Source organism: Floridaenema flaviceps BLCC-F50 (assembly GCF_041929275.2).
GTDB classification, from domain to species: domain Bacteria; phylum Cyanobacteriota; class Cyanobacteriia; order Cyanobacteriales; family Aerosakkonemataceae; genus Floridanema; species Floridanema flaviceps.
Window position 1 is genome coordinate 576,716 of record NZ_JBHFNR020000001.1, and the last position, 57,671, is coordinate 634,386.

56 protein-coding genes and 1 pseudogene (1 of these 57 cut by a window edge) are annotated in these 57,671 nt (G+C 41.1%); 34 read left to right on the plus strand and 23 right to left on the minus strand.

The genetic code is table 11. From position 1 onward, the window contains the following. Positions 1–129 precede the first annotated feature (129 nt). Together ACE1CI_RS02670 and ACE1CI_RS02675 are read right to left on the minus strand one after the other, a co-directional pair. Positions 130–1,414: pseudogene (locus ACE1CI_RS02670) on the minus strand (ABC transporter substrate-binding protein). Positions 1,415–1,552: 138 nt separating this feature from the next. Further along, on the minus strand, positions 1,553–2,746 hold the full coding sequence (locus ACE1CI_RS02675; RefSeq protein ID WP_413263918.1) for an ABC transporter ATP-binding protein: 1,194 nt from the start codon (positions 2,744–2,746) through the stop codon (positions 1,553–1,555). Between the two features lie 576 nt (positions 2,747–3,322). Here ACE1CI_RS02675 and ACE1CI_RS02680 point away from each other — a divergent pair. From ACE1CI_RS02680 to ACE1CI_RS02700, 5 genes are all read left to right on the plus strand, one after another. Next, on the plus strand, positions 3,323–4,609 hold the full coding sequence (locus tag ACE1CI_RS02680) for an RNA-guided endonuclease InsQ/TnpB family protein (RefSeq protein WP_413263919.1): 1,287 nt from the start codon (positions 3,323–3,325) through the stop codon (positions 4,607–4,609). 58 nt (positions 4,610–4,667) lie between these two features. After that, positions 4,668–5,357, plus strand: a complete 690-nt coding sequence (locus tag ACE1CI_RS02685) for an FCD domain-containing protein (protein ID WP_496615205.1) — start codon at positions 4,668–4,670, stop codon at positions 5,355–5,357. A gap of 221 nt (positions 5,358–5,578) precedes the next feature. Then, complete coding sequence (locus tag ACE1CI_RS02690; RefSeq protein ID WP_413263921.1) at positions 5,579–6,304, plus strand: aspartate/glutamate racemase family protein; 726 nt, start codon at positions 5,579–5,581, stop codon at positions 6,302–6,304. A 159-nt stretch (positions 6,305–6,463) separates the two neighbouring features. Beyond that, positions 6,464–6,997, plus strand: coding sequence for a hypothetical protein (locus ACE1CI_RS02695; protein WP_413263922.1), 534 nt, complete (start codon positions 6,464–6,466; stop codon positions 6,995–6,997). Position 6,998: 1 nt separating this feature from the next. After that, a complete protein-coding gene (locus tag ACE1CI_RS02700) occupies positions 6,999–7,895 on the plus strand; it encodes an OmpA family protein (RefSeq protein WP_413263923.1) in 897 nt (298 codons plus the stop codon). Positions 7,896–8,014: 119 nt separating this feature from the next. On the opposite strand, the gene ACE1CI_RS02705 is transcribed toward ACE1CI_RS02700, so the two are convergent. Both ACE1CI_RS02705 and metK read right to left on the minus strand, forming a co-directional pair. Then, on the minus strand, positions 8,015–8,641 hold the full coding sequence (locus ACE1CI_RS02705) for a restriction endonuclease subunit R (RefSeq protein ID WP_413263924.1): 627 nt from the start codon (positions 8,639–8,641) through the stop codon (positions 8,015–8,017). Between the two features lie 107 nt (positions 8,642–8,748). Continuing rightward, positions 8,749–10,011: a methionine adenosyltransferase gene (metK, locus tag ACE1CI_RS02710; RefSeq protein ID WP_413263925.1), complete on the minus strand. Its 1,263-nt coding sequence runs from the start codon at positions 10,009–10,011 to the stop codon at positions 8,749–8,751. A 347-nt stretch (positions 10,012–10,358) separates the two neighbouring features. Here metK and ACE1CI_RS02715 point away from each other — a divergent pair, with 347 nt between their 5' ends. The 6 genes from ACE1CI_RS02715 (at position 10,359) to ACE1CI_RS02740 (ending at position 17,223) form a co-directional block, all read left to right on the plus strand. Next, a complete protein-coding gene (locus ACE1CI_RS02715; protein ID WP_413263926.1) occupies positions 10,359–10,883 on the plus strand; it encodes an FHA domain-containing protein in 525 nt (174 codons plus the stop codon). A gap of 3 nt (positions 10,884–10,886) precedes the next feature. Then, on the plus strand, positions 10,887–12,860 hold the full coding sequence (locus ACE1CI_RS02720) for an FHA domain-containing protein (RefSeq protein ID WP_413263927.1): 1,974 nt from the start codon (positions 10,887–10,889) through the stop codon (positions 12,858–12,860). A gap of 120 nt (positions 12,861–12,980) precedes the next feature. Further along, the gene (locus tag ACE1CI_RS02725; RefSeq protein ID WP_413263928.1) at positions 12,981–13,409 is read left to right on the plus strand and encodes a hypothetical protein; all 429 of its coding nucleotides are present in this window, start codon (positions 12,981–12,983) and stop codon (positions 13,407–13,409) included. 168 nt (positions 13,410–13,577) lie between these two features. Next, complete coding sequence (locus ACE1CI_RS02730) at positions 13,578–15,770, plus strand: cation:proton antiporter (protein ID WP_413263929.1); 2,193 nt, start codon at positions 13,578–13,580, stop codon at positions 15,768–15,770. Positions 15,771–15,847: 77 nt separating this feature from the next. After that, positions 15,848–16,345, plus strand: a complete 498-nt coding sequence (locus ACE1CI_RS02735; RefSeq protein WP_413263930.1) for a hypothetical protein — start codon at positions 15,848–15,850, stop codon at positions 16,343–16,345. 14 nt (positions 16,346–16,359) lie between these two features. Then, positions 16,360–17,223 (plus strand): shikimate dehydrogenase, encoded by an 864-nt coding sequence (locus ACE1CI_RS02740; RefSeq protein ID WP_413263931.1) that lies wholly within the window; start codon positions 16,360–16,362, stop codon positions 17,221–17,223. Between the two features lie 30 nt (positions 17,224–17,253). On the opposite strand, the gene ACE1CI_RS02745 is transcribed toward ACE1CI_RS02740, so the two are convergent. Further along, complete coding sequence (locus tag ACE1CI_RS02745) at positions 17,254–17,859, minus strand: hypothetical protein (RefSeq protein WP_413263932.1); 606 nt, start codon at positions 17,857–17,859, stop codon at positions 17,254–17,256. 192 nt (positions 17,860–18,051) lie between these two features. Here ACE1CI_RS02745 and ACE1CI_RS02750 point away from each other — a divergent pair, with 192 nt between their 5' ends. Beyond that, positions 18,052–18,483: a hypothetical protein gene (locus ACE1CI_RS02750; protein ID WP_413263933.1), complete on the plus strand. Its 432-nt coding sequence runs from the start codon at positions 18,052–18,054 to the stop codon at positions 18,481–18,483. Positions 18,484–18,553: 70 nt separating this feature from the next. Here the strand turns inward: ACE1CI_RS02750 and ACE1CI_RS02755 are convergent, their stop codons facing one another. The 3 genes from ACE1CI_RS02755 to upp all read right to left on the minus strand — a co-directional run bounded on the left by ACE1CI_RS02755 (position 18,554) and on the right by upp (position 20,325). Beyond that, positions 18,554–18,835 carry a YggT family protein gene (locus ACE1CI_RS02755; protein WP_413263934.1) on the minus strand — a complete coding sequence of 94 codons (282 nt, stop codon included), beginning with the start codon at positions 18,833–18,835 and terminating at the stop codon, positions 18,554–18,556. Between the two features lie 141 nt (positions 18,836–18,976). Next, positions 18,977–19,354, minus strand: a complete 378-nt coding sequence (locus ACE1CI_RS02760) for a ssl2009 family thylakoid membrane protein (protein WP_413263935.1) — start codon at positions 19,352–19,354, stop codon at positions 18,977–18,979. A 317-nt stretch (positions 19,355–19,671) separates the two neighbouring features. Then, positions 19,672–20,325: a uracil phosphoribosyltransferase gene (gene upp / locus ACE1CI_RS02765; RefSeq protein WP_413263691.1), complete on the minus strand. Its 654-nt coding sequence runs from the start codon at positions 20,323–20,325 to the stop codon at positions 19,672–19,674. A 359-nt stretch (positions 20,326–20,684) separates the two neighbouring features. Here upp and crtH point away from each other — a divergent pair, with 359 nt between their 5' ends. After that, a complete protein-coding gene (gene crtH / locus ACE1CI_RS02770) occupies positions 20,685–22,223 on the plus strand; it encodes a carotenoid isomerase (RefSeq protein ID WP_413263692.1) in 1,539 nt (512 codons plus the stop codon). Between the two features lie 394 nt (positions 22,224–22,617). Here crtH and ACE1CI_RS02775 read toward each other — a convergent pair whose 3' ends face one another. Further along, positions 22,618–23,052: a hypothetical protein gene (locus ACE1CI_RS02775; RefSeq protein WP_413262843.1), complete on the minus strand. Its 435-nt coding sequence runs from the start codon at positions 23,050–23,052 to the stop codon at positions 22,618–22,620. A gap of 30 nt (positions 23,053–23,082) precedes the next feature. Then, the gene (locus tag ACE1CI_RS02780; protein ID WP_413262844.1) at positions 23,083–23,700 is read right to left on the minus strand and encodes a TetR/AcrR family transcriptional regulator; all 618 of its coding nucleotides are present in this window, start codon (positions 23,698–23,700) and stop codon (positions 23,083–23,085) included. A gap of 227 nt (positions 23,701–23,927) precedes the next feature. On the opposite strand from ACE1CI_RS02780, the gene ACE1CI_RS02785 reads away from it, so the two are divergent. From ACE1CI_RS02785 to ACE1CI_RS02810, 6 genes are all read left to right on the plus strand, one after another. Then, on the plus strand, positions 23,928–25,298 hold the full coding sequence (locus ACE1CI_RS02785; protein ID WP_413262845.1) for an HlyD family secretion protein: 1,371 nt from the start codon (positions 23,928–23,930) through the stop codon (positions 25,296–25,298). Positions 25,299–25,437: 139 nt separating this feature from the next. After that, positions 25,438–27,393: an ATP-binding cassette domain-containing protein gene (locus ACE1CI_RS02790; protein ID WP_413262846.1), complete on the plus strand. Its 1,956-nt coding sequence runs from the start codon at positions 25,438–25,440 to the stop codon at positions 27,391–27,393. 3 nt (positions 27,394–27,396) lie between these two features. Next, complete coding sequence (locus ACE1CI_RS02795) at positions 27,397–27,855, plus strand: GNAT family N-acetyltransferase (RefSeq protein ID WP_413262847.1); 459 nt, start codon at positions 27,397–27,399, stop codon at positions 27,853–27,855. Next, positions 27,852–28,958, plus strand: coding sequence for an ABC transporter permease (locus ACE1CI_RS02800; RefSeq protein WP_413262848.1), 1,107 nt, complete (start codon positions 27,852–27,854; stop codon positions 28,956–28,958). The genes ACE1CI_RS02795 and ACE1CI_RS02800 overlap by 4 nt, the downstream gene beginning before the upstream one ends. Positions 28,959–29,000: 42 nt before the next feature. Further along, positions 29,001–30,125 (plus strand): ABC transporter permease, encoded by a 1,125-nt coding sequence (locus ACE1CI_RS02805; protein ID WP_413262849.1) that lies wholly within the window; start codon positions 29,001–29,003, stop codon positions 30,123–30,125. 524 nt (positions 30,126–30,649) lie between these two features. Then, the gene (locus ACE1CI_RS02810; protein WP_413262850.1) at positions 30,650–31,213 is read left to right on the plus strand and encodes a hypothetical protein; all 564 of its coding nucleotides are present in this window, start codon (positions 30,650–30,652) and stop codon (positions 31,211–31,213) included. 12 nt (positions 31,214–31,225) lie between these two features. On the opposite strand, the gene ACE1CI_RS02815 is transcribed toward ACE1CI_RS02810, so the two are convergent. From ACE1CI_RS02815 to mnmG, 11 genes are all read right to left on the minus strand, one after another. Next, entirely contained in the window at positions 31,226–31,885 is a 660-nt protein-coding gene (locus ACE1CI_RS02815) for a Na(+)/H(+) antiporter subunit B (RefSeq protein WP_413262851.1), read from the minus strand. Then, positions 31,885–32,463: a DUF4040 domain-containing protein gene (locus ACE1CI_RS02820; RefSeq protein ID WP_413262852.1), complete on the minus strand. Its 579-nt coding sequence runs from the start codon at positions 32,461–32,463 to the stop codon at positions 31,885–31,887. The genes ACE1CI_RS02815 and ACE1CI_RS02820 overlap by 1 nt, the downstream gene beginning before the upstream one ends. Further along, on the minus strand, positions 32,456–32,734 hold the full coding sequence (locus tag ACE1CI_RS02825) for a monovalent cation/H(+) antiporter subunit G (RefSeq protein ID WP_413262853.1): 279 nt from the start codon (positions 32,732–32,734) through the stop codon (positions 32,456–32,458). Before ACE1CI_RS02825 ends, ACE1CI_RS02820 begins: the two co-directional genes overlap by 8 nt. 11 nt (positions 32,735–32,745) lie before the next feature. After that, the gene (locus tag ACE1CI_RS02830; RefSeq protein WP_413262854.1) at positions 32,746–32,997 is read right to left on the minus strand and encodes a hypothetical protein; all 252 of its coding nucleotides are present in this window, start codon (positions 32,995–32,997) and stop codon (positions 32,746–32,748) included. Beyond that, complete coding sequence (locus ACE1CI_RS02835) at positions 32,994–33,383, minus strand: Na+/H+ antiporter subunit E (RefSeq protein ID WP_413262855.1); 390 nt, start codon at positions 33,381–33,383, stop codon at positions 32,994–32,996. Before ACE1CI_RS02835 ends, ACE1CI_RS02830 begins: the two co-directional genes overlap by 4 nt. Then, entirely contained in the window at positions 33,368–34,810 is a 1,443-nt protein-coding gene (locus ACE1CI_RS02840; RefSeq protein WP_413262856.1) for a cation:proton antiporter, read from the minus strand. The genes ACE1CI_RS02835 and ACE1CI_RS02840 overlap by 16 nt, the downstream gene beginning before the upstream one ends. Further along, positions 34,807–35,142 (minus strand): cation:proton antiporter subunit C, encoded by a 336-nt coding sequence (locus tag ACE1CI_RS02845; protein ID WP_413262857.1) that lies wholly within the window; start codon positions 35,140–35,142, stop codon positions 34,807–34,809. Before ACE1CI_RS02845 ends, ACE1CI_RS02840 begins: the two co-directional genes overlap by 4 nt. 124 nt (positions 35,143–35,266) lie before the next feature. After that, positions 35,267–35,839: a TIGR04376 family protein gene (locus tag ACE1CI_RS02850; protein ID WP_413262858.1), complete on the minus strand. Its 573-nt coding sequence runs from the start codon at positions 35,837–35,839 to the stop codon at positions 35,267–35,269. A gap of 221 nt (positions 35,840–36,060) precedes the next feature. Continuing rightward, on the minus strand, positions 36,061–37,464 hold the full coding sequence (locus ACE1CI_RS02855) for a hypothetical protein (protein WP_496615207.1): 1,404 nt from the start codon (positions 37,462–37,464) through the stop codon (positions 36,061–36,063). A 269-nt stretch (positions 37,465–37,733) separates the two neighbouring features. After that, a complete protein-coding gene (locus ACE1CI_RS02860; protein WP_413262860.1) occupies positions 37,734–37,973 on the minus strand; it encodes a hypothetical protein in 240 nt (79 codons plus the stop codon). Positions 37,974–38,121: 148 nt separating this feature from the next. Next, positions 38,122–40,077, minus strand: a complete 1,956-nt coding sequence (gene mnmG, locus ACE1CI_RS02865; protein WP_413262861.1) for a tRNA uridine-5-carboxymethylaminomethyl(34) synthesis enzyme MnmG — start codon at positions 40,075–40,077, stop codon at positions 38,122–38,124. A gap of 79 nt (positions 40,078–40,156) precedes the next feature. Between mnmG and ACE1CI_RS02870 the strand changes: the two genes are divergently transcribed. Continuing rightward, positions 40,157–41,284 carry an AAA family ATPase gene (locus tag ACE1CI_RS02870; RefSeq protein ID WP_413262862.1) on the plus strand — a complete coding sequence of 376 codons (1,128 nt, stop codon included), beginning with the start codon at positions 40,157–40,159 and terminating at the stop codon, positions 41,282–41,284. Next, positions 41,284–41,973, plus strand: coding sequence for a hypothetical protein (locus ACE1CI_RS02875; protein WP_413262863.1), 690 nt, complete (start codon positions 41,284–41,286; stop codon positions 41,971–41,973). The genes ACE1CI_RS02870 and ACE1CI_RS02875 overlap by 1 nt, the downstream gene beginning before the upstream one ends. A 12-nt stretch (positions 41,974–41,985) precedes the next feature. Here the strand turns inward: ACE1CI_RS02875 and ACE1CI_RS02880 are convergent, their stop codons facing one another. Next, positions 41,986–42,180, minus strand: coding sequence for a type II toxin-antitoxin system HicB family antitoxin (locus tag ACE1CI_RS02880; protein WP_413262864.1), 195 nt, complete (start codon positions 42,178–42,180; stop codon positions 41,986–41,988). Between the two features lie 173 nt (positions 42,181–42,353). On the opposite strand from ACE1CI_RS02880, the gene ACE1CI_RS02885 reads away from it, so the two are divergent. From ACE1CI_RS02885 to ACE1CI_RS02945, 13 genes are all read left to right on the plus strand, one after another. Further along, positions 42,354–42,674 carry a type II toxin-antitoxin system Phd/YefM family antitoxin gene (locus tag ACE1CI_RS02885; protein ID WP_413262865.1) on the plus strand — a complete coding sequence of 107 codons (321 nt, stop codon included), beginning with the start codon at positions 42,354–42,356 and terminating at the stop codon, positions 42,672–42,674. A gap of 9 nt (positions 42,675–42,683) precedes the next feature. Next, a complete protein-coding gene (locus tag ACE1CI_RS02890) occupies positions 42,684–43,178 on the plus strand; it encodes a hypothetical protein (RefSeq protein ID WP_413262866.1) in 495 nt (164 codons plus the stop codon). 209 nt (positions 43,179–43,387) lie between these two features. After that, positions 43,388–43,723 (plus strand): hypothetical protein, encoded by a 336-nt coding sequence (locus tag ACE1CI_RS02895; protein WP_413262867.1) that lies wholly within the window; start codon positions 43,388–43,390, stop codon positions 43,721–43,723. Between the two features lie 275 nt (positions 43,724–43,998). After that, positions 43,999–45,534 (plus strand): photosystem II chlorophyll-binding protein CP47, encoded by a 1,536-nt coding sequence (gene psbB / locus ACE1CI_RS02900; RefSeq protein WP_413262868.1) that lies wholly within the window; start codon positions 43,999–44,001, stop codon positions 45,532–45,534. Positions 45,535–45,664: 130 nt separating this feature from the next. Next, on the plus strand, positions 45,665–45,763 hold the full coding sequence (locus tag ACE1CI_RS02905) for a photosystem II reaction center protein T (RefSeq protein ID WP_413262869.1): 99 nt from the start codon (positions 45,665–45,667) through the stop codon (positions 45,761–45,763). Positions 45,764–46,003: 240 nt separating this feature from the next. Next, on the plus strand, positions 46,004–46,567 hold the full coding sequence (nrdR, locus tag ACE1CI_RS02910; protein WP_413262881.1) for a transcriptional regulator NrdR: 564 nt from the start codon (positions 46,004–46,006) through the stop codon (positions 46,565–46,567). 293 nt (positions 46,568–46,860) lie between these two features. After that, positions 46,861–47,988 (plus strand): 30S ribosomal protein S1, encoded by a 1,128-nt coding sequence (locus tag ACE1CI_RS02915; protein WP_413262870.1) that lies wholly within the window; start codon positions 46,861–46,863, stop codon positions 47,986–47,988. A 254-nt stretch (positions 47,989–48,242) separates the two neighbouring features. After that, on the plus strand, positions 48,243–48,404 hold the full coding sequence (locus tag ACE1CI_RS02920; RefSeq protein ID WP_413262871.1) for a hypothetical protein: 162 nt from the start codon (positions 48,243–48,245) through the stop codon (positions 48,402–48,404). Positions 48,405–48,442: 38 nt separating this feature from the next. Beyond that, positions 48,443–49,897 carry a hypothetical protein gene (locus tag ACE1CI_RS02925; protein WP_413262872.1) on the plus strand — a complete coding sequence of 485 codons (1,455 nt, stop codon included), beginning with the start codon at positions 48,443–48,445 and terminating at the stop codon, positions 49,895–49,897. 170 nt (positions 49,898–50,067) lie between these two features. Beyond that, positions 50,068–50,802 carry an HAD family hydrolase gene (locus ACE1CI_RS02930; protein ID WP_413262873.1) on the plus strand — a complete coding sequence of 245 codons (735 nt, stop codon included), beginning with the start codon at positions 50,068–50,070 and terminating at the stop codon, positions 50,800–50,802. Positions 50,803–51,179: 377 nt separating this feature from the next. Then, the gene (locus ACE1CI_RS02935) at positions 51,180–52,259 is read left to right on the plus strand and encodes a glycosyltransferase family 4 protein (protein ID WP_413262874.1); all 1,080 of its coding nucleotides are present in this window, start codon (positions 51,180–51,182) and stop codon (positions 52,257–52,259) included. Positions 52,260–52,375: 116 nt separating this feature from the next. Then, entirely contained in the window at positions 52,376–53,725 is a 1,350-nt protein-coding gene (locus ACE1CI_RS02940) for a glycosyltransferase (RefSeq protein WP_413262875.1), read from the plus strand. A gap of 256 nt (positions 53,726–53,981) precedes the next feature. Next, positions 53,982–55,088 carry a DUF3102 domain-containing protein gene (locus ACE1CI_RS02945; RefSeq protein ID WP_413262876.1) on the plus strand — a complete coding sequence of 369 codons (1,107 nt, stop codon included), beginning with the start codon at positions 53,982–53,984 and terminating at the stop codon, positions 55,086–55,088. 138 nt (positions 55,089–55,226) lie between these two features. Here ACE1CI_RS02945 and ACE1CI_RS02950 read toward each other — a convergent pair whose 3' ends face one another. Further along, positions 55,227–57,671: the 3' portion of a PAS domain S-box protein gene (locus ACE1CI_RS02950; protein ID WP_496615208.1), read on the minus strand. Its footprint extends 2,091 nt past the window's final position; only the last 2,445 of its 4,536 coding nucleotides appear in the window; its start codon lies beyond the right edge, outside the window; its stop codon occupies positions 55,227–55,229.

A 57,671-nucleotide genomic window follows, 5' to 3' on the forward strand; every position in this document is an offset into this window, starting at 1 on the left:
TTTGAGTTAGGGAAAGTTTGGAGAGTTTTAAGTTCAGAAATTTCCCAAGAGTCCCCTTGTCCCCTCTGCCCCCCTGCCCCTCTGCCCCTCTGCCCCCCTGCCCCTCTGCCCCTCTGCCCCCAGAGCTCCCTATGCGACAATAAACTCTGTCCATTTGTACACAAGATATACTTGCTCGGGCATAAAGGAGTTCCAACAAGCGACATTACCCATGCGATCGTTAAACGAACCCCCATCCCGCACGGCACCTTGAGATTCAATCTTTTTACCAAACGGATCGATCATATCGATCGCAGCTGGGTTTCCCTTCGTACCAGAAATCCCACTCCTCCGGTTTCATGTATCTTCTGGCATTTTCCGGTGCCGCACTGTAGTAACCCTGGCGCGAGAGAAATCCACCTACCCAACCTTCTAATACCCAGTTGAGATATTCATAAGCCGCATCTAATTCGATTCCAGAGAGATTTTTGGATAATCCCAAACCTCCACCCCAGCCGCGATACCCTTCTTTCAAGGGAGCATAGACGCACTTTAACCCTCTGGCTTTCACTGCGGTTACAGCAGGAGACCACATCGATTGCAACACCACTTCTCCAGAAGACATGAAGTTAACTGATTCATCAAATGTCTTCCAAAATGCGCGAAACTGACCCGCTCTTTTCTGCTCAATCAAGATATTTGTCACTTTATCGAGTTCTTCACGAGTCATGTTGCCCTTATCGCCAAATTTCATCAATCCTTGTGCTTCCATCACCATCGCTGCATCCATAATGCCAATGGAAGGAATGTCAAGAATTGATGTTTTGCCGCGAAACTCTGGGTTAAACAATTCTGCCCATGATTCAATTTTTCTGCTGACTAAATCGGGACGATAACCCAATGTATCAGCATTGAATTGGAATGGAATCATTGTTGCCCAATCTGTTGGATTGCTGGCAAACTCTATCGAATCTCGCCCTTTGACAAACATCACTTTTCGGGGGGCTGTTCCCTGTGAAGTGTTAACTCTGGCACCGGGATAAAGTTCTCCAGTGGTAAAAATGGGGGTGATTTTGTTAAATTTTTTGATTTTACGAATGTCGATCGCTTGCAGGTTTCCCGAAGGAATTACTAATGGTAAGCTGAAAAACTCTCCATCATAAATGTCGTACTGTTTGGGTTGGGTAATCGCAATTTGAATGTTCTCAGCTGTACTGAGCGCCCGCATTCTGATCTTAAAGCCCAGGTCTTTTTCTGCTTGAGCTTTAATATCATTAATTTGAGCCGCACCTGTTCCCATCAGGCGAAGAGTGACATCTTTGATTTTATTGGTAATGATGGTTGGGCCTCGGTTAGGATTGCAACTAGCAGCTGCGATCGTAGCCCCAGCCGCTAGCCCACCTCTAACGAAGTTGCGCCGACTGATTTTGGACATAGTTTTTGTTTTATTAAGTTCTGAATTTTCAGATCTTTGGCAAAGGTTTGAAATCTGAGTTTTTAACCGCAGATATCCACAGATAAAGACAGATGTACACAGATGATTCGGGATGAGTCGATCGACTTCTTTAGAAAGTTAATGTGGTAAAAACACACAATCGTCTTTTGACCAACTCAGGACAACTAACTGTCCTTCCTGCAAGTCATTGCTATTCCAATCAGTTGTTCGAGCTTTATAAAGAAGTTCTTGTCCGGTTGCTTCAGTCATTAGGGAAACTCGCGTGACATATCCAGTCATTTCGATCGCTGTAATTCGGGCAACCACCTGATTAGCTGCCAAGGAAGATTTAACAGAGATACTAGGAGAGTGAGCGGTAACTTGCATTAAGTCGGGACGTACAGAGCAAGCTGCTTGAGAACCTATAGGAGTTCCGTAGCCTCGGCTGTATATAGCTCCAATTCCTTCAACTTCTAGCTGAATTAGGTCAAGATTTGCGTCTTGGACAACGTTTAACACCTTACCTGTAAAGATGTTATTGTCGCCCATAAATTTGGCAACGAATTGAGAACCTGGGCGATCGAACAGTTCTTCTGGTGTAGCAATTTGATCGACTTTTCCATGTGTCATTACTACCACGCGATCGGATAGCGAGAACGCTTCCTCAACGTGGTGCGTAACTTGAATAAAAGTCATGCCAAACTGCTTTTGAATCTTACGAAGTTCGGTTCGCATCCGCACTCGCAGGTTTTCATCTAAAGCGCTGAGTGGTTCATCAAGCATCAATACTTGCGGACGGGTAACTAATGCTCTTGCTAGTGCAATTCGCTGTTGCTGTCCACCGCTCAGTTGAGTGGGTTTGCGATCGGCTGTATGGCTCAGTCCTACCATTTCTAAGATTTCGCCCACACGACTTCGCCGTTCTTCTAACGGTACGTTCCGCATCTTTAAGCCAAATTCTACGTTTTCCCAAATGGTTTTATGGGGAAACAAAGCATAACTCTGGAACATCATCGAGGTGTTGCGTTTGGCGGCTGGTAAGTCATTGACCCGTCGATCGCCAATCAAAATATCTCCACCGCTGATTTCTTCGTGTCCAGCAATCATTCTCAACAATGTTGTTTTACCACAACCACTAGGCCCTAACAAGCAGCAATAGTTTCCGGCTGGAATATCGAAGGTGATGTGCTCAACTGCCGTTACTGCACCGTATTTCTTCGTTACCGATCGCAACGACACACCAGCAGCAGCTTCTGCTAGAGCCTGTTGAATATCAGTTTGTTGGGCAGTTAAAATTCCCCTATTGGTTCGTTTTCCGGTTCCAATTGTCATGATTTCTCCTTACAAATCCGGTATTGATGGCAAAATAAAACTTGTGTGGACTAAGGTGGAATTGAATTCCTGAGTGCTGCGCTTTTAGAACTCCTCGCCCGCAACACACTCAGCCCAGTAATAGAAAATAAAGGTGTTTTATCCTAAAAGCTGCGATTTGACGATGTGCATTGAATTATTAATAAATGCTATAAAGTACCTCTGCTGATATTTGTGATACAAAATTTGCGTGCTAAAATCGAAGCAAAATTGTATACAAATCTTGTACACAATGTTTTTTCAAAAAAATGTATTGCTTGTTACACTCAGAGAATTTTAAGGGCGAATTTTAGGAAGGAAATTTTAGAAATGGATAAAAATGCACATTTAATTAAAAGTCTGCATCTATCTAAAGTTGTAAATACAAAATATCGTGTTGTTACCTAAAAATGTCGGATGAATGCCCCCGTGGAGAGCGCAGCTTAGCGGGGGATGAAATCCGACCAATTAACGAGAGAAGCGAAGCAACGATTTAATTCTACCATCTATGGGTAAAGCGTGTTAAACTAAAGCTAATCCAAGGTCGAGGATAAATAGATGCTGGTTGTAGAAGCTAAGCTAAAAAACGGTAGTCCAGAACAATACCAAAAGCTAGAAGAAACTATCAGAACAGCGCAATTTGTGAGAAACAAATGCGTCCGGTATTGGATGGACAACAAAGGGACTACGCGCAATGATTTGCAGAAACTTTGTGCCATTTTAGCAAAAGACTCTACAACCCCTTGGGTAAACAAATTAAACTCACAAGCACGACAATCAAGCGCAGACCGAGCATGGAATTCCATTGCTCGGTTTTCTGCTAACTGTCGGGATTCATCAATTAAAAAGAAAGGATTTCCTAAATTCAAGAAGTTCAGTAGATCGGTGGAGTACAAAACTACTGGTTACAAGCTTTCTGATGATAGAAAACAAATCACCTTTACTGATGGATTTAAGGCGGGAACATTTGATTTATGGTGCAGCCAGAAAACTATTGTTTACTATTCGGAACAGCAGATTAAGCGGTTAAGGGTAGTTAGACGTGCTGATGGTTATTATTGTCAATTCGTAATTGACTATGAGCGGGAAGAGAAGCACGAATTCACTGGTTCTGTAGTGGGAATTGACTTAGGACTTAAGGAGTTTTACACTGATTCCAAAGGAAATACAGTAGAAAATCCTCGCTTCCTCCGTCAAACAGAAAAGCGTTTGAGAAAAGCCCAGCGTCGGCTATCCAAGCGTCATAGAAGAGGTAATAAACAATCAAATAACTATCACTTGCAACGACAAAAAGTTGCCTTATTACACCTAAAAGTTTCTCGACAACGTAAGGACAGAAGCATCAAGGATGCTCTGGCGTTAGTCCAATCTCACGATTTGGTAGTCTACGAAGCCTTGAAGGTGTCTAATTTGGTAAAGAATCACAAGTTGGCGAAAAGCATTAGCGATGCTTCTTGGTATCAATTCACGCAATGGGTGAATTACTTCGCCAAGATTCATAAGATAACCTGCATCGCTGTACCGCCACAATTCACGACTATTGATTGCTCTGTTTGTGGGGCGAAAGTCTATAAGTCTTTGAGTACTAGAACTCACCAATGCCCCCATTGCAAAACAGTTTTAGATCGTGACTTGAACGCAGCAATAAACATTCTTAAAAAAGGGTTGAAATACTTGGGAGAATATCTCAACGGTACTGTTGGGCAAACAGAAACCGACCCAAACGACTGGGGAGAATCCGGCCTCTTGGTCTTCAACAGAGATGTTGAAGATTTAAGCCGTTTCATTGAGCCAGTAATTCCGGTAGGCGACTCCGGGAGAATCCCCCGTCACAGCAACGCTTGACGGGGGAGTATGTCAATCAACTACTATGCAAACTGCTCGGCAACCCATACAAACACAGATGAAACCAAAACCAACGGAGGATTTTATCTACACCGAGCTTTATAATGCAATTTTGGAACGTCGCTTGCCTCCAGAGACTAAATTAGGGGAAAATTTGCTGGCAGAGCATTATGGAGTCAGCCGGACAATTATTCGTCAGGTGTTAATGCGCTTGTCTCACGATCGCTTAATCAAACTCGAACCAAATCGCGGAGCTTTTGTTGCCAGTCTTTCACTAGCAGAAGCTAAACAGATCTATGAGGCATGGCGATTGACGGAAGCGGCGATCGTGCGTGATGTGACCAAAACCATTACAAAAAAGCAGATCTCTGCACTGCGGACTTTGGTCGCAGAAGAAAGAGTTGCCTGCGAACAGCAAGATCTACCTCGACTCACCCGGTTGTCTGCACAATTTCATATCCAATTAGCAGATTTTTGCACGAACAAGTATTTAGGCAGATTTCTCAAAGAGTTAGTTCCACTAACTTCATTGGCATTCTTCTACGAAGTGCGAAATATGCCGATTTGCACTAAAGACGAACATAGCGAAATTTTAGATGACATTGCATCTAGGGATGCGGACGCAGCGGTTGCAGCTGCCATGCGTCATTTAGATGGTATCGAAGCTGGACTCAATGCCCGCGCCGCGCTCAATCAAACAGCAAGTCTGGTAGACATTTTAAAATCTAGAACCCCATCATTATCGTGAACAGGACTGACGCAAAGCCTCTATCCGTAGGGTGCGTTAGTTTTAACGTAACGCACCATTCCACTGACGCAAAGCCTCTATCCGTAGGGTGCGTTAGTTTTAACGTAACGCACCATTCCACTAAGTGTATGCTTCATTTGCTGTAGCTGGAAATATCGATAACTTGAGTTGTATACAATCTTGGCATACAATCTCTAGATGATTTAAAGTAAAACTGCTATATGAAAATTAAAGTAATTAACCCAAATACAACGGTGAGCATGACTCAAACAATTGGGTCAGCGGCACGAGCGATCGCCAATTCTACTACTGAGATAATTACCTGCAACCCTAAAATGGGGCCTGTCTCCATTGAAGATCACTATGATGAAGCCTTAAGTGTCATCGGTATTCTGGATGAAATTCGCACAGGGGAAGCAGAAAAAATTGATGGGTATGTGATTGCTTGCTTTGGCGATCCGGGGTTAATGGCAGCGCGAGAATTAGCGAAAGGCCCTGTGATTGGCATTGCAGAAGCAGCAATGCACGCTGCAAGCATGATTTCTACTGGATTCTCAATTGTGACGACTTTGGGACGCACCAGAATAATTGCTCAACATCTTGTAGAACGTTATGGCATGACTCGTTTTTGTCGGCAAATTCGATCGATCGATTTATCAGTGTTGAGTTTAGAAGAAGCTGATACTAAGAAAGCTGTGTTAGCTGAATGTCGCACAGCGCTCAAAGAAGATGATTGCGGTGCGATTATCCTCGGATGTGCAGGAATGGCTGATTTGTCGATTTGGTTGACTGATGCGTTAGGAATTCCTGTGATTGATGGGGTGAGTGTAGCAGTCAAATTTGTGGAAGCATTGGTTGGTGCGGGATTAAGCACCAGTAAAACCGGAGATTTAGCATATCCCATTTCTAAACCTTTCACCGGAAGTTTGTCCAAGTTTGTTCCTTAGTTAAGTGAATTAAAAATATTTTTTCTATTGGATTGATTAGAAATAATAACTTCTCTGTAATTCAGGTGTTTACACTGCGGCAAAGTTCCGTATTTCTCTGGAATCTTATGTGCGATCGTTAGTCGTAAAATATCGATCGAAGCCAAATAGAACCTGATTATGAAAGCTAGTATCATACCAATCTTAACCGCAATATCCCTGCTGTGCATCGCCTGTCAATCCAACCTAACACAGCAATCTTCTACCGCTACAACACCAAATACTCAAACTCCTGGTAGCACAACTCCTAAAACTTCTTTACCACCAGCGCAAACTTATGATTTGCAAGTGAATGAAGATCAAGTTGTAGCAAGATTAACACAAATTGCCTTTACCGATGACAGCATTGTTGTCACTATCGCATTTACAAATGTTAGTCAGGAAGCTATTCAGCTGAACGCCAAAGATGACTTAATTCTTGATGACGATGTGTATGATAGCAAATACCGTCTAGCAGTTCCATCAGATAATCCTAAAATCCAAATTCAACCAGGAACTACCTTAAAAGGACAATTCGTTTTCCTTGGTAGAGTTTCACCACAAGCTACTACCTTAACTATTGCCACAAATTCTAATTTGCCATATTGGAATACTAATACAAAAAACTTTCCTCGGATAAGTTTCAGTAATTTATTGATTCAAAGAGGAAAGTAAAATGATTAAGCTAATTAGACAGCTAAATTTGCTGTTTGCCTTATTTGCTGTAGTGGGTTTTTCCTATTTGGACTTTCGCCGGAATAATACATACGCCAAAGTTACCACATTAGAAATAGTACCAGTTGCCGTTTCCAAGTTAGAAGTTGTATCTACCACTTCCACAAGTGTAGAAACAGCAAATCAAACCACCACCACCACTCAATTACAAACAGAAAATCAAACCGTTCCTCAAACTAAGTTAGAAGTTGAATCTTCTAGTTCTAATTTAGAAGTAGCAAGTTCCCCCACTCCCACAACTACAGTTGAAACAGAAAAGCCAAATGTTCCTTCGAGTAAATTAGAAGTTGAATCGTCAACAAGTACAAATTTAAAAGTCGAAACTCCCCCCACTCCCACAACTAAAGTCGAAGTCGAAACTCAACCAACTACTCCTAGCAAAGTAGAAGTTGAAACACCACCACCGACAAAAATTACAGCGGCTACAGTGGAAAAGACCATGACTGAATTAAAAGCCGAAAAAACCAAATTAGGAATTAAAATTAACCTTCCAGAACATATCTTATTTGACTTTGACAAATATCACGTTCGCGCCACAGCAAAACCTACCTTAAGCAAAATCAATCAACTTTTGACTTACTACGGCAAATCAGAGGTTTTAATTAACGGACATACTGATAATAAAGGCGATGACGCTTACAACGAAAAACTTTCTCGACTCAGAGCCGCAGCAGTAATGTATTATTTTATTAATGTCTTCAAAGTACCAATAAAGCGACTACAAACCAAAGGATTAGGCGAAACTCAACCAATTGCACCTAATAATAAAACAGATGGTTTAGATAATCCCGAAGGTAGACAGAAAAATCGGCGGGTAGAAGTAATTATCAAAACTTAAAGCCTATAGATCATAGATCCCCGACTTCTTGAAGAAGTCGGGGATCTGATGCGCTAACGTTTCCAAATGCCTGCATAGATGAACAAACTCCTACTAGTGAAGTAATTTACTTTTATGCTTTATTCAGCTAATTGAATTAGGCGTTTTAATATCCGCAACACGGAATATAAATCATTGCCACGATCGCGAATTGCCAAAAGATTTGATGTTGCATAACGCGCTGGATTTCCGGGGATTAATTTAATAAAAATAAAAGTACTACCTGTGGTTATCATGCCAAATTTAGGTCGTTCTGGATTAGGATTAGCTAACATATAAGCTAGGATTTGAGCTAATCCAGCTTCAATAGAAAAAGTGACTCTTTTAGATTCAATAATCATCAGCCAAACTTGATCTTTTAGAACTAAGGTATCAAGATTTCCTTTGACTATTACTCCTTCATCTTCTGCGGTAATTTCGATGCTGGTTTCTGCTTTAATATAAAAAGGAGCTAAATAAAATTCTCCGATGAATAGAATGGGAGAGACGATAGTGATGTTAATCGGTTTTTCGAGAAACGGGGGTTTTTTAATCAGGTTAAAATAACCCGCTTTCACTTGATCTAAAAGTTGTTTTTGTAAATCCGTAATTTCTGGTAAATCCTCTAGCCATTCCCGAAAAAAATCTTCATCTTCAACCAATTGAAGGTTGAATAGCCTTTCTAATTCTTCTAGGCTACTATCTTTGGCTGAGATAGTTTGTACCATAATAAGTTGTAAATAGCATTATTAATCTAAAAGCTTGTAGAGACGTTATATATAACGTCTCTACAATATGGGTAATCAAGGGGACATGATATTATCCCTTTTCTGGTTTAACTTACGGGAACAGAAAGTTCTTGCTTGAGTGCTTGTTCCAACAAAGGTGCTTTGTCGGTTTTTTCCCAAGGCAAGTCTAAATCTGTGCGTCCTAAATGTCCATAAGCGGCGACATCTTGATAGAAACGAGCGTTTCTTTCTGCGGGTAAATTGCGTAAATTAAAGGCAGCGATGATTCCGGCTGGACGTAGTTCAAAATTGTCTTTTACTAAATTTAGTAAAGTTTCATCGTCTACCTTGCCAGTTCCGAAAGTATCGATCATCATACTTACAGGACGAGCTACCCCGATCGCATAACTAAGCTGTACCTCGCACTTCTCCGCCAAACCAGCAGCCACAATATTTTTAGCCACATAACGACAAGCATAAGCGGCGCTACGGTCTACTTTTGTGGGGTCTTTACCAGAAAAAGCACCGCCACCATGACGAGAGTAACCGCCATAAGTATCAACAATGATTTTCCGACCAGTCAACCCAGAATCACCTTGCGGGCCACCAATCACAAATTTGCCTGTAGGATTGACTAAAAAGCGAGTTTGTGCATCCGGTTTCACATCGATATCAGCAAAAACAGGAATCACCACTTTTTCCCAAAGGTCTTCTTTAATTTTGGCTTGCACTGCACTTTCGTCAGTAATATCGCCAATGGTCGCAGTATGCTGAGTGGAAACTAGGATAGTGTCAATACCTACGGGTTTTCCGTCTTCGTAAGCTACTGTAACTTGAGTTTTGCCATCTGGACGCAGGTAAGTCAACTCTCCAGTTTTGCGGACTGCGGCTAGTCTGCGGGCGATCCGGTGCGCTAAACTAATCGGCAAGGGCATTAACTCAGGGGTTTCGTTGCAAGCAAAACCGAACATTAAGCCCTGATCTCCCGCACCAATGGCATCAAAAGCATCAGAGTCATTTTGTTCGCGAGTTTCTTGGGCGGTGTTTACCCCTTGGGCGATATCGGGAGATTGTTCATCCAAAGCCACTAAAACGGTGCAACTATGCGCTGCAAAGCCATTATCGGAATCAGTGTAACCAATTTCCGCGATTTTCTTGCGGACGATATCGACGTAATTAACGTGCGCTTTGGTGGTAATCTCTCCGGTAATTAGCACTAAGCCTGTGTTTACTACCACTTCTGCGGCTACACGGCTATAGGGGTCTTCAGCGAGTAGCGTATCTAAAATAGAATCAGAGATTTGATCGCAAATTTTATCAGGATGACCTTCGGTGACAGATTCGGAGGTGAATAGGTAGCGACGAGTCAAAGGTAGCTCCTCCTTGAGAATGTGGGCTGGTAATAACTAAACTATCTGGGCTGAATTCAACCACTGTAAAGAGCCATCATAACAATATTTCTACCCCTAATCCAGAAACAAGATCTGCTTCATTGCCTAATTGATATGGTTTCGTTAAGGATTAATTCTTAATGAAATCTTAAGTCCGGTAATCTGACAAGTGCGATCGCGCCTGCACAGACTACGCCAACGCGATATTATGAGAAATTGAGGTAAGTAACTGGAATGAATTACTGAAGCTAGCGTAATTTCAGGAAAAATCAGAGTTAAAACTGTAAGTTGTTTTATTCATATATTTAAGACTAAGTGAGAATCCCATGATGAACGAAATTACTCTGGAATGGCAAGAAACAAGTCAACTTAGAAAAGCAATTATTGGCGCTCAACAACTTAGCAAACATCCCGGTACAGTGCGCTTAGGTCGTGACCCTCTCCAATGTGATATTGTCTTAACTCATCCTACAGTTTCCGGGTTGCACGTAGAGATATTTTTTAACCAAAATTGTAATTGTTTTCAGGTGCGAAACTTGCGCCAAAGTAATCCTCCAATGGTGGATGGAAAAAATTTGATTCAAGGTGAAATGAGTTTAAGCCAGGGTAGCACTATTTGTTTGGGACAAATAGAAATTAAAGTTGTGGCTGTGATGTTGGCTGGTAGTAGTGTTCCTCCTACTATTTTAATGCCGCCTAATTCAGGAACTACGAACAATCAAGTTTATGGTTTAAAATGTCCCAAGTGCGATCGCATTTCCCCTTTTGAACAGTTAGACTTGGGTTGTCCTTGGTGCGGTACTTCTTTAGCAGCAGCTTCTAGCGTATTAATTACTCCTAACAGTCACTAAATTATGAATCCTCAACCTCTAAAAATTCGCCTGAGTTGGCAAGATCCCGTTACTGGAGAACGGCGAGAACCTAATTTAAATCTTCCCGTTGCTTTAGGACGAGAATTTTCCCAAATGCCCGCTCAAATTAGAGGTTTGCCTGTCTCTCGCATTGTGTTAAATACTCCGGCAATTTCTCGCTTTCATGCTTTAATCGATCTCGAAGCCTGCGAGTTAGTAGTAGTTGACCAAAATACTGTTAATGGGATTTTTGTTAATGGTCAACGTCAGGCGCGATCGCTATTAGCTAATGGCGATATTTTACAAATTGCTGATTATCAAATTACCGTTTCTTTCGCTACTCTTCCACCCCCAGTAACTTCTCCCATTCCACCCACAATTAATTTTAATCCTGATACAGATTTACCTGAGTCGGTAATTATTCCCCCTGCTGTTTCTTTAGGGCAAACTTTTCCGCCAAATTTGTTTCAGTCACCCCAAGTCAATGTCCAAGATTTATATGCCACTGGTCACGCAGTTGATGAAGTTAATTATACAGCAATTGGGGCAGGTTTGGGAAGCTTTGTTTGGGTGGATTTATTGCGAATTTGTGGAGTCCAAACTAATCAAATTGCCGCTTTAGGTTTGGAGGAAAAACCTTATGCACGCTATCAGCGTTTGTGCCTGAATTCGCAAATTCCTCCTCATGAAAGATTGCGTTCTAATTCTGATTCTTGCCCTGATAATATTTGGGGTTGGCCTAGTTATGCTTTAAGGGAAGCTTGGCACGATCTAACTAAGGGAAAATTGAATGATGCTTTGGGTTATTTGTGGCAAGTTTTTGCGGAACCAAGTTTTGCTCAAACTTACACGCCTCGATCGCAAAATGTGTTTGATTCTATCGATCGCGAAGCCCAAAGAATAGGTTGGGATAAAATATTTCGTAATGGCAGCGTGCGGGCAATTCGGAAAACTACAGATGGGCGTTATGCGATCGCATATTCGCGCCGTCGTTCCAGCACAGCACCCCCAGATCACGCTTTTTTAGTCACCCAATTTATCCATTTAGCTACAGGTTATCCCGCCATTCAATTTTTACCTGATTTGCAAGCTTACCGTCAACAAACTGGGGATTTTAAATCAGTAGTTAACGCTTATGAAGAACACGATCATGTTTACCAATATCTTGAAAATAACGGAGGTACAGTTTTAATTCGCGGTCGGGGAATTGTAGCTTCGCGGATTGTGCAAAGGATTTATGAAGCGAGAGAACATAATAAGTTGATTTCGATTTTGCATTTAATGCGATCGCCCAAACCCCAAGGCAACAAATTTGATTTCGCCCAACGTCAAGTAGAAAATCATTATGAATTTCAACCCTTTAACTGGCCGAAAGCTTGTTGGGGTGGCGACTTAAGAGAAATATTAGAAAAAGCCGATTCTGGAACCAGAAAACAGTTATTGAAACAGTGGGGAGGGACTACGACTGCCGATCGCAAAGATTGGAAAAGAATCGTTTCTCAAGGATTAAAAGAAGGCTGGTATCAAATTACCTTTGGCGAAGTAGAAAAAGTTGAACGAGATACCCATAATAGAACTGTTACTTACATTAAAGAGCAAAGTTTAAAAGGACAGATCCGCCTAGAGGCAGATTTTATTATTGATGCGACTGGATTAGATGCTCATGTCATAGCCAGCCCTTTATTAAATGACTTAGTAAAACAATATAATTTGCCATTACTTGATAATGGTAGATTTGCGATCGCCAATGATTTTGAGATAGTAGAAATGCGAAATCAAGGAGGTAGAATATATGCTAGCGGCGCGATAACTTTAGGTGGCCCTTATGCCGCAGTTGATAGCTTTTTGGGTTTACAATATGCCGCCCTTTGCGCTGTGGATAGTTTAGCCGCCGTTAAAGCCCCAAAATTACATCAACTAAATGCGATTACTTCTTTGATTCAATGGTTAAAATGGGTTAATAATCAGTCTCCTTAATCTGGGATTTTTAACTACAGATATCCACAGATAAACACAGATGAACACAGATGTAGACATAAACTTAATGCTGGGTCAAGAAAAATCTAAAATCCTCGAAAATCTAAAATCTAAAATCCCATGACTCCTACACTTTTTGGTAGATGGCAAACTCGTTTATTATTATTGGCGACAGTTGGTGTATTAGTAACTTTACCTTTTGCATTAGGAATTACTAGCCCTCATTCCAGTTCGGTTTATTTTTGGGTGTTAGGATATATCGCCGTTTTTGGCTTTTTTTGGGACATTCTTTATAATTATTGGCAAAAATTTCGCTGGGATCGAGATTGGCCTGGAATATTTCAACTTTTAGCGGGGATTTGGGAAGCAATTTTCTTAATAATAATTATTAAATTGTTGCAATTGCCTTTACCCGGAGTGCAAAACCTAGATTTAAACTTGTTTATCCGTCACTATAGTTTGGTTTGGTTAGGTGTTTATCTAGCATCTCAAACTATTATGCGGATTATATTTCCTCGCTGGCGGTTTCGCGGTGGTCAGTGGTTGTAAAGTATTACGAAGATAGACTAAGAGACGAGAGAAACTTAGACAGATTTGCCAAAAAGTAAGCAAAATGGATTTAGTATGATACAAACGGCTCAGTAAATTTGTTGTACACTTTCTTAGTCCAATATCTGACGTTAAACTACGTCAAGTTTAACTGTCTTTGAGGGAATTATGCAGACAGTCGTTCTAGTTTTAATTCAAGTCCTTATTGTCATCGGACTTTCCCGACTTGTAGGTTTAGGATTTCGCTTGCTTAAGCAACCTTTGGTGATAGGAGAAATCGTCGCCGGAATCATGCTTGGGCCATCTTTATTAGGATTAGTTGCACCCGGAATCGCTGCAAGTTTATTCCCCGCCGAAACTATTCCTTACCTGAATGTGCTCTCTCAGGTAGGATTAATTTTTTTCATGTTTTTAATTGGCTTGGAATTAGATCCAAAGTATCTTAAAGGTAATTTAGATATCGCTATTTTAACTTCTAACGTCAGTATTTTAGTACCTTTTTCTTTAGCAAGTTTATTATCTCTTTTACTTTATCCGTTACTTTCTAATTCCAGTGTTTCTTTCACTGCTTTTGCCCTATTTTTAGGGGCAGCAATGTCGATTACAGCTTTTCCAGTTTTGGCGCGAATTATTACAGAAAATAATTTACAAGGTACGAGGTTAGGAACTTTAGCTTTAACTTGTGCGGCTGTTGATGATGTGACAGCTTGGTGTTTGTTGGCTTTAGCGATCGCAGTCACTCGCAGCAACAGTATGATAGAAGCTGTACCAACAATTATTGAATCTTTAATTTATATTGCTTTCATGGTGACAGTGGGGCGATCGTTCCTCAAAAGACTCGCTACTCACTACGATCGCAAAAATCGCCTCAGTCAACTTGAATTAGCCGGAATTTATATGGCTGTGGTAGCTTCCGCTTTAATTACAGAATTCATTGGCATTCACCTAATTTTTGGCGCATTTTTATTAGGCGCAGTTATGCCCAAAAATCCAGCTATGACCAGAGAAATAGCCGAAAAAACCGAAGATTTTGTTTTAATATTTTTATTGCCAGTTTTCTTTGCTTATAGCGGATTACGTACAGAAATAGGCTTACTGAATCGACCAGAATTATGGTTACTTTGTGCCGCCGTTGTTGCCGTCGCCATTGTGGGTAAATACGCTGGAACTTATGTGGCAGCAAGAGTTTCCGGCATTAATAAACGCGAAGCTTCCGCACTTGGTTGGTTGATGAATACTCGCGGTTTAACTGAATTAATCGTCCTCAATATCGGCTTAAGTTTAGGAGTAATTTCTCCTTTGTTATTCACCATGTTGGTAATCATGGCATTGGTGACTACATTCATGACTTCGCCATTACTAGAATGGACTTATCCCAAACGATTAATTCAACTCGATGTTTTAGAGTCGATTAGCGAACAAAAAGAAGGAATTGTAGAAACTAAACCTGCTATTGTCAATTCTAATCTAGCAACGCCAAACTATCGCATTTTAGTACCAGTCGCTAATCCACGAACCCAAAAAGGTTTACTACAATTAGCAGTAGCAATTGCTGGGATGAGATTAGAATCATCTGTAGTACATCCCCTCAGTTTAATTGAATTTGAAGAGGATTATTTATTTCAAAGTACTCCCTTAGAAGCTAATAGATTGATCCAAGAACGTCGCCAACGTTTAGAAGAATTAATTCAGAGTTTAGAACCTCCAGCAGTTCGGCAACTGGTGCATCCAATCATCAGAATTTCACAGGATGTGGCTAGAGAAACAGCAGAAATTGCCTTACTCGATCGCACCGATTTAATATTAGTAGGTTGGCATCGTCCAGCTTTTAGTACTAACCGTTTGGGAGGAAGAGTTGGGCAAATTCTTACTATTGCACCCGCCGATGTAGCAGTATTTGTCGATCACGGCAAAGAAAGGTTAGAAAATTTATTAGTGCCATACTCGACTAATATTCACGATGATTTAGCTTTGGAAATTGCTTTAAGGTTACTTTTCAATCGTGATACTTGTTGTTTAACTGTCTTACAAGTGGCGGAAAATGAACTAAGTCAAAATGAATTGAGTCATGAATTTCGCAGCGTATTAGAACGTTTACCAAAGAGTGTACGCGATCGCATTGACATTAATTTTGTAGAAGCGAGCGAACCTATCGAAGCAGTAGTAGCAGCATCCGAAACTGTCGATCTCACCATTGCTGGTACTAGTCGCGCTTGGGGAATTGAACGCCAAACATTAGGGCGCTATACTGATTTATTAGCTACAGAATGTCGTTCTTCTCTGTTAATTACCCGTCGCTATAATCAAGTAACTTCTCACATTTCTTCTATATTGGAATCGGAAAAAATTTACAATCAGTGATTCAGACTTTTGAGGTAAATAAACTATAAAAATTCTCCCATCAACTTGTCTGTTATCCCCTTTATTACTGGAGTAAAATGAGTCATTTAAGCGTGAAATCTTTAGCTTTTTATGGATCTGCGATCGCTTTAGTTGTACTGTTGTTTAAAGGTGTCACCACTTATGGTACAACTATGAAAGCACCGCCTCCAATTAACGGAAGTTATCGCATTACTACCCAAAATTTACCAGGATGCCTAAATTCGGAAAGCTTGTTATTGATTATTCAACAATCAGGAGTATACTTAAATGGTTCTTTAGTTTCTGTAAAAACAGAAGAACAGTTAGCAACAGCAATGGAACAAAAACCCTCACTTACAGGTAAGTGGAACAATCAAAATAAAACTCAACCGTTAAATTTAACAGGGTCATTAAATGAAATCAAAGAATGTCAAAATCAATCTATTTCGATTCGTGGTTTAGTAAATGATAAAACCCTCAAAGGTCAAATTAAGCTGGAGACAATTCCTCAAATAGTTGGCTTTACAGCTGTAAAAGAAAACTCAGAAAAAACTCAAAAACAGTCAGGACATTAGATTATCAAATTATAATGATTACAGGTAAAACTAAACTATTAGGTGTAATAGGCGATCCGATCGAGCATTCCCTTTCCCCAGTAATGCACAATGCTGCGATCGCAAATTTACAATTAGACTACGTTTATCTCCCTTTTCCCATCAAAGCAGAAGATTTACCGAAAGCAATATCCGGTTTTACCGCTATTAGTTTAACGGGTTTTAGTGTCACCATTCCCCACAAACAAGCAATCATTCCTCTATTAACAGAAGTATCACCAATCGCCAAAGAAATAGGCGCAGTCAATACAGTTTGGCGCACCGAAAACGGATGGAATGGCACAAATACAGATGTCGAAGGTTTTCTCGCACCTTTGAAAAATTACAACCAAAATTGGCATCAAACTACAGCATTAATATTAGGTTATGGCGGCGCAGCGAGAGCAGTAGTCGCAGGTTGCGCTCAATTAAATTGTGGCAAAATCCAAGTTGTCGGGAGAGATCCGCAAAAGTTAAAAGCTTTTCAAAATAGTTGGCAAAATTCCCAACTTTCAGTTAATTTAAGCGTTCATCCTTGGCAAGAATTACCCGATTTAATGGGTGAATCAAGCTTATTGGTAAATAGTACTCCAGTGGGAATGTATCCTCACATTGAGGAATCACCTGTAAGTGCATACTTGATGGAAAAATTGCCGAGAAATGCGATCGCCTACGACCTAATCTACACACCCAATCCTACCAAATTTTTGCAAATAGCTAAAGAACAGGGTGCAGATGCGATCGATGGTTTAGAAATGCTAATTCAACAAGGCGCAGCAGCATTAAAAATTTGGCTAAAACAACAAGTACCCGTCGATGTAATGCGCCAATCTTTACGCCAATATTTAGGATTGAGCTAGATCCCCGACTTCTTCAAGAAGTCGGGGATCTTACCCAGCAGGAAAACGCCAATTATAACGATTCCAATCATAAATTCCTTGAATTTCGTATTCGGTACCGTTATCAAAACGGATAATACAACTACTATAATCCTCCCTTTCTTCAACACTAGTTACCGTGCAAGGAACCCACATTTGACTACAAGGGCCTTCTTCTTGCACCCATTCCCACAAACCATTTGATACTTCAATGCGATCGCCAGCTTTCAGCTTTAACTCATCTGACAAACGTTCAAAATACTCTGCTAAATGCGAAGGTTGCACCAAATTTAACCACTGCAAACCGTAGCGATCGCGAATAAACTGCACCGATCCAGAATCAGTATTATTCAACCAATCATTTAATAACTGAACCTTCCAAGGTTGATTTAAACTCTCTTTTTCCTTGACAAACTCCAGCAAAGCTAACCGTTCTTGGGCAGTCAACTCATCCAAAGGATTTGTTCCCTCTGAGTTTGCCGTTTCGCCCGGAGTGCTAACAAATCTCTGGGCTACTTGCAGTAAAATCTGTTTCTGCACCTCAGTTAAAGGACAGTTAGCGGCAATACACTGGTCAAATGCAGCTTTTAAAGCAGCTTCGATCTCAGCCTTGGACATAGCACACTATTAGGAAATAGGACTAGATGCCACACAATTCTTAAAGTGTTGAGATATTGCGTAGCTGTTTCCTGTGGCAACGCACATCAGGTATGATTTTTTAATTATTGCAAAATTTTTAGAGAATTTAACTTCACTCGTTTGTTAACAATTCGAGATATGCTGAGGTTTAGAAAGTTTACGGTATATTTTATGAGGTTTCCAGCCTTAAAACTTTTTCTAGTCTCTTGCTTGATTGTCATTTTGAGTTGGGTAATCGCTCCACCCGCAGAAGCCCTCGTTCAGATTAAGCTAACTAACATCTCATACAAAGATTGTCCGCCAGAAATGGCAGCCGGAGCAGTTACCAGTGGTACAACGATGGCTGCTAACTGCTTTCTCATTACTGGCAAAGCTAATAACACTTCCGGTAAATATGTGTACAATGCCGATGTGTTTGGTCGAATCTACGATGCCAAGGGCAATTCCGTCATGGAAAATCGCAACCGGGTTGGACTAATTGAGGAAGTACCGCCAGGAGTTAGCGACTTTGAATTTAGAATTTCCGTAGCAGCTAATCAACCCACACCTTTACAGCTAGAACAGTTCAAAGCTACGGGTTTCACTGGCAAAGTGCGGCGTTAAACCAGCATGGTAATTAGTACCAATCCAAGAGCGTGCTTTTGCCGATTTAGAACACGCTCTGGAAAAGAATTTAGTACAAAAATTGTCTTTGTAACCCAGTCAAAAAGCCAGCCGCCAACTGTAAAACCAAAATTGCGATCGTCGGAGAAATAAAATCAATGCCTCCAATGGGCGGAATAATTGAACGAAAGAAATTGATGTAAGGATCGGTAAGTTGGCTGAGAATGGAAAGTGGTGGATCGTACCAATTGAGATTCGGAAACCAACTCAACAGGAACCGAATAATCAACAGCACCATGTAAATATTGAGAAAGGTGGCAAGTGTAGTTAGCAGCAGAACAACTGGACTCATAACTATTGTGGTTTTTCGCTAAATTTACAAAATTATCTGCGTTTCAATTTAATTTAACCGATATTGGCTGATTCCGCATCGGCTAAACAAATAGTTACAGCATAACTATCTATATTTAGATCTTAAAGCCAAGAAACAGATTCAGGAATTGTCTGTGAGGATCGATCGCGATGACGAATCAGTTTCACCAGTACGTTCCCCCCTCTCAGAAGTAATATTTCCATTGACATTGCCCAAAGAAAGGCGAACTTCATCAATTGTCTGATTCAATTGAGCAATTTTATCCTCCAAGCTGCGCCTAGCCATTTCAATTCGCGGTTCGGAAGCAGCTTCCATTGGACGCTTTTTATTTTTCTCAACCTTGGCTTCTGATTGATTGGCATTTAATATTGGTGCTTCTGTTTCTGATGCTTGGGTGCTGATTCGAGAAGCTAGTAGAGCTCCCAATACACCACCAACAACACCACCAACTACAGACCCTGCCAGAAAACCTACTGCAAAACCATCTCGCTGACTCATATCGATTTTAGATTTTAGATTTTAGATTTCCGATTTTAGATTGAAGATTTTCGATCGCACACAAATTACAACTGTCTTCAGCTTACCTGTTGCTCATGACAAATGCCTAGCGAGGGGACTGGGGACTGGGGACTGGGGACTGGGGACAAGGGACTGGGGACTGGGGACTGGGGACAAGGGCACAAGGAGAGTTTTTTACCTTCTGCCCCTCTGCCCCTCTGCCCCTCTGCCCCTCTGCCCCTCTGCCCCTCTGCCCCTCTGCCCCTCTGCCCCTCTGCCCCTCTGCCCCTCTGCCCCTCTGCCCCTCTGCCCCATCCTCACTCAGTCCCAAAGGTGCGATCGCCTGCGTCCCCTAAACCAGGCACAATAAAACCATGCTCGTTTACTACTTCGTCTATGGTGGCAGTGTAGATATTCAATGCCGGATAAGCGATGCTGAGTTTTTGTAAGGCTGGGGGAGCCGCTACTATGGAAATAATCCTAATTAAACTAGGATCGGCACCACGAGATGTTAATTCTGCCATTGCTGCCATAATTGAACCGCCAGTAGCCAACATGGGTTCGCTGATTAATATTCTGGTTTGCTCTTTAAACTTTGCTGGCAATCTATTTAAATAACAACTTGGTTCTAAAGTTTTCTCATCTCGCACTAAACCAAGGTGATAAACCGAAGCCAAAGGCAATACACTTTGCGCCCCTTCCAACAGCGCCAAACCTGCGCGTAAAATTGGCACTACTGCTATAGGAACTTCTGGGTTAACGAAGGTAGCAGGACATTCAGCTAAAGGTGTCTGCACTGTGGTTTCCATTGTTGGCAACCACTCTCGTGCTGCTTCGTAAGTTAGCCAGCGTCCTAATTCTGTCATGGCGCTGCGAAATAAGGGCGTTGGGGTTGTCTCACTCCGGGCAACACCTAGCCAATGTTTAATTAAAGGATGGGGCGGTACATAAACTCGTAACTGGAAAGTCATAATAATTTTTTTGCATTTTTTACCTTAGTTTTGGGGAGGAAACCTCCCTACCTGGAAAGAAGCTAATTCTCAACCCTGAATCATCATAAGCTGTTTCCGCTACTTTGCTAAATCTGTTTGCGATCGAGATTACATCAGTTAATTGCAAATAATTTTCAATAGTATTGACATTAGTTTTCAATAAGTTTATATTAGCGTTTAAGTGTTCTCCTCTCTCGTGTTCTCCTCTTTGAGGTACGGCAGACGGGCTCGGTCAGCAGTAGCAGATAGAGTCCGTATTTTTTTTTGCTAGCACGGACAGACCGATAACGTTAGACTCTAATACGTCAATAACAATAGGTTTCTTTCTTACTAACCCCATGCCTTCGGTGAAAAAATCCCTTAATTTGGCTGCAAATGGTAACTTGATGGAATTGGATGCGATCGTAATTGGCTCTGGTATTGGTGGGTTGGTGACAGCAACTCAGCTAGCGGCTAAGGGCGCGAAAGTGCTAGTGCTCGAACGCTACCTGATTCCCGGTGGTAGCGCTGGCTACTTTGAACGAGAGGGTTATAGATTTGATGTCGGGGCATCGATGATTTTTGGCTTTGGCAACAAAGGCACTACTAATCTTCTGACTCGCGCTTTGCAAGCAGTAAATGTCAGCTTAGAAACCATTCCCGATGCCGTACAGATTCATTACCACTTACCAGAGGATTTAAATATTAGAGTACATCGTGATTATGAGAAATTTTTGCAAGAACTAATAGAAAATTTTCCGCAAGAACGGCACGGCATTCGTCAGTTTTATGACGAGTGCTGGCAGGTTTTTAATTGTTTAAATGCAATGGATTTGCTTTCACTCGAAGAACCCAGGTATCTGACGCGAGTGTTTTTTGAGCATCCGATGGCTTGTTTAGGGTTGGTGAAGTACTTACCCATGAATGCTGGTGATGTCGCCCGCAAGTACATTACAGACCCGACTTTACTAAAGTTTATCGATATTGAGTGTTATTGCTGGTCAGTTGTTCCGGCGGAAATGACACCGATGATTAATGCGGGAATGGTGTTTTCCGATCGCCATTATGGTGGCATCAATTATCCTAAAGGTGGTGTTGGTCAAATTGCCTTAAAACTGGTAGAAGGTTTGGAACAAGCTGGTGGTGAGATTAAATACAAAGCTAGAGTAACCAAGATTATTACCGAAGATGGCAGGGCTGTAGGCGTAAAATTAGCTACAGGAGAGGAGTACCGAGCAAAGCGGATAATTTCTAACGCTACTCGCTGGGATACTTTTGAGCAATTACTACCTGCTGAGGAAATGCCCCCAACTGAGAAGAAGTGGCAACAACGTTATCAAAAATCTCCCAGTTTTTTAAGTTTGCACTTGGGCGTAGAAGCAGATGTTTTACCTTTGGGTACGGAATGCCATCACATTGTTTTAGAAGATTGGCAAAAAATGGAGTTACCAGAGGGCACAATTTTTGTTTCGATTCCGACATTACTCGACCCTAGTTTAGCCCCCGAAGGTTATCACATTCTCCACGTTTTCACCCCTAGTTGGTTTGAAGATTGGCGGGGAATGTCAGAGAATGAATATGAGGAGAAAAAGGAAGAGGCAGCTGGCAGAATTATTGAACGTTTAGAAAAGATTTTTCCTGGTTTAGATGCGGGTTTGGATTATATGGAAGTGGGAACTCCCCGCAGTCATCGCCGCTTTTTAGGTCGAGATGATGGTACTTATGGTCCGATTCCTAAGCGCAAGTTAGCGGGATTATTGGGAATGCCTTTTAATCGCACTGCTGTCCCTGGTTTATATTGTGTGGGAGATAGTACTTTTCCCGGTCAAGGTTTAAACGCAGTAGCTTTTTCCGGTTTCGCCTGTGCTCATCGCGTGGCTGTAGATTTAGGATTGTGAGGGGCAGGGGACTGGGGATTGGGGACTGGGGACTGGGGACTGGGGACTGGGACAAGGGGACAAGGGGACAAGGGGACAAGGGGACAAAGGGACAAGGGGACAAAGGGACAAGGGGACAAGGGGACAAGGGGACAAGGGGACTCTGGAGAATTTTTACCTTCTGCCCCTCTGCCCCTCTGCCCCCCTGCCCCTCTGCCCCCCCTGCCCCTCTGCCCCCCTGCCCCTCTGCCCCCCCTGCCCCTCTGCCCCCCTGCCCTTCTGCCCCCCTGCCCCTCTGCCCCTCTGCCCTTCTGCCCCTCTGCCCCTCTGCCCCCCTGCCCCTCTGCCCCCCTGCCCCTCTGCCCCTCTGCCCCTCTGCCCCTCTGCCCCTCTGCCCCTCTGCTCCTCTGCCCCCTTACCTTGTGGGAAAGATGCGTCCAAATAAGGGTAAATAAGCTCTTAGAGATTGCTTGTGTCTAGCTCTTATATCTGTGTCTAGGGAGCGTTCTAAGGCTTGAGCATTTGCGGTTCCTTGGGGTTTTTCGGACATAATTACTAAGGCTTGTGCTAACCGAAGGGCGGCTTCATTTTTGTTGCCTTTGGCAATAGCTTCATCGGCTAATTTAATGGCTACACTTTCGTCTGGTACTCCTGGAGGGCGACGAATTATGCCTCTGGCAATTGCGCGTTCATAATTTAGTCTGTAGGGGGTGCAAGTTTGGGGAGTGCAGGGTTTTGCTTGTTTGGTGAAGTGTTCGGTATTGGTTTGCGCGATCGCTGTTTGGGGGAATTTGGTGCAAGTTGCGATCGTTGCCACGATAACTGTTATTTTGGTGAGAGTTGTTAGCATAGCCTTTCTTTGTGCAATTTTCTAATTTGTTTAATTCTCAGTTGTGGTTTCCCCTAAAATACAACGAATTAAGCTTTGAATTAGACGCTCTTTTTCCATTGGCATGGTGTGTTTTCCTTGCAATATTTCTTGAGATAGAATAAATCCTCCAATTGTTCCCATAAAAATACGGGTTGTGGCTTCTGGATCGGGGATGTTTAATTCAGGATGGGACTGGAAGTAAGTACACAAATTCCGATAACCATATTGCAAGACAGTATTAGTATAAAGTTGGGCTAATTCGGGAAATCTTCCAGATTCCGCAATTACTAATCTAATAAAAGCAATATACTCTGGATCTTCTATTCGGCGTAGTATACTGTTTGCTAGTTTGGTAAGCACTGCTACTGGTTCGCCTTGAAAAACTTCGGCTTCTGATTGGTATTCTGCTTGCAAGCGTCGAATTGTCACTCGCTCTATTAATGCTCTAAACAGTCCTTCTTTGTCCTGAAAGTGACTGTAAATTGTTTGTTTAGATACACCCGCTTCCGCAGCTACTCGATCCATGCTGGTTGTAGCATATCCATGATGTAAAAAAATCCTCATAGCTCCTTGTAAAATTTGTTCCCGCTTGTTATTTATTGCTAAGGTTGCTTTTTTTTGAATCATTGTTTTTCTCAGCCTAAAGTTATTACGTTAGAATTTTTTTGTAAATTTTTGTAAGGTTTTCGCTCAAGCATACTGCAAGGTATAGTATAACAAATATAGATTCATACTAAACAGTCTAGTTTAATCAAGATTAGTTTAGCTATTAGGTGATAACTATTGAAGATTTGGCTTGATAAAACAACATAATTTTTGTTAGTCCCCAGTACCAAAATCAGGGGGTATAAGCTATGACACAATTAAGTTCAAAACCGAGTAACTTGGTTCCAGATGCTCCAGAAAAACCGAAACCTGAGCGGAAATTTAAACCTAGTTTGTTGCGAATTCCGTTAGCTTTATTAATAGTTGGCGGAGTAGGGTTTTTCGGTTGGAATTATTTTAATCGTCCGCAGCAGGAAGGTTTAGAACTGAGTGGAAGAATTGAGGGATATCCGACAGATATAGGTGCAAAGGTAGGGGGAAGAATTAGCTTGGTTACGGTGAGAGAAGGCGATCGCGTAAATCAAGGCGATATAATTGTGAGATTGGACGATGCAGAGATTCAAGCACAATTAAGAGGAGCAGCGGCAAGAATTACGGCAGCGGAACAACAAAAACAGCAAGCGTTATCACAAATTGAGGTAATTAATAGCCAAATTCAAGAAGCACAATTAAATATGCAGCAGGCGATGGGAGATGCTAAGGGAAGAATCTTTCAAGCAGAATCAAATTTAGCTGCTGCACAGGCGCAAACCAGTCAAGCAGAAGCGATAGTTAATCAAGCACAAGCGGAAGTTATTCGAGCGCAAACGCAAGTAGATCAGGCGAAATCGCAGTTAAAATTAGCGAGGATTAATCGCGATCGCTACGCACAACTTTACAAAGAGGGTGCATTTTCCAAACAAGTATTAGATCAAGCACAAACAACTTTTGAAACTGCTCAAGCAACTTATGAAAATGCTTTAGCGGGATTAGAAACTAACAAAGCAACTTTAGAAAGTAGAAAAGCAGCTGTAGAGGCGGCAAAAAGACAAGTAAATGCTGCTCAAGGTGCGTTATTGCAAGCACAAACTACAAGTATTAATCCTGATATTCGCAATGCTCAAGTGAATGCTTTACGCAGACAATTAAATGTTGCCAAAGCACAGTTAGCGGCGGCGGAAGCAGAAGTTAAAAATGCTCAAGCAGCACAACAGCAAATTCAAGCACAATTGTCTTATTTAAATGTAGTTAGTCCGATTAGTGGGGTAGTAATTACTCGCAGCGTTGAACCGGGAGAAGTGGTAGCTACTGGCAAAAGTTTATTAACAGTACTTAACCCAGATTCGGTTTATTTACGAGGGTTCATTCCTGAAGGTAAAATTGGCGAAGTTCGGGTGGGACAAAACGCTAAAGTTTTCTTAGATTCTGCACCCAAACAAGCTTTAAATGCTCATGTTGCTGCGATCGACACTCAAGCATCTTTCACCCCAGAAAATATCTACTTTAAAGACGATCGAGTTAAACAAGTTTTTGGTGTAAAACTTGCTCTTGACAACCCCCAAGGATTTGCAAAACCAGGAATGCCTGCGGATGCAGAAATTATCCCCGAACAAAAATCCTCAACCAATTCTACTCAGTAAAAGAGAAAAAGAAAAAATCATTTCTTCAGGTTCGTTGTAGGGACTTTAGTCCTACAATTTGGTGGATACGATTGAAGTCGATACAACTAACCGAAGATACGACTGAAGTCGATACAACGAACTTTAAGAAGTTGGGAAAATGAGTCAGTCTATTATCGAAAATGCTGATTTTAGGATGCAACAACCCTCGAATAATTTAGTTATTGAGGTGGCAGAACTTTATAAAAGATATGGTAAGTTAACAGCAGTTCGGGGGGTTAATTTTGCGGTTCGACGGGGGGAAATTTTTGGTTTAATTGGGCCAGATGGTGCGGGAAAAACGACGACTTTTCATATTTTGGCGGGAGTGATGGAAGCATCAGCGGGGGATGTTTGGGTTTTGGGTAAAGTTCCTCGCAATGCTAGGTTAGGAATTGGGTATTTAACGCAGCAATTTTCTCTTTATTTGGATTTGAGTATTGATGAAAATCTCCGCTATAGTGCGGGTTTAAGAGAGGTTCCAAATGAGTTATTTATGCAGCGTCGAACTAAGTATTTGCGGTTGATGGGATTGGAGAAATTTGGCGATCGCCTAGCTGGACAACTTTCGGGAGGAATGAAGCAGAAATTGGCGCTTTGTTGTGCGTTAGTTTCGCAACCGGAAATTCTGCTTTTAGATGAACCAACAACAGGTGTCGATCCAGTTTCCCGGCGAGAATTTTGGGATATTTTGGCGACTTTAGCTAATGAGGGAACTACTATTGTTGTGGCGACTCCTTATTTAGATGAAGCGGAAAGATGTAACAGAATCGCTTTAATGTATGATGGGGAAATTCATCAAGTTGGGACGTTAAAAGAGTTAAGGGAAAGTTTGGGTTTAGAACGTTTAGAAGTTCGCACTGATGATTTACAAACGGCGGAGAAAGTTTTGCTAAAGGCGATCGTCAATTCCCAAAATATCGCTGATGTGCAAACTTTTGGCGACAGATTAGATGTTTTAGTGAAAAATGCTGCCAAGGGTAAATCGCAAGTTGAGGAAATTTTCCATCATTATGATTTAGCAATTAATTCTCTTGAAAGTGCAGAAGCGACGTTAGAAAATGTTTTTGTAACTCGCTTGCGTCAACAAGGTTCCGATCCTCCTTTTGTTCCTTATCCGAAATTAAAACCTTCTCGTTCCCAGTCCGATATTGCGATCGGTGCTTACAATTTACAAAAGATTTTCGGTAATTTTGCAGCAGTTAAAGGCGTAACGTTAGAAATTAAATATGGAGAGATTTATGGATTGTTAGGTGCAAATGGTGCGGGGAAAACGACGACAATTAAAATGCTTTGCGGGTTGTTGGAAGCTAGTAATGGAGAAATTTATTTAGGCGGACAAACTAGCAATTTACGCAGTAAGGAATTGCGCCGACGTATTGGTTATATGAGTCAGAAATTTACGCTTTATGATGACTTATCGATCTTGCAAAATCTGCAATTTTATTGTGGGGTTTATGGCGTACCAAGGCGATCGCGCAAGCAAAAAATCGACTGGGTTTTAGAAACTTGCGGGTTGGCGGGACAAGAAAATTTGATTACCGGACAATTACCCGGAGGATGGAAGCAAAGAGTTGCTTTTGGCGCTTCGGTAATGCACGAACCAGATATATTATTTTTGGATGAACCTACTTCTGGTGTCGATCCTTTAGCAAGGCGACAATTTTGGCGATTTATTAATGAATTTGCGCGTCAAGGAACGGCAATTTTAGTTACAACTCACTATTTGGAAGAAGCAGAACAATGTAATAGAATGGGTTTTATGGTAGCAGGTGAAGTTGTAACTCAAGGTTCACCAAGCGAAATTAAAGCAGAACAACCGGGAGAATTAATTGAGTTAGTTACTAACAACACTCAAGCTGCTTCTGATTTACTAAAAACCCAATTGGAATCTTGGCGAGTTTCGATTTTTGGCGATCGCTTACACATCGTTCTAGATCGTCCAAAAACCGAACTCCCCGAAATTCGTTCATTCTTACAAAATTCCGAAATAAATGTCCAATCTGTACGGACAATTCCCTTTTCTTTAGAAGATGCTTTTATCGGAACAGTACAACGCGCACAACAAAAGGTTTAGTTTATGGAAGTAAATTTTAAAACGGCTAATAATAGCGATCGCAACTTACTCTTAACCTTGATTGAAGAGTTCTATCAAATCGAACATTTACCATTTAATGTGGAGGCGCTAAACAAATGCTTTGATGAAATTTTTACTAACGAGTATTTAGCGACAATATGGATAATTTATGCCGATCGAGAATCTGTTGGTTATTTAGTCCTGACTTATGGTTATAGTTTGGAATTTTACGGAAGAGATTCCTTTATTGATGAGTTCTATATTCGAGAAAATTATCGCAATCAAGGAATTGGTAAACAGACATTAGAATTTGTCCAAACAACTTGTCAAACTTTAGGGATTAAAGCTGTACATTTGGAAGTCGATCGGGAAAATACTAGAGCAAAAACTCTTTACCAAAAAGCGGGTTTTGTGGAACACGATCGCTATTTAATGACTAACTGGATTAACACAGAAAAATGAAAAGAATCATCTCCCAATGTATTAAAGAATTAGCACAGTTTAGGCGCGATCGCTTAACTCTTGCCTTAGCGATTGTATTACCTGTAGCTGCATTATTTATTTATGGTTACGCCATTCGTTTAGAAACTAAAGATATTCCCATAGTTGTCCAAGATTTGAGCATGACTCCTTTAAGTCGCAGCTATGTAGAACAGCTATTTTCTACTAACACATTTACACCTGCACCTGGGATAGGAAAAGATGGTGTTGCTCGTGCGATCGATCGCGGAATCGCCAAAGCAGCAATTATTATTCCCCCTGATTTTGACAAACAAATTAACTCGAATCAACAGAGTACAATCCAAGTTTTAATTGATGGTACAGATGCCAATAATGCCAGAGTGATTCAAAATTATATTAAAGCCACAACTCAAGCTTTTTTAAGAACTTCTCAGTGGCAAACAAATAATAATAATATTGTGACACGAACTCGTCTTTGGTTCAATCCCGGAAGGAAAGAATCACTTTACATTGTACCGGGAGTTTTTGGGGTAATTTTGTGGATTTTTCCTTCTTTATTAGCTGCGATCGCAATGGTAAGAGAAAAAGAAAGAGGCACAATTTTACAAGTTTATGCTTCTAGTTTAACTGCTAGCGAACTATTACTTGGCAAATTACTTGCTTACTTTTTAGTAGGTGTTGCTCAAGCAATATTTGTAATTACTTTAGGTGCTATTTGCTTTCAAATTGGGTTAGTCGCAGAACCAACACCTCTATTAGTTGGAACGCTAATGTTTTTAATGACTAGCGTTATTTTTGGCTTAATGATTGGTACGAGAGCAAACAGTCAAAACGCCGCCGTTCAAGGAGTTACTTTTGCTGGTTTTACCACTGCATTATTACTTTCTGGTTTTATCTATCCTTTGAACAATATCCCTTTTCCATTATCGTTAATTTCTAATGTTATTCCAGCCAGATATTACATTGAATTAAGCCGAGATGCCTTTGTTAGAGGTACAGGTTGGCTAGGTGTTTGGTATGTACCGCTAGTTTTATTTTTAATATTTCTCTTCTTTTTCAATGTCGCTAGACGTAACTTAAGTAAAATGCAATTACCAGATTAAACCTAACTTAAAATTAGTCATTTTTTAAGGAGAGCAGAAATTATGAACTTTATAAATCGTTTATTAGGAACTCCTTTAATAGCTTTGATTATCAAAGAAGTTAATCAAATTTTACGCAATAAACAGTTAATGTTTTTGCTCTTGTTTCCGCCAACTGTACAACTGTTGGTTTTCGGCTTTTCTCTTAACCCAGATGTACAACATATCAAACTGGGAATTATTGATTATGCTAACACTTATGAAAGTCGAGAATTAGTTGCTGCTCTCACCCAAAATGATATTTTTCAGCCCAAACTTTATACTTACAGTCAAGAAGAATTAAGTCAAGAAGTAAGAACCGGAAAAATTACAGCTGGGTTAGTAATTCCGCCTGACTTCGATCGCAATTTGTCCCAAAACAAACCCGCAGAAATCCAAGTTTTAATTGATGGCGTTGACGCAAACACCGCCGGAATTGCCAATGGATATATTAATCAAATTGTCAATCAATATAGCCGCAGTTTGAACGAAAATCAATCGCCGCCATTAGTGCAAGTACAAAGCGTTTTTCTTTATAATCCAGGTTTACTTAGTACTTGGTTTATTGTCCCTGGAGTAATTGGATTAGTCTTAAATTTAACTAGTACTTTGGTTTCCGCAACCACAGTAGTTAAAGAAAAAGATTCCGGTACTTTAGAACAATTATTAATGACTCCGGCGGATGCTTGGGAAATTTTATTAGCCAAAATTGTGCCGCTTTTTGTGCTGTTAATGGGAGACGTTGTATTAGCTTTAACTATTGCTCGATTTATGTTTAAAGTGCCATTTAGAGGTAATGTAATTCTCTTTTTTATCTTTGCTGGACTTTATGTGTTTGTGGGAATTGGGATTGGGATTATGTTAGCAACTTTAGCACGCAGTCAGCAACAGGTAATTTTAATATCTTTCTTTATCAATTTACCAGTAATTCAGCTTTCAGGAGCGATCGCACCCATTGAAAGTATGCCCATATTTTTTCAAGATCTCTCATGGTTCAATCCTTTACGCCATTTTGTCACTATTACCAGAGGTTTATTACTCAAAGGCGTAGGAATTGAAGTACTTTGGCCTAACGTATTAATGTTAGCAATTTTCGCCGTGGTTCTGCTCACAATTAGTATTAATCGCTTTCGTTCTCAATTAAGTTAAAAATGACCGAAGCAATTGCGGTATATGCTGAAGTCTAACCATAGACACAGACTGAGATCTTGCACCTGCGATGCGAACCCGCCCGGAAATCAATTTCCGGGCTAATAGCTCAAGTCCATTAAAATGGACTGAAAGCCTTTGAATATTAACTCAAGTTGCTAGTTACAAGTCTGGCTCTTTCTTAGCCCCCCTTTGATCCCCCCTGTGCCCCCCTTATTAAGGGGGGAACCAGCGGAAGCTTCGCTATTAACATCACGGGGGGTTGGGGGGATCTAAACGTAGTCATCACAGCCGAAGATCCCCCCTAACCCCCCTTATTAAGGGGGGAACTCCGAAAGAATTAATAACTAGCAACTTGCGTTATTAAGTATTTAGTCCTCTTTAGAGGAGTTTAGCTATTAGCCTGCGAATTGATTCGCAGGCGGATTTTGGGACTGGTGCAAGATCTGAGCAGAAGCGTTTAGACAACAAAATATCGACCCAATAAATGCTGTAGTAAAATATTATGGAGGGCGCTAAAATTTATGACTCAATCAAAATCGGCAATCCAACTAAATCAAATATTGCAAGAGGATGCTGACTGGGTGCTAGATTGGTTAAAAACCATAGAATTAGAACCTTCTTCAGCGCCAGAAGGATTTAACTGGTTAGGTTTAGCCGAAGCAGCGAGTTTTGATGCTCTTGATGACGATCGCCACCATCCAAACACTAGCCTTAAATGGGCAGAAGTAGCGATCGAAGTATACGATCGACTGGCAAAATCAGCAAATGTTGATACTAGAGATTCTTTGCTCAATTCCTCAATGATGCTACGCGCCGCTATGATAGTAAAATTTGGTGCTATTCCCGATCATCCAGTTCTCGATCTCAACTCGATACTGCATTGGTTCAAAGATAGTCTAAAGATGTCCTACTCTGAAGCGACAACGAAAGCAGCTAATTGGAAAAAATGTCATATTGAAGAAATTCGAGAATTAAGAAAAATCAAAAATCGTTTGCAACCAATATTAGTGTTAGCCGAAAGTGGTAAAGTAGTTTTACTTCCAGAAATTAATTTATGGCTTTCTTTACAAAAGAAACTACCTTAAGGAATGGCAATATTACAACAATCCTCGATAACGAATAAAAACTAACACAGCTGCCCAAGAACCTAACGCTACTTTTACGGCAACCAAAATATTGAGAATGGGGATAATACCACCGCTGAAAAGATCGCCCAACTGTCCGTGTGGTAATTCTATTCCGATCAAAGTAATTGCTGATAAAACAACGAAAACTAAAACCGAAATTTTCTCTAAAGTAGCAGCTTTCCAACGTTGGTAAATCGCTTGCATCCATTCTGGAGATGAAGTGATTGCCACAAGTCCGATCGCAGTTCCCAAAGCTACCCCAGCCGCAAATCCACCACCCGGACTCAAGTGCCCTCTAATTGCCAATTCAATTCCCACTAACGCCGAAATTGTAGCTCCCAAACGTGCCAAAATAATCGAGGGTTCATCTGTAAATTGATAAACCTGGCTTTGGGTTTTTTCATTCGCCATTAGATAATAACAACCCATGATCGCGATCGTAAAAACTACCACTTCAAAGATCGTGTCATAGAGGCGATTCATTAAAATAATTCCCGTAACGGCATTAGGTATGCCAGTATCTTTGACGATCGCTTCCACGATCGGCAGTGATGAAACCAGATTAGGATTAGGTACAGCTAAGACTTTGAGAAACAGTGCTATTCCCGCTACAATATAGACCCAATTCATCAATGCTTCTCCCCTGAATCTGGTATGTTTACATAAGTCAAGCTAGTTTCTTCTGAGGACAGTTCACTTTCCATAATCTCGTAGATGCGTTTAACCCTAATTGCAGTCTGATATGGTTGTTTTTCTGCTTCCGCATCGTCCGATTCCGATCGCACAAATGGAACACAAGTTGCATGAATTTCCCTTTCCTTTAAAGCCTGTTGTAAGTCTTCTGTATCTTTAAAAGGAACGAGTTCCAGACGCATATAACGTTTATTAAAAATTCTGCGTAACTCTTTTCTGAGTCGTTCAAAATTCCGGTTTTCCTCTGACTCGATCGCCATATCTTTGAGCACACCCAAACGCATTACCAACGACGATCGCACCGCTACCGCATACAAAGTAATCGCCAGCATTGTACCCACCAATGCTTCCGTCAAAGCCACATCTGCTGCGCCCAAAATCGCATATAGCATTGCTGCTATTGCTCCCAGGATGCCACGAATCACCAAAGCATGATACGGATTGACCTCACATACCACCATGCAAGCAGCCAAGGGAAGCAAGGGGACGAGTGCATAAATATAATTATCATTCATGGCTTCCCTCGCTACCGGAAGAGTATGCCAACACATATCCGAGCACTGTATTCCAGATTGCTAAACAAATAAGTGCCAAGAGTAGCAAAGGCCATTCGTTAGGTCTGACTAATATTAACCCGACGACGATCGCCATCGATCCCAAAGTATCAGCAACCGAAAGACTATGCAGCTTAAATAATACCGATCGCTTCCTCAGTAGATGAGAAGTTCCCCAAAACCAAAAGACGAGTCCTAAACCAATCAAAATGTAACTTAATAAGTCGATCATAAATGAATAATTTACACCTCATTTAATCGTTTGAGAATCTGAGCCAACAACATGAATCCCGCATTTCCCACACTTAAAATGATCACTCCAGCCACACCAACCATCCAATCATCGCGGATAACAGAGACGACCAAAATGATAATTGATGTCTTACTCGCCACACTGGTAAGTGATAACATCTTTTGCCAAATATTATCATCTTTCAATGCTTGGTAAATGGGTATGAGCAGGGCTACAATCATTGCCACTAGCACCACATTCATTGGTTTTTCCTCCTCCGTACCCAGTGAACTTCGTACCAGCCATCTTCGTGATATTTCACAACAATAGTCTTTGGCGTAAAAGTGATTAAGAAGATATCTATAAATATCAATGTTGGAGTCCGATGCGATTTGACTCGCTCCATTGTGATATCTTCTTCGTTATGCGGACGAAGCATGATTTGAAATGCTTCCATGTATGCTTGGGGAATCGCCACCAGAATTTCACGGAATACCCGCAGCCAGTCTTTCAATACTACCGGAGTTCTTTGAAGACCGGGCAATAGAAATGCCACAATGATGCCAATTATGATATTTTGCCAACTAAAATTAGCGGTGAGCAAAAACCAAATTGACAATCGCAATATCAGATTTAAATACCCAACCATGCAAACCCCTTCCAGAACAAAAAGACTAAAATCAAAGTCATTACACCAATCAAATGATCGAACTGTTCAAGGGCACGAGGCAGCTTGATTACTAAGTGTTGAAAAATCAGAAGGTATGCCAGCCATCCAATGCCGATCGTTGCCAGGGGTTTGATGATATTTTCGACGGTATAAGCTTCGTAATAGGCAACATTGGCGATAAACAGCCCACCGATTAAGATGATTACTGCCACCCAGAAACCTGGCTTTGTATTATTTTCTGTTCCCCCAGGCGGCAAAAAGATAAATTTGGCAAATGAGATTGCTGTGCCCAAAGCGGCAATGTTCATGACGATCGCTTGCCAAGGCAAAAGATTCTTCGATGTCAACACCTTTGCCCCAAAACCTGACAACAAGGGAAATCCAGAGATTGAGAAACTAGCTATAACTAAGGCAATCCAAATCGGCGTACTAATCGGCTGATGTTGCAGTTCCTTAAAGTTGCGACTTGGTAAGTTACCTGCAATTAAAAACAGTGCGGATTTAACCAATCCATGTGTCAGCGCATAAAAGCCCCCGACAATCGGGGCAGCGAGGATAAAGCCTAACTGGGAAACGGTGTGAAACGCCAGCATCCTCTTTGTATCTTTTTCAAAGACGGCGTAGAACACTCCCAAAAGTGCCGTGCCCACGCCGAAAACTCTGACGATCGTCTCAACATCTGGCACCATTAACGCACAACGCACCAATGGGTAAACCCCAGCTTTTACCACAATTCCCGACATCAGTGCCGATACAGGCGTTTCCGATTCCGAGTGAGTCAACGGCAACCATAATCCCGATACAAAAATTCCCCCTTTTGTCAAGAGTCCCAGAAAAATCAAGGCTAGGGCTTCGGGGGGTGCATCGCGCAAACCTGCAAAACTAAAGGAATTATGGGCTTTATAGACTAATACCGCGCCAATCAGATAAAAAAGTAATGCTACATTGCCGACGCAGAGATAGCGCAAGCCCACCCAGATCGATCGATCCGTCCGAGGATAAACTATTAAGAGAAACGCGGCAATTCCTAATACTTCTAACGCCACGTATAAAGTTACAAAATCCGCACAGATAAAAGCGGAATTAATGCTGCCATGTAAAATAATGGCTTGGGTATAAAAAAAAGTCGTCTTTCCGCTGTTCCAACAATAGAAGATTACTGCTGCCGTTACCAGCGCATTTGTCAATATAAAGAATGCACTTAATTGGTCGGCATATAATCTGACACCAAAATTATCGAGTAATAGAAGTGAAACAGGAGATTTTTCCGTGAATAGGAGTGAGGCAAATCCAGCCGAAGCTAAGGCGACTCCTAGTGCTAAAAAGCGATCGAGTAATGGGAATAGATAGATGAAAAACCCGACAAAAAATGGGAGTGTAACCCATGCGATCGTAATAGTATTCATGGTGTATTATTCTTCTCGATCTCGTTGCTTTCCAATGTCGGATTATTCCGCGCCAGTTTCATGGCACCAACCAGCATTAATGCTTGAATCGAAAAGCCGATCACGATCGCTGTTAATATGACTGCTTGAGGGACTGGATCGGCGTAAGCACCTTTTTTCACACTACCCAAAATTGGTGTGAACAAACCCTCTCGTGACGCAATTACCACATAATAGGCAATCACCCCGGTACTCATAACATCCATAGAGATGATCTTCATCATCAGGTTTTTTTTCAGGATGATGCCGAAAAATCCGCAAAATATTGTTGCTAATACGCACGCTTCTATCACGAGAATTGCTTGGTTGGTAAAGGAGCGATCGCAACTATCTTATCAAAGCTACACTTACAGAACACAAAAAACTCAGAGCCAGACCATAACGATTTCCAACTATAACCATTGCAAATCTCAATCATCAGCGTCCCATATTTTTCTTCATTTGGTCCAACTCTTCCTGAGCTTCCCAACGACTAAATTCCGCTTCTAAAGAATCCATCCCCCCAGTAGGTTTAAAAGTACTACCTTGATTCCAACCAACATTTTGCGTTCCTGCTTTTGCACTTGCACGCGCCGCTTGTGCTTCCGCCGCTTTTGCCCGCACTTCCTGCCTTCGCACTTGAATTTGTTGATACAATTCCTGAGTTTTAGTAATGCGCTCTTTTATTCCTTTCATGTGTCCCCAAAGCTGATTGCCCTGGCGCAACAAAGCAGCTTCGTGTTCCTGTGCAGGTTTGACTAAATCCATTCTATTTGCCGCTTTCGCCTTTTCAATGCGGATATGCCAGCGTTGCACTTCTTGTGCAGTATTAAAAATTTGCTCCTCGACCTTTTTTTCCTGCAAGCTCAAATCAGCAATTAACCGCTTGGTATCTTCTTCTTGTTCCCGCAATTGTTCTTCTAAAGCTTGTAATTCCAAATGCGGATTATTGCGAAGGTATTCTTCTAAGCGACTTTCTAAAAAACGACTTAAATCTTCAAATAAACCCACAGCTTTTACTCCTTTTTATAACTTATAAGTTTTGAATTTTGAATTTACCACTCAAAACTTTCTCAGGGCGGGTTTTGTAAAAACTTCTCTGTTTGTCAGCGAAAATAAATTACTAAACCCGCCCCTACAAACTCAAAACTTCTAAAACTGTTGTCCAACAAAAATAGAGCGAACTTCACCATTTCTGCGGATGACAGCTTCGGAATTTTCGTTGTTAATTTCTACCAAAGTCCAACCACTAGAACCAATGCTTTCCCCAACATAAACTCGCCGGGAAACACCAGCAACTTCAAAGATACCGCTGACCTTTCTCCCAAAACTAAAACTCCGCGCAAACTATACTGATTACCAGGAGTAGAAGCGGTAGCTTGTGGAGACCGATTTCTAAAAGTAGGTTGCATAGTAGGTGAAGGAGGAACTGCAACTACTCTAGGAGATTCTGATGCAGCTTGGGTTGGGGAAGGGTTTGGTTTAGCAGCAACAGTTGTCGGTCTGGCAGTCGGTGAAGGTAAAGCGGTTTGAGTTGGGGAAGGGGTTGGTTTAGCAGCAGCAGTTGTCGGCCCAGCAGTGGGTGAAGCGGTTTGAGTTGGTAAAGCAGCACTAAGTCTGGGAACAGTTGGCGCAGTTGCTACAGGACGGGAAGTTGGTCTAGCTTCAGGTTTCGGACTTGGTGCTGGAGTTGGGGAAGTTGCTTTTGGAGTTGGGGAAGTTGCTTTTGGAGTTGGGGAAGCTGCTTTTGGAGTTGGGGAAGTTGCTTTTGGAGTTGGAGAAGTTGCTTTTGGAGTTGGGGAAGTTGCTTTTGGAGTTGGGGAAGTTGCTTTTGGAGTTGGAGAAGTTGCTTTTGGAGTTGGGGAAGTTGCTTTTGGAGTTGGAGAAGTTGCTTTTGGAGTTGGAGAAGTTGCTCGACTTGGCGCAGCAGCTTGGGGGGAAGGTGTTGCTGCTGGAGAGGGAGGATTGGTGTAAATAATTCTGGGTTGGGGATAAACTGGGATGTAAACTCGTTCTAAAACATTAGGACGGCTAGCATTTTGGGGTAAATTACCGGGAGTCAACACAGGTAATGGTGGTTGAGTCGGTGGAGGTGCTGGGGGAACTACAGGAACTTGCTGGCGATTTTCTGCTTTTTGATCGAGACTTTCTAGCGATCGCTGCATATAATCTACAAAAGCTAAGTCCTTCTGTGAAGCTTGTGTCGCTTTCGGGGTTGAAGCTGAATTATTCTCCAATAACGAATTGAGTCTACCTTGACCTAAAACCCACAATAACAAAGTAATTGCCAAAGAAGCACAAGCACCAATCAACAACCATTTTTCCAGGGACTTCCCTGACTGCTGGCGCTTGGTGAGAGTTGTTTCTGGTTTAGTAATTTCTTCTGCTACTGTTGAACGAGAGGTAATTTCCGCTGGAATGGTGACAGACGGAACAGCCATTTTTGGGAAAGAAACATATTCTGCGGGTTCAGCTGGTATAGTCGGCGTTTCACTACCTGTTTCGAGTATTCTTTCCACATCTGCGAAAATATCGTCCATCAAACGATTGGCGTTCGCATCCATTGACCAAGGTTGGTCTGATTTTCCTTCTAAAGACTTTACCGCAATCTGGTTAGTACTGACTTCCTGTGGCATATATGGCTCATTCACTCCTTGCTGAATTTAACGATAGCGTTTAAAGGTGCGGATGACGCTAGGTGCGAAGCTAAAGTTTCTATAAAAAATATTGCTAGAACCCTAACAATTATAAGCTTCTAATCAGCTATAGCTTACAGCAGATTTTTCGCCTGTTGGTCTTATGTCTTATGTCTTATGTCATTGGTTCTTAGTCCTTGGTCATGGAAAAGCTTATAGCTCGTGCTTCTAAATTTAAGTAAATTGGTAAAAACCATCACCTTAAATTTTCACACCTTATCGCTGCCATAAAAAGAACATTGCGCTTGTGCATCTATTCCCTTTCCCGATGGTTGGTACAGAAAAACCCTTTCTACTTGAAACCATTCTCCATCTTTAAACACACAATCTCCCACTCTGGGAATTATCCGATAAGCTTTCACCCACTCTTTATCTTCAGTAGGTGCGCTTTCAGTGTTTTGATGTTCAAAAGATGCGTAATAAACGAATTGAATTAAGTATGTCTCCATAAAAATTTTGCCTAAAACCCCAGACATTATACGCAACTGGTAAAATTATTGCCGGAGAATTTCCATTAATTAGTACGTTGTTGCGCTTTAGCGCTCTTATTTTATTTGGTAATAAGAGCGCTGAAGCGCAACAACATACTTATGGAGTTTATTCGACACCTGCTGTACTTAACTGACGGGAACGAATTTCTAGATACACCAACAAGGCGTTAACATCTGCTGGGTTAACTCCACCAATTCTCGCCGCTTGTCCAATAGTTAAAGGTTTAACTTTTGTCAGTTTTTCGCGAGATTCTTTGGAAAGTGTTTCAATGACAGAGTAATCCAAATCAGGGGGAAGTTTGCGATGTTCGTGTTTAGCGATTTGGTCGATTTGATGTTGCTGACGTTGCAAGTAACCTGAATATTTCAGGTCAATTTCTACGCCTTCCCTTTCTGCTTGGGTTAAGTCAGGATTTGCTAATCCATATTTGTTTAAATCAAGATAATGAAATCCGGGACGACGCAACAGATCTGCTAAGGTAATGGAACCTTTGATTGCTTGTTGGGTGTCATTTGCGATCGCTTTTCCCACATCATCATGTTCTTTAATCCGCTGACTGTACAATCGCTCTTTTTCCGCTGCAATATTCCCTTGTTTCCGGTTAAACAATTCCCAACGACGGTCATCAATTAACCCAATTTCTCTTCCTAATGGTGTGAGTCTTTGGTCGGCGTTGTCCGATCGCAATATTAACCGATATTCCGATCGGCTTGTCAACATCCGATAAGGTTCCCGCAAATCTTTTGTACACAAGTCATCTACCAAAGTCCCAATGTAACTTTGTTCGCGGGGGAAAACAATCATCTCCTGATTTCTGGCAAATCTCGCCGCATTCACCCCCGCAACAAAACCCTGTGCTGCTGCTTCTTCATAACCCGTTGTTCCGTTAATTTGTCCCGCACAAAACAACCCTGCAATTTTCTTCGTCATCAAAGTTGGGTAACACTGAGTCGCGGGTAAATAATCATATTCCACCGCATAAGCAGGACGCAACATTTCGCAGTTTTCCAAACCGGGAAGAGTCCGCAACATTAATAATTGTAGATCTTCTGGCAACCCTGTAGAAAATCCTTGAATATACAATTCAGGAATATCTCGACCTTCCGGTTCGATAAAAATCTGATGACTTTCCTTATCGGCAAATCGAACAATCTTATCTTCAATACTAGGGCAATATCTCGGCCCTTTGGCATCAACCCAACCGCCATAAACGGGAGACAAATGTAAATTTTCCCGAATTAAACGATGAGTTTCTGCGGTTGTCCTTGTCATATAACAAGGTACTTGTTCTCTTTCTATCCAAACTTCCGGGTCAAAACTAAACCAGCGAACTTCCGCATCTCCGGGCTGTGGTTCCATTTTAGTATAATCTACCGATCGCTTATCAACTCTTGCCGGAGTTCCTGTCTTTAACCTTCCCGTTTCAAAACCTAACCGATTCAAAGTTTCCGTCAATCCAACAGCGGCAAATTCTCCCGCACGTCCGGCAGACATTGACTTATTTCCCACCCAAATTTTCCCACCCAAAAATGTGCCAGTGGTGAGAATTACTGCTTTACATCCAAATGCTACACCGAAGTAAGTTTCGACACCAATTATTTCTTCGTTTTTCCCCAAAACTAAATCTGTCACCATGCCTTCGCGGACTGTCAAATTGGGTTGATTTTCGACAATTCGCTTCATTACCGCTGCATATTCTCGCTTATCTGTTTGTGCGCGTAAAGCCCAAACTGCTGGCCCTCTAGAAGAGTTTAGCACTCGTTTTTGCAGGTAAGTGCGATCGGTCATTTTGCCGATTTCGCCCCCAAGTGCATCGATTTCATGTGTTAATTGAGACTTAGCAGGGCCACCCACTGCGGGGTTACAAGGTTGCCAAGCGATTTTATCAAGATTAAGAGTTAAAAGTAAGGTACTACAACCAAGTCGTGCAGTAGCAAGTGCAGCTTCACAACCGGAGTGTCCTGCACCAACAACAACAATATCAAATTCTTTTTGGAATTGTACGGACATAATGGGGTTAAACGTGCGATCGGAGTCAGGGTTTGAGTAACAAGGACTCATATTCGACTTTAGCATTTACATCCGCTCTTTGCACTTTAAATCCTGCTATGATTAATTTTAACGTTTCTGGAAACAAGAAATGAAAATTAATGAATTAACTTATTGCGATCGTGAATTAGAATGGCGGTTTAATCCAATTCATTTTTCCGATTTAACTTTGTTAGTTGGTATATCCGGGGTAGGTAAAACCCAAATTATTAAGTCAATTATAGCTTTACAAGAAATAGCAAAAGGTGGCTCAATAAATGGATTAGAATGGGATATATATTTTTCAATTAACAACGATCGTGAGTATCAATGGAAAGGAAAATTTGAAACAAAAAAACTACCCGCAATGTTGAGTAAAGAAGATGAAAAGTCAGAAGGATTGAAATTTAGGCTGATTTGGGAAGAATTATATTTTAACAATGTTTTAATTATAGAAAGAAGCGACAACAAAATAAAATTTAAAGGTGACAAACTACCTAAACTCTCACCATTTCAAAGTGTAGTTTATCTATTCAGCGAAGAAGAAGATGTTGTTCCTATTCGTAACGCTTTTAATAAAATTATTTATAGTGAAGGTACTAGCTTAGTTAATCCAGTTGATTCAATTAATTATATTCAGTTTGTACAAAACTATAATTCATTAGAAAAAATTCAAAACAGCAATTTTTATATTCAAATTAAATTGGCGTTAGTTTACATCCATGCCCGTGAAGTATTTCAAAAAATTAAAGAAAGCTTTATAAATATATTTAGCCAAGTAGAAGATATTCAAATCCACATTGTTGAAACGGAATATATGCCTTTGAAGTCCCGATACTACCCTTTTGTTTACATAAAAGAAAAAGGAGTGAATCATTGGATACCTCAAACTCATATATCTTCGGGAATGTTTAGAACACTTATGCACATTAGCGAACTTTACTTATGTGCTGAAGGCAGCGTAATTCTAATCGATGAATTTGAGAATAGTTTAGGAGTAAATTGTATTGATGTTTTGACTGAGTTACTCTTAGAAAATCGTAATTTACAGTTTATCATAACCAGTCATCATCCCTATATTATCAATAAAATTAGTATGGAACATTGGAAAATAGTGACTCGTCAAGGTGGAGTAGTTACTGCAAGAGATGCCAAGGATTTTAACTTAGGAAAATCGAGACATCAAGCTTTTATGCAATTAATTAATCTTGAAGAATATGCTGAAGGAATAAAAGTTTGATGAACATTTACTTCCTTGTAGAAGGGAAAAGAACTGAAAGAAAAGTTTATCCAGCTTGGCTTGCTTACCTTTTACCAGAACTCCAACGAGTCCAGAGTTACGATGAAGTAGATAAAAATAATTATTATTTGTTTAGTGGTGAAGGTTATCCGTCAATTATTTACGATCATATTCCTAATGCTATAGAAGATATTCGTTCAATAGGAAAGTATAATTACTTTGTTGTTTGTTTGGATGCCGAAGAGAGTAGCGTTAATGATATTAGAGAGGAAGTTGATGGTTTTTTGCAATCTGAAAAAATTGATTTGGATAATACCCAGATGGTGCTGATTATCCAAAATCGTTGTATAGAAACTTGGTTTCTAGGCAATAGAAAGATTTACACAAGAAATCCTCAAAGTCCACATCTTTTAAATTACACCCGTTACTATAACGTGGAAACAGACTGCCCAGAAAAAATGGGAAAATATCAGAATTTTAACACTCATGCTCAGTTTCATGAAGCTTATTTAAAAGCATTATTTGAAGAAAAACGTATTAGCTATTCAAAGAAAAATCCTGGTGCTGTTTTGCAAGAGTATTATCTACAGGAATTACGAAAAAGAACGGAAGCTCAATTAGAGCATTTACCTAGTTTCCAGTATTTTATAGAATTTTGTAAAATGATTAAGTCACAGTTGCAAAGTTAGGAAACAGAATAATTATCCTACTTCCACATAACGAAATTCTGCATCTTTAGTTAATTCTTCAACTGTCTCCAAATAAGCTTGAAGCGCATCTTTAATATTTTCTAAAGCCTCTTCTTCTGTGTTTACTTGCGACCAACAACCCGTTAAAGCTGGACACCAAATCGCATACCCTTCTTCAGATTTTTCTAACTTTACTTTATAGCGCATCTTTTAGATTACCTTAAATTAAATACAAAATATATTATACTATAATAGTCGTAATTATAGTGCTAATTTGCGGTAACGACATATTTTTATAAACCAAAAACTTAGAATTATAGAAAATTGATCGCACTCGATAATCCCATCTGTTAAAATTGATTATCTAACAAGGCGTAAGTATGACAAAAGTAGATGCAATCCAAGCTCAAAATCGATTAACAGAGATTATAACTAGTGTAGGCGATCGCGGCGACAGAGTTGTAATTGAACAAGAAGGTAAAGCAGTAGCAGCGATTATTAGCTATGAGGATTTAAAGCGATTAGAAACTTTAGAAGATCCCAGAGATGCGGAAATGATGCGGCGTGCTATGGAGGAACATGAAGAATTTGTTACGCTAGAAGAAGTCATAACCAATTACAATGAATTGCACGGCACAGATTTTACCATAGGAAGCATTCTCAATGATAGTAATGATGATGAATTGTATCAGAATTTGTAGGGGTTAAATATGAAATATCTGTTGGCTATTTTATCGTTCGCTTTTGTCATACTAAATGCGGAAGTTGCTAATTCTGAGTTTAAACAACCTGGAGGAATTCCAGCAATGTTCCCTCCAGAATTAACTAAATCCATTACTTTAACAGGAAGTTTATCTGCCTACCAATTTAAAACTTCTAGAGAGCCAACAGTTGCCATCTATCCAAAAAAAGTGGAGTTGAATATGGTTTACAATGGCATAGATGATGAAACCTGGCCTTATAAAAGGATTTTAGCTGTACTTTTAAACAATGTTTGCCAAATTAAAGATGCAAACTTTTCGAGTAATCTAATTGAGCAAACATATCGTTCTCGATCGCTCACTCCTCCTGTAAATTTAGGTGGTAATGCGGGAAGTACGGTTTTAAAGCGACAAAGCGCAACTCGGAATGGTTGCTTGGTTAGAGTTGAAGTTGACGGAGCTCGGTGGCATACAATTACAACTACGATCGCCCCAGCTAGATAGTATGATTGACTACGTGATTTTGGGAAGATTCAAAAATCAAAGATTAAATGTTTTACCCATTAGTCCTACAGAAACTTATTTGACTATTCTTTAAATTACAGTGGTGCATTTCCTCTGGTTTAACATATAATCGAATCGCCTTGTAGGGGATAACTCCTGCGAGCGGGCAAAAACTAACCCAGTGAAGTGACGTTATATTAAAGGACTCTGTGAAATATTTTTTTCTTTCTGATGGTTGGACTTATGGGCGCGTCTGGTCGTCCGAGGGACTGTGGAACGACGCAAACTGGCGACGCAAACCCCACATTCAACGCTTAAACCTTTATTTTGTGCAGCAAAACGAACAATTGTGGCTGTATCGGGTCGAAGATGCCATTTTAACCGTCGAAGTTAAACCTGTAGCCGCAGACCAAATTGAACGGGCGACAAATACGATCGGTCAAGTAGTCCTCAAGCGACTAATCAGCGGCGACCAAGTGCTAGAACGGCTGAGTGCCGCCGAAACAGTTTGTCAAGTAAAAAATATTCAATCGGTCGTATTGTAACTTAAACTTAAAACTGTAACTTGGGGAGTGAACCTAGCTGTGAGTTCAAGTGCTGTCAACAATACAGCGCATAGATATGCTTGCAATAGGCGCACTCAAAAGTTACACTTCTTTAAATACTCTCATTTTGTTAAACTCATTGTTAAACTGCCCAAGGTATCTTAATTAAAGGCAACTTGATCGAGATTTCCTGGACAGCCGCAGCAAACAAAACCTTAACAAACTGCACAAAAGTTCGTTGATCCGACATCACTCATCGAGGAGGAGCGTAGTCAATGGGACTACCCTGGTACCGAGTACATACAGTCGTCCTGAATGACCCAGGCAGATTAATATCTGTACACCTTATGCACACTGCCCTCGTGGCAGGTTGGGCTGGTTCGATGGCCCTGTACGAACTAGCTATTTACGACCCCAGTGACCCCGTTCTTAATCCTATGTGGCGGCAGGGTATGTTCGTCATGCCCTTCATGGCACGCTTAGGAGTAACGGACTCTTGGGGCGGTTGGAGCATCATCCCTGACAAAGCAAATATTAATCCAGGTGTCTGGAGCTTTGAAGGTGTTGCTGCCGCTCACATCGTTCTGTCTGGTTTGCTGTTCCTAGCTGCCGTTTGGCACTGGGTTTACTGGGATTTGGAACTATTCAGAGATCCCCGCACTGGCGAACCTGCGCTTGATTTGCCAAAAATGTTTGGCATTCACTTGTTCTTATCTGGCTTACTTTGCTTTGGTTTCGGTGCTTTCCACCTCACAGGTCTATTTGGCCCTGGTATGTGGGTTTCCGATCCTTATGGCTTAACCGGGCACGTTCAACCCGTAGCACCAGAATGGGGACCAGCCGGATTTAACCCCTTCAACCCTGGTGGCGTTGTGGCTCACCACATTGCGGCAGGTGTTGTAGGTATTATTGCTGGTTTGTTCCACTTGACAGTTAGACCACCGGAAAGACTCTACAAAGCTTTACGGATGGGGAACATTGAAACCGTGCTTTCTAGCAGTATTGCGGCGGTTTTCTTTGCTGCCTTTGTGGTCGCTGGTACTATGTGGTACGGCAATGCTACCACTCCGATCGAATTATTCGGCCCCACCCGTTATCAGTGGGATAAGGGTTACTTCCAACAAGAAATCCAACGTCGCGTCCAAGCTAGCGTAGCTGATGGTGCAACTCTAGCTCAAGCATACGAACAAATTCCCGAAAAATTGGCCTTCTATGATTACGTAGGTAACAGCCCTGCTAAAGGTGGTTTGTTCCGCGTTGGCCCAATGAACAACGGTGATGGTCTAGCTCAAGGTTGGTTAGGTCATCCAGTATTTAAAGATGCGGAAGGTCGCGAATTGAGTGTTCGCCGCTTGCCTAACTTCTTTGAAAACTTCCCAGTGGTGCTGACTGATAAGGATGGCATTGTTCGTGCTGATATTCCTTTCCGTCGTGCTGAATCTAGATATAGCTTTGAGCAAGTTGGTGTGACTGTTAGCTTCTTGGGTGGCGCACTCGATGGCAAGACTTTCACCGATGCTGCTGATGTGAAGCAATATGCGCGGAAAGCTCAATTGGGCGAACCTTTTGAGTTCGATCGCGAAACTTTAGGTTCTGATGGTGTGTTCCGTACCAGCACTCGCGGTTGGTTCACCTTTGGACACGCTGTATTTGCACTGTTGTTCTTCTTCGGTCATATTTGGCACGGTTCTCGTACCATCTACCGTGATGTATTCGCGGGTGTCGATCCCGACCTGTCTGAAGAGCAAGTGGAATGGGGCTTCTATCAGAAAGTGGGTGATAAGTCTACCCGCCGGAACCAACCTATCTAATCTCTTGTTTGAAGACTTGTGATTAAGGTCTAGCGACTAACTAATTTAATTTATTTTGTTAGGGCGTTAGACCTTTCTCTGTTAGTAATTGGTAAAATCTTAATTGGCAGGATAGTCAGGATTTTTTGATATGGAAAGCATTGCTTACGTTCTCATCTTTGCTATTACTCTGGGCGTGCTGTTCTTTGCGATCGCTTTTCGGGAACCCCCCCGCATCGAAAAGAAATAACTCTCTCGTCCTGTAACGGTTACGGTTTAAAATCTGCAACAGCTGTTACCCAAGTTGGTAACAGCTGAATTTGCTGTGTTTACTAAAAAGTTAGGTTTTGTGTCAAAATCTCGATAGAAGGGCGATCGGCTAATCAGGATCAGGAAAGCATTTTTTCCATCTCTGACCAAGATACCGAAGATGCAGCTTAAATCACAATTAGCTTACCAAGCTATTTTAAGTATAAAAGGATTTTACAAAATGCGCTGTCCTTTCTGTAATAACCCAGATAATCGTGTGCTGGAGTCACGTTCAGCAGAAGGCGGACAAAGTATTCGCCGTCGTCGAGAATGTCTTAGATGTAAGCGTCGCTTTACCACTTATGAACAAATTGAATTTGTTCCCGTGACGGTGATTAAGCGAGATGGGAGACGAGAAGGTTTCGATCGCTCTAAACTCTTAAGAGGAATCGTCCGGGCTTGCGAAAAAACTGGCATTCCTCAACTGCGTTTAGAAGAACTTACAGATGAGGTAGAAGCTGAATTACAACAGCGAGAAGTGCGGGAAGTTACCAGCAATGAAATTGGGGAATTAGTTTTGCAAAAACTCCGCTATCTAAGTGAAGTAGCTTACGTGCGCTTTGCCTCAGTGTATCGTCAGTTTCGTGGCATTGCTGATTTTATTTATACCTTAAATCAACTCCGCAACGACAATATTACAGCACGCAAAGAAGGAATCTCGACAACAAATACTCCCAGCACGGAAAATTCTGGCTTAAAGACTGAGGGAACCGAAAAAACTGTAACTTTTATCGCCCATTCTTAAAATTTAATAAACTTTTTTATGCAGGAGATATTCTCTGCTGCTGTCAATCTCAGCAGTTACAGAGAAAGTATTCTGCCATGTCTGGGCGTAAAACCAAGAAAATGGGAAAAAGTAGTTTCACTGGTGCTAGTTAAGATAGAATGATATGTCTGGACTCTAAATCACCTTAGCTGGATCTGCTAAAATATGAGATTTGGAGGGATGAAGGTGTAAACGGCACATTAAAAACGTGCGTATACATCGACAGGAGGCGTAATTTTTCTAAAAACTAACAAGGACAAGGTTCGATTCGCATGGTCAATCAGAAAACAACAACTGCCGATATTGGTTTTACTCTCGACGATTTTGCTGCTCTACTCGATAAATACGATTATCACTTCAATCCAGGTGATATTGTAGCTGGTACTGTATTTAGTATAGAGCCGAGGGGCGCTCTGATTGACATTGGTGCTAAAACGGCAGCTTATATTCCGATTCAGGAAATGTCGATTAACCGAGTAGACGCTCCTGAAGAAGTGCTGCAATCCAACGAAACTCGCGAATTCTTCATTCTTACAGATGAAAATGAAGATGGACAATTAACTCTTTCGATTCGTCGCATTGAGTATATGCGTGCTTGGGAACGGGTGCGTCAGTTGCAAGCTGAAGATGCGACAGTGCGTTCTCAGGTTTTTGCTACCAATCGTGGTGGCGCATTAGTCAGAATTGAAGGGTTACGTGGTTTTATTCCAGGATCTCATATTAGTACCCGTAAGCCTAAAGAAGATTTGGTAGGGGAAGAATTACCACTGAAATTTTTAGAAGTAGATGAAGATAGAAATCGTTTAGTTCTCTCGCATAGACGCGCATTAGTTGAGCGCAAGATGAACCGTTTAGAAGTCGGTGAAGTGGTAATTGGTTCAGTACGTGGTATTAAACCTTATGGTGCTTTTATCGATATTGGTGGTGTGAGTGGGTTGCTACACATTTCGGAAATTTCCCACGAACATATCGATACGCCGCATAGTGTGTTCAATGTCAATGATGAAATTAAGGTGATGATCATTGATTTGGATGCGGAAAGAGGGAGAATTTCGCTTTCTACTAAGCAATTAGAACCCGAAGCTGGGGATATGATCCGTAATCGCGATCGCGTTTACGAAATGGCCGAAGAAATGGCGGCGAAGTATCGCGAACAACAACGGGCGAAGTTGCTAGGTGAAGTTCCACCAGCAGCAGAAGCAGCGGTAGCTGTGGATGCGGTTGCCGAAGAAGATATTCCGCCTGCTGAGGAAGCTGATGTTGTGGATGCAGTAACAGCCGAAGAAGATATTCCGTCTGCTGAGGAAGAAGTGGAAGCTGTTCCAGCTGTTGTAGGTGCTGTGGCTACAACTGAACCGGAAGCAGTTGCAGGAGCAGCAATACCTTCATCTGAAGAATAATTGATTGAAAAAAACTAACGACAAACTGAGAGGGAAATACCCTCTTTTTTTTTACAGGGAACAGGAAAGAATGGGGAGATGGAAAAGGTAATTAAATAATTTTCCTCATCCCCGTAGCATTAGATAGCTCAAAAAAGTAGTAAATCGCCGTAAATTGTAATTAATCGGAATCCACCTCAAGCCTTTTGCTATTTTGTATATCAGTAACGGAAGATTGAGGTAATTTGATGCCTAGAAAGAAAGAGGGCAGGACGATGCTTCTAGCCAGGGTTGACATTGACACCCCAGCAAAGATAAAAGAGATAGCCCTTAAATTGGGCTGTGTTTACGGCGACGACGGCAGCACTGGCAAACTATTAGACGCAGTTGCCAGAGGGGAAATTATCCTCATTAGAGCTATTGACCCCAAGCGATAACTGATATACAATGCTGTTGTTGTCGAAAACTTACATCAATGGCACGAAAGCTAATCTCCAAAACCGAATATGTCGTAACAGGGATTGGCTACTGCGTTGGTGGCGATGTCGAACTAGCTAGAATCCAAGCTAAAAAAGCTGGCAAGTTGCGCTCTGATATCTGGAATAAGTACGGGGGATTGCAGACTTGGGGCATCAACTCTAATCAGTTAATCAAAGACTTCAAGTTGACCAATCCTCCAGAAAAATACGAGTTAGATTATGAGCAATGGGAAAAAGCATTCCAACGCTGTATTGATGAAATACATACATATCAAGAAGCAGTAAAAACCGCAGTTATTCGTCGCATTTATTTGAAGTTTAGCGAAGGAGGGTTTAGGGGTGAATTAGTTAAATCTTTAAACTCATTAGAGTGGATGCAATACCCGTTAATTAATAGATGGGTGCGACAACATTATCATCGAGGGCATACTTGGAAAAATCACCAGATCAATGTTACCGACAGAAAGAAGTCCCCTATCGTCAAACGGGTTTCTCGAAATGTTGTGGAAGTGATAATCAGTGGCGACTTAATCAAGCCCCGTCAATATCAAAAGATTAAATTACGTTTCAAGGTTGGCAGGATTACGCCAACCGGGAACTTGAGAATAATGTTTAATGATGAGGCGGGAAGTGTCGAACTTCATTACAGCAGGATTATCCAAAAGACCGAGAATAGCAATACCTCGTCATCGGGACTGGATAAAGGTTTCACCGAAGCGCTAACTGACTCTGACGGGGTAGTTTATGGTGATGGCATCGGCAAAGTAATGACCCGCGAAGTCAAGAAACGTCACGTAAGAGGCAAGGCTAGAAACAAGCTTTATGCCGTTGCTAAAAACAAAAATAAAAAGCATATTTTTCGGTGCAATTTAGGCAAGAAGCGGTGGAACAGAAGAGAGAAGAAAAAGAGGTCTTGCCTAATAAATCGTATCAGAGAAGGAGTTAATAAGTTTTTCGATTCTCACAAGGTAGCGGTAACGGAAGATTTGAGCGCCACAATCAAGAGAAAAAGCCGTTCTTGCGCCAAGAATCGACAGCTTTCTGAATGGTGTAAAGGAGAAATTCAGAAAGCATTAGAAGAGATTTCCCAGCGTCGCAAATCGTCTGTGGTGTTGGTAAATGCTGCTTATTCATCACAGGTGGATTGTCGTAATGGAACCCTGTTGGGACACCGAGACGGCGATTCATTCTTCACGTTCGACGGGATGGAGTTACAAGCAGATCGTAATGCTGCTGTTAATTTGCTGCAACGAAAAGACGATACCGAAATTACTCGGTTCATGAAAGTTGATGCAATTAATAGTTTACTGCTTCGCAGGACAGCATCTTTCCTCGCTCAAATGGATTTAACGCTCGCCTGTGCAGTTGACTTAGGTTGGCTTTCTTCCAAACACTTGGAGCGTTACAGGCGAGGAAAGCATAAGGCTAAGGACTCGTGCCAAGTGGTTTAGATGTGGCGAGGGAGGATTTGCCATAATCCACCAATACCTCGAACCTCTCAAACCGAAAACAACAGTCAAGCGAAATATTACGGTTTACTCCGTTTTATGGCGTTTTGATTATAGTCCTCATCTCCTTCAAAAAGCAATTTAAATGATTAACAGCCCAGGAGCAAAATACTGTGGTAAGTATTCGTTGTGGAGAGGTAATTTTTCCTGAGATTCAGGGGATAATTTTTGATAAGGATGGGACTTTGGAAAATTCTGCGGAGTTTTTGCGAAGCTTAGCACAAAAGCGATCGGGCTTGTTGGATGCAGAAATTCCGGGGGTTGGCGATCCGTTGTTGATGGCGTTTGGTGTTAATGGTAATCAAATCGATCCGACTGGTTTAATGGCGGTGGGAAGTCGGCGGGAAAATGAAATTGCGGCGGCGGCTTATGTGGCCCAAACTGGTAGGGGATGGATGGAAGCTTTGGCTCACGCACGTCGCGCTTTTACACAAGCCGATCGACAGTTCCAAAATGCTGCACCTTCACCTTTATTTGTGGGAAGTTTAGAAGTTTTGCAATTACTTTCTCAAGCTGGTTTAAAATTAGGCATCCTTTCAGCTGATACTACAGCAAAAGTGGAAGCATTTGTCCAAAGGTATCAGCTAACTGATTATATTCAATTAGCAATGGGAGTTGATGAGGGGCCGAGTAAACCAGACCCGACTTTATTTTGGCAAGCTTGTGAAAAATTAGGAATAGAACCTAGTGCTACTTTGATGGTGGGTGATGCTGTCAGCGATCTGGAAATGGCGCGTCAAGCTGGTGCTGCTGGTTGTATTGGTATTTGTTGGGGAAACTCCAAAGCGACTCATTTGGCGATCGCAGATGTAACTATTGGACAACTAGATGAACTAAACTTTTTTTAGACAATATAACTGATTTTTAGATATCCTCTGAGACTGATTGACAACACTTTTTTGATAATTGTTTACTATATAAAATAGCTGATTATCGCTTAGCAGTTGCCACTTTCCTGACATAAAGTTCTGCTAAATCTATCTTCTGAGAGAGCAAAGAAGCTAAAAACTATTTGTCTTATTTTCCGTCTAGAGATGGAGTAAAAGCTATCTAAGAGATGGATAACATTTGCATAACACAAAAAAAGCTAAAACCAATTTAATTTCTTAGGCAGAAATTTGAGCTTTTTTATTGAATCAGCATCTGCCAACTAAAACGTAGCAAATTAACTGCAAATTAGTTTGAAATACATGGTTAGAATCATTGCTTAGTGCCAGGAGAAAAAATGCGAATTGCTCAAATAGCACCATTATGGGAAAGTGTTCCCCCTCCAGCTTATGGAGGAATTGAATTAGTAGTAGGATTACTTTGTAATGAACTAGTCAAACGAGGACATGAAGTAACTTTGTTTGCTTCTGGAGACTCGATTAGTCTAGCCAAATTAGAGTGGGTTCATCCTCGTGCTTTGCGCTTAGATAGTACAGTCAAAGAATATAACATCTATGAGATGTTGCATCTGAGTCGGGTGTATGAAAAAGCTTCTGAGTTTGATGTAATTCACTCCCACATGGGTTGTTCCGCGTTACCTTTTTCTAAGTTAGTAAAAACGCCAACAATTCATACATTGCATGGGATTTTTACGCCTGATAATGAGAAATTGTTTGCTCATGCTCGCCAGCAACCTTATGTGAGTATTTCTGATGCTCAAAGGGAAGCTCGGTTAAATCTTAACTGCGTGGCGACAGTTTATAATGGGATTGATGTTAGCACATATAAATTTTATGAAAAGCCGCAAGCTCCGCCTTATTTAGCATTTTTGGGGCGTGTTTCCCCCGAAAAGGGAACGCATTTAGCGATTGAAATTGCTAAACGTTCTGGTTGGCAATTAAAGATTGCGGGTAAGGTTGATGTGGTCGATCGCTTATACTTTGAGCAAGAAATTAAACCGCATATTGATGGCGAACAAATTCAGTTTATTGGGGAAGCTAATCACGCCCAAAAAAGTAAATTAATGGGTAATGCAGCTGTGACTCTTTTCCCAATTACTTGGCGAGAACCTTTCGGATTAGTAATGATTGAATCAATGGTGACAGGAACACCTGTAGTGGCGATGAATTTAGGTTCAACTTCCGAAATTATTGCTCATGGTAAGACAGGTTTTCTGTGTAATAGTGTAGAAGAATGTGTAGCGGCAATTGAGCCAGCGGAGCAACTCGATCGCTACAGTTGCCGTCAGCACGTAATTGAGAACTTTAGCGTGCAGAAAATGACTTCGGGTTACGAAGCAGTTTATCAAAAGATTTTGGCAGAACGGTATACCCGAAATGGTCATTCTCGCCCGGTAAAAGCAATGCAATTCATATAAAACTCAACATTAACATAACCACCTAGACTTTAGGTGGATTTTTTAATTTCTTATCGCCTTACCATCACAAGTTATCGCCACGATTAATTTACTTGAAAGTTGCAGGAGAAAAGGATATGTCACAGCTTAATAGACAACCGATCGCACTAATTTCCGATCACGCCGATCCAGCAGCAGAAGTGGTACAACAAGATGTTGGGGGACAAAATGTTTATGTGCGGAATGTGGGAGAAACATTAGCCAAATTGGGTTGGCAAGTTGATATGTTTACCCGCAAAGTTAATCCCAACGATCCGAAAATTGTGCAACATTCGCCTTATTGTCGCACAATTCGCTTGTCAGCAGGGCCAGAGAAATTTATTCATAAGAATGATTTGTTTGCATATATGCCAGAATTTTTAGAGGCTTTTCTCAACTTTCAAAGCAAAGAAGGCACAAATTATCCTTTAGTCCATACAAACTACTGGCTTTCTGGTTGGGTTGGCTTGCAATTGCAAAAATTACGCAATATTCAATTGGTGCATACTCATCACTCTCTAGGTATTGTCAAATATCAAGCGGCTGGTTATCAACCGCCAATTGGTGAAACTAGATTAGCAATTGAAAAACAAGTAAGTGAGCAAGCAAATTGTGTAGTTGCTACCAGTCCTCAAGAACAAGAAGCTTTGCGAAAATTAGTTTCCGAAATTGGGCAAATTCAAGTAATTTCTGGCGGTACAGATATTAGTAACTTCCGGTTATTATCTAAGAGCCAAGCTAGATTAAAATTAGGATTTAATCAAACCGAACAAATAGTTTTGTATGTCGGCAGATTCGATCCTCGTAAAGGTTTGGAAACCTTGTTACAAGCTGGCGCGAACTGTCAGGCAAAGAATCAGGGCAATTTTCGGCTAGTAATTGCTGGGGGAGAAGATCCGCACTCAGAAGGCGATCGAGAAGAGGAAAGAATAAAACTATTAGCTCAAGAATTAGAATTGACGGAAAACATTCTATTTACAGGTCGCTTAAATCATGATATTCTACCCTTTTACTATGCAGCGGCTGATGTTTGTGTAGTTCCTAGCTATTATGAACCCTTTGGTTTAGTGGCAATTGAAGCTATGGCTTGCGGTACGCCTGTAGTAGCTTCCAATGTTGGTGGCTTGAAGTTTACTGTTATTCCTGAAGAAACAGGTTTGTTAGTACCACATAATGATATTGCTGGTTTTGCTGCGGCAATCGATCGGATTTTAACTGATGATGTTTGGGCGAAAAAAATGCGGAAGCAAGCTTCGCTAAGAGTGAGACAAAACTTTAGTTGGGCTTATGTAGCAGGACAGTTGAGCGATCTTTATCGTTGTTTGTTGGCTAAGTCAATTATGAATCAAGAATTGTGGGAAATACATTTACCAACTCGTTGGTCAACTAATGCTTCTCAGGTAGAGGTTTCTCCCGTAGGAGCGGCAAAATTGGGTAAAGTTTCTTAAAGTTTAGGGATCAAGAGTCGAGAATACTAAGTAAGTGTTACCGATCCTCGACTCTAGTGTAATTAAGTAATCAAGAATTTTTCGATCGCCTTTTTTGCGATATGCCTGTTCTGTGATATATTTAACAATTGTATAACTCTGTTGATGAGAATCTATTGTAATATCCAACTCTAGACAGAGGTAAATACTGTGTTTGATGTGCTACAAGATAAGTTGATAAGCACATCAGCCAATTAACGTTATTTTAGAGTAGCCAATGCCAGCCTCAGCGCAATCTTCACTGCAAAAGGTGTTTGATTACACCATGCTTGATGCAGAAACCAGTTTATTTATTCAGCAACAAACTGGGGAAATTCGAGCGCTCATGAAGCGCACTGCACAAGATATCATCGAGATCGGACAAAAGTTAATTTTAGTTAAAGAGAAACTCGCCCACGGGAGATTCTTAGATTGGATAGCGGCTGAATTTGAGTGGAGCTATCCCACAGCGGCGAGATTTATGCAGGTAGCGAATTCGTTTAGAAAAACTTATCAAATTGACAAATTTGCTGCATCTGCCTTATATGTTCTAGCGGCACCGTCAACGCCAGCAAGTGCGCGATCGGAAGCGATCGCTCGTGCGGAAGCAGGGGAACCAATCACCTATACGATCGCCAAAGAAATTAGGCAAAAACATAGTTTACCGGGCAATAAATCTAAAACCGAATCAGTTCCAGCAGTGCAATCAGTTCCAGCATTAAAGCCTGTTCCGGTGCAATTACCTGCCAATGAATCGCGTCCAAAAGTAGAAATTGTCGCCACTCGTCCCGCCAAAGAACCAGTGACGATATTAAAGAAAGAAAAAGAAGTTGAATTACCGGAAATTAAACGAGTAATTCCCATTTCTGTAACAACAACCTCAAATGTGCCAATTTCTCATCAGCCATCTCCCACTGTTGCCAGACGCGAATCAACAGGAATATGGTGGCAGTTAGGTAGAAGACATTTACTGTATTGTGGCGATCCTAATTCCGCAGAATTTATCCAAAAAGTTCCTCATCATGCGGGATTATTATTAGGTTTTCCTGGGGTCAAAGATTGGCAGTCAACCATTCTGGCCGAAAATCGAATTATTGTCACAAAAAACCTACCGCAGTCTAAAGATATTCGGCTGTTTGAAGACACTCTGGAATCAATTATTTTGCTTTACACAGAATTGGGAGAAACAGTAATTGTTTGTTACTTGCCCTATCCAGAAATTCTCTCAACCATTAATCGTTTAGATCGGCTAGCGATATTTGCTGAACCAGATCCTAAACGAGTCAATGAAATTATTACTGATTGGAAAGCTGGAGGATTGAAGGCAGAGAAAATTGATTTTTGAAAATTTTCCTCAAGGGTGCATTCACTAAACTAGTGCCGCAATGCGTAAATCAACCAAGCATTCAAAATCCTAAATAAAGCAACAATACTCCCGTTATACCGACAGGTTAACGGGACAGTAGTTTTGGGAGCAAATATGTCATTCTTTAAGGCATAGTTCAGTTATTTCCAAGATCAGATCCAAGCGAAAATTCTCTACTAAACTTATTAAAATATTTACCAACTTAATGTAAGTTTCCGGGATTTGCTCAACTAATTCTATAACTAGTTGATCGTCAACGGCGGCAGCGGCTAGATGTAATTGGGCAATCCATTCTTGAGACATTACCTTGAGATCTTCTGGTGTTAAGGTGGGAATCTGGGAATGCTCAGTAATGGGGTGCGAATTATCCGCATAAATGTAGCGTACACCTAAATGCTTAGCTATTTTTTCTAATAAAACTTCTGAGCGAAAAGGTTTCGGCATAAAGTCATTACATCCCGCCGCTAAAATAGCTGGTTGTTGTTCTTCAAAAACACTAGCAGTAAGAGCAATAATCACTGTGTTTTTTCCTTGAGGATGAGCTTTGATCTGGCGAGTAGCTTCATAGCCATCCATGACTGGCATTCGCATATCCATCCAAATCAGATGGGGTTGCCAACTTTCCCAGATTGTCACGGCTTGTTGACCATTTTCTGCTTCTCGCACCTCGAATCCTAAAGGTACTAATAATTTGACTAGTAGTTGCCGATTCTCTTTGATATCTTCAGCCACTAAAATTCGATAAGTTGGTTGATTTGGTTCTAAAGATATAACTTGTTGAGTATTTAACCTAATATTTTTTTCGGTTTCAGGTGCTAACTTAGCTTTGATATTAAAAGTAAAAATAGAACCGATACCTAATTGGCTTTCGACAACAATTTTTCCACCCATTAGTTTGACAAATTGTTGACTGATGGCTAAACCTAGACCAGTTCCTTGTCCGGTTTGGCGACCTGTTTGGGTTTGAGAAAAGGGTTGAAATAATGTAGTAATTTCATTGGGGGCAATTCCTGGGCCTGTATCTGTAACTGTAAAAACTATTTGTACATCTTCGGCTGACTGGGCTTCTAATTGAGCTAAGAAAACTGTTAAAGTTACATAGCCAGTTTGAGTAAATTTAATGGCGTTACCTAATAAATTAAGCAAAACTTGACGCAATTTACTTTCATCGGTTTTGATATTTCGGGGGAGTGAGGGAGCAATTACACAGTTCAGTTTCAAGCCTTTCTGTTCAGCTTTTAAGCGGAACATATCTTTGAGTAATTCTAGCATTTGATGTAAATTAAAACAGGTTGTATTGAAGCTCATTTGTCCTGATTCAATTTTAGCCATTGACAAAATATCATTGATTAAATTGAGTAAATGTTCGCCGCTCCGGTTGATAATTTCTAAATGTTCTCTGTGTTCTGAGGAAACAGATTTATTCCGCACCATAATTTGGCTAAATCCTAAAATTGCATTTAAGGGTGTACGCAGTTCATGACTCATTTTGGCGAGAAACTGACTCTTAGCATAGTTGGCAGCATCGGCGGCTTCTTTAGCTTTCATCAGTTCTAAAGATTGCCTTTGTGTTTGGGAGAGTAGTTCAGCTTGTTGTAAGGCAACTGCTAATTGAGTGCCTATTTGAAGTACTACCTTAATTTCTGATTCTTGCCATTGCCTGGGGCGCGAATTTTGATAAACTGCGAGTAAGCCCCAGAATTGATTGCCAGAATAAATGGGGATAGTTAAATAAGCTTTGGATTGGAATAGCTCTAAAATTTCAATGTGACAATTAGTAAGTTCGCTTTGATGGATATCGGCTACGGCTAAGTAATTGGTGGTACGGTTTTCTCTTTCGCTTTGATTTAATTTTTTGATGACACATTCTTGTTTATTTAAGATACAAGCTGTTAGTTGAGGATTTTGGTTTTGTGCTTCTAACAAAGAAATCCAACCATCTGCTACTGATTCAGCGACAAATTCCCCACTACAATCATTATGAAAGCGATAAATGGTGACGCGATCGCAATCTAAAAGTTGTCGCAATTCAGTGGTTGTCGCGCTAAAGATTTCCGACAATTCTAATGTTTGGCGAATTTTTTGAATTACTTGTGTGAGTGCTTGTTCTCTTTTGGCGCTTTCCTGTAAAGCTTTTTCTGCTCGTTTCCGTTCTGTAACTTCTACGACAACTGATCCCACGATGCGAGAATGTCCATCTTCTCCCGGAATGGGAAATAAAGAAACTATCCAATCACGTAAAACCCCCGGCTGGCTGGGAACTTCTCCCCTAATTTCTAAGTTCAGTACTGCTTCATCTTTGGTTAAAACTTGCTGACATAAAGGAACTAAACTAGGTGCAATTTCAGGTAAAACTTGGTAAAAGTTTTTGCCGATATGTTCTGAGGCAGGTAAGCCATTAATTTCTGCTAATTGTTGGTTGATTTTTATATAGCGAAATTCTTCATCTGTAATACATAATCCTACTGGTGCTGAGGAGAAAAAGGCATTGAGTAAAGCTTCTCTTAAGGCGAGTTTTTGTTCTAAGACTTTGCGATCGCTAATGTCTCTTCCTTCGGAAAT

Bases quoted from the DNA above. Each gene is read 5' to 3' on its own strand.
- ACE1CI_RS02675 (WP_413263918.1), bottom strand. From the start codon at position 2,746: ATGACAATTGGAACCGGAAAACGAACCAATAGGGGAATTTTAACTGCC.
- ACE1CI_RS02680 (WP_413263919.1), top strand. From the start codon at position 3,323: ATGCTGGTTGTAGAAGCTAAGCTAAAAAACGGTAGTCCAGAACAATAC.
- ACE1CI_RS02685 (WP_496615205.1), top strand. From the start codon at position 4,668: ATGAAACCAAAACCAACGGAGGATTTTATCTACACCGAGCTTTATAAT.
- ACE1CI_RS02690 (WP_413263921.1), top strand. From the start codon at position 5,579: ATGAAAATTAAAGTAATTAACCCAAATACAACGGTGAGCATGACTCAA.
- ACE1CI_RS02695 (WP_413263922.1), top strand. From the start codon at position 6,464: ATGAAAGCTAGTATCATACCAATCTTAACCGCAATATCCCTGCTGTGC.
- ACE1CI_RS02700 (WP_413263923.1), top strand. From the start codon at position 6,999: ATGATTAAGCTAATTAGACAGCTAAATTTGCTGTTTGCCTTATTTGCT.
- ACE1CI_RS02705 (WP_413263924.1), bottom strand. From the start codon at position 8,641: ATGGTACAAACTATCTCAGCCAAAGATAGTAGCCTAGAAGAATTAGAA.
- ACE1CI_RS02715 (WP_413263926.1), top strand. From the start codon at position 10,359: ATGATGAACGAAATTACTCTGGAATGGCAAGAAACAAGTCAACTTAGA.
- ACE1CI_RS02720 (WP_413263927.1), top strand. From the start codon at position 10,887: ATGAATCCTCAACCTCTAAAAATTCGCCTGAGTTGGCAAGATCCCGTT.
- ACE1CI_RS02725 (WP_413263928.1), top strand. From the start codon at position 12,981: ATGACTCCTACACTTTTTGGTAGATGGCAAACTCGTTTATTATTATTG.
- ACE1CI_RS02730 (WP_413263929.1), top strand. From the start codon at position 13,578: ATGCAGACAGTCGTTCTAGTTTTAATTCAAGTCCTTATTGTCATCGGA.
- ACE1CI_RS02735 (WP_413263930.1), top strand. From the start codon at position 15,848: ATGAGTCATTTAAGCGTGAAATCTTTAGCTTTTTATGGATCTGCGATC.
- ACE1CI_RS02740 (WP_413263931.1), top strand. From the start codon at position 16,360: ATGATTACAGGTAAAACTAAACTATTAGGTGTAATAGGCGATCCGATC.
- ACE1CI_RS02745 (WP_413263932.1), bottom strand. From the start codon at position 17,859: ATGTCCAAGGCTGAGATCGAAGCTGCTTTAAAAGCTGCATTTGACCAG.
- ACE1CI_RS02750 (WP_413263933.1), top strand. From the start codon at position 18,052: ATGAGGTTTCCAGCCTTAAAACTTTTTCTAGTCTCTTGCTTGATTGTC.
- ACE1CI_RS02755 (WP_413263934.1), bottom strand. From the start codon at position 18,835: ATGAGTCCAGTTGTTCTGCTGCTAACTACACTTGCCACCTTTCTCAAT.
- ACE1CI_RS02760 (WP_413263935.1), bottom strand. From the start codon at position 19,354: ATGAGTCAGCGAGATGGTTTTGCAGTAGGTTTTCTGGCAGGGTCTGTA.
- upp (WP_413263691.1), bottom strand. From the start codon at position 20,325: ATGACTTTCCAGTTACGAGTTTATGTACCGCCCCATCCTTTAATTAAA.
- crtH (WP_413263692.1), top strand. From the start codon at position 20,685: ATGCCTTCGGTGAAAAAATCCCTTAATTTGGCTGCAAATGGTAACTTG.
- ACE1CI_RS02775 (WP_413262843.1), bottom strand. From the start codon at position 23,052: ATGCTAACAACTCTCACCAAAATAACAGTTATCGTGGCAACGATCGCA.
- ACE1CI_RS02780 (WP_413262844.1), bottom strand. From the start codon at position 23,700: ATGATTCAAAAAAAAGCAACCTTAGCAATAAATAACAAGCGGGAACAA.
- ACE1CI_RS02785 (WP_413262845.1), top strand. From the start codon at position 23,928: ATGACACAATTAAGTTCAAAACCGAGTAACTTGGTTCCAGATGCTCCA.
- ACE1CI_RS02790 (WP_413262846.1), top strand. From the start codon at position 25,438: ATGAGTCAGTCTATTATCGAAAATGCTGATTTTAGGATGCAACAACCC.
- ACE1CI_RS02795 (WP_413262847.1), top strand. From the start codon at position 27,397: ATGGAAGTAAATTTTAAAACGGCTAATAATAGCGATCGCAACTTACTC.
- ACE1CI_RS02800 (WP_413262848.1), top strand. From the start codon at position 27,852: ATGAAAAGAATCATCTCCCAATGTATTAAAGAATTAGCACAGTTTAGG.
- ACE1CI_RS02805 (WP_413262849.1), top strand. From the start codon at position 29,001: ATGAACTTTATAAATCGTTTATTAGGAACTCCTTTAATAGCTTTGATT.
- ACE1CI_RS02810 (WP_413262850.1), top strand. From the start codon at position 30,650: ATGACTCAATCAAAATCGGCAATCCAACTAAATCAAATATTGCAAGAG.
- ACE1CI_RS02815 (WP_413262851.1), bottom strand. From the start codon at position 31,885: ATGAATTGGGTCTATATTGTAGCGGGAATAGCACTGTTTCTCAAAGTC.
- ACE1CI_RS02820 (WP_413262852.1), bottom strand. From the start codon at position 32,463: ATGAATGATAATTATATTTATGCACTCGTCCCCTTGCTTCCCTTGGCT.
- ACE1CI_RS02825 (WP_413262853.1), bottom strand. From the start codon at position 32,734: ATGATCGACTTATTAAGTTACATTTTGATTGGTTTAGGACTCGTCTTT.
- ACE1CI_RS02830 (WP_413262854.1), bottom strand. From the start codon at position 32,997: ATGAATGTGGTGCTAGTGGCAATGATTGTAGCCCTGCTCATACCCATT.
- ACE1CI_RS02835 (WP_413262855.1), bottom strand. From the start codon at position 33,383: ATGGTTGGGTATTTAAATCTGATATTGCGATTGTCAATTTGGTTTTTG.
- ACE1CI_RS02840 (WP_413262856.1), bottom strand. From the start codon at position 34,810: ATGAATACTATTACGATCGCATGGGTTACACTCCCATTTTTTGTCGGG.
- ACE1CI_RS02855 (WP_496615207.1), bottom strand. From the start codon at position 37,464: ATGCCACAGGAAGTCAGTACTAACCAGATTGCGGTAAAGTCTTTAGAA.
- ACE1CI_RS02860 (WP_413262860.1), bottom strand. From the start codon at position 37,973: ATGGAGACATACTTAATTCAATTCGTTTATTACGCATCTTTTGAACAT.
- mnmG (WP_413262861.1), bottom strand. From the start codon at position 40,077: ATGAGTCCTTGTTACTCAAACCCTGACTCCGATCGCACGTTTAACCCC.
- ACE1CI_RS02870 (WP_413262862.1), top strand. From the start codon at position 40,157: ATGAAAATTAATGAATTAACTTATTGCGATCGTGAATTAGAATGGCGG.
- ACE1CI_RS02875 (WP_413262863.1), top strand. From the start codon at position 41,284: ATGAACATTTACTTCCTTGTAGAAGGGAAAAGAACTGAAAGAAAAGTT.
- ACE1CI_RS02880 (WP_413262864.1), bottom strand. From the start codon at position 42,180: ATGCGCTATAAAGTAAAGTTAGAAAAATCTGAAGAAGGGTATGCGATT.
- ACE1CI_RS02885 (WP_413262865.1), top strand. From the start codon at position 42,354: ATGACAAAAGTAGATGCAATCCAAGCTCAAAATCGATTAACAGAGATT.
- ACE1CI_RS02890 (WP_413262866.1), top strand. From the start codon at position 42,684: ATGAAATATCTGTTGGCTATTTTATCGTTCGCTTTTGTCATACTAAAT.
- psbB (WP_413262868.1), top strand. From the start codon at position 43,999: ATGGGACTACCCTGGTACCGAGTACATACAGTCGTCCTGAATGACCCA.
- ACE1CI_RS02905 (WP_413262869.1), top strand. From the start codon at position 45,665: ATGGAAAGCATTGCTTACGTTCTCATCTTTGCTATTACTCTGGGCGTG.
- nrdR (WP_413262881.1), top strand. From the start codon at position 46,004: ATGCGCTGTCCTTTCTGTAATAACCCAGATAATCGTGTGCTGGAGTCA.
- ACE1CI_RS02915 (WP_413262870.1), top strand. From the start codon at position 46,861: ATGGTCAATCAGAAAACAACAACTGCCGATATTGGTTTTACTCTCGAC.
- ACE1CI_RS02920 (WP_413262871.1), top strand. From the start codon at position 48,243: ATGCTTCTAGCCAGGGTTGACATTGACACCCCAGCAAAGATAAAAGAG.
- ACE1CI_RS02925 (WP_413262872.1), top strand. From the start codon at position 48,443: ATGGCACGAAAGCTAATCTCCAAAACCGAATATGTCGTAACAGGGATT.
- ACE1CI_RS02935 (WP_413262874.1), top strand. From the start codon at position 51,180: ATGCGAATTGCTCAAATAGCACCATTATGGGAAAGTGTTCCCCCTCCA.
- ACE1CI_RS02940 (WP_413262875.1), top strand. From the start codon at position 52,376: ATGTCACAGCTTAATAGACAACCGATCGCACTAATTTCCGATCACGCC.
- ACE1CI_RS02945 (WP_413262876.1), top strand. From the start codon at position 53,982: ATGCCAGCCTCAGCGCAATCTTCACTGCAAAAGGTGTTTGATTACACC.